This window comes from Streptomyces sp. NPDC025784 (genome assembly GCF_055558435.1).
Window position 1 is genome coordinate 113,136 of the sequence record NZ_JBVHMN010000022.1, and the last position, 56,574, is coordinate 169,709.

Sequence of the window (56,574 nt, forward strand, 5' to 3'; positions counted from 1 at the left end):
GGTGGCACGACGAGTCCCCGACGGAATCCCCGTCGGGGACTCGCCCGTTCGGGGCCGGCCGCGCGGCCGGACGGGGATCCCGGCCGCGCGGACCTGAAGCGCGGAAGGGCCGTCGCCGTGCCCGCGGGCCGCCGAGGACGGCCGGATACCGTCGCCCCTGCCGGGGCGCGACGTCCCGTCGGCCAGGCGCTGCACTAAGGTGCTCGCCGCGCCGAGCACGAGGGAGATCATGAAGACCGCGGCAGACTCACCGACGATCCGCAGCGCCCCACTGAGGGTCCCGGCCTTCCGGCGGTTCGTCCTCGCCAACCTGATCTCCGTCACCGGGTCCGCCATGGCTCCCCTCGCGCTCGCCTACTCCGTGATCGAGCAGGGCGGCGGCGCCGGAGCCCTCGGCATCGTGCTCGCCATGAACACCGTTCCGACCGTCGTCTTCCTGCTGATCGGCGGAGTCCTCGCGGACCGGATGTCCCGGAGCCGGATCCTCTTCCTCGGCAACCTGCTGGCCGCCGCCGCGCAGGGAGCACTGGCCGTGACCGTCGCCACGGGCCACGCGACCACGACGTCCATCGCCCTCTGCGGCTTCGCGTCCGGAACCGCCGTGGCCTTCACCAGGCCCGCCGCCCAGGGCGCGGTGGGCCAGATCATCCCCGCGGAGCACCTCCAGCAGGCGAACGCCCTGCTCAGACTGCCGAGCAACGTGGTCAAGGTGCTCGGACCCGTCGTCGGCGGTCTCGTCGTCGCGACGGCAGGACCGGCCTGGGCCCTGGCGTGGGACGCGCTCACCTTCGCCGTCGCGGCCGTGCTCCTGCGCGGCCTGCGGCTGGTCGCGCCGCCGACCGCGCACAGCGCCCTGGACGATCTGCGCGCGGGGTGGCGCGGTTTCTGGTCGCGCACCTGGCTGTGGACCTACACGGCCGCCGGAACGGTCCTCGTGGCCGCCTGGCTGGCCGGTTTCCAGCTCCTCGGGCCGCTCGTCGCGGCGGAAGCCTACGACGGGGCCCGCGACTGGGGACTCGTCCAGGCGGCCTTCGCCTCGGGCCTGCTCGTAGGAACGCTCGTGTGCCTGCGCTGGAAGCCGTACCGCCTGCTCACCGTGGCGGTCATGGCGAGCTCCGTGCTCGCCGTCCCGCTGTTCGCCCTGGGCCGGGGGCTGCCGCTGCCGTTCGTGCTGTCGGCGGCCCTGCTCGCCGGCATCGGCCTCGATGTCGCCATCGTCGCCTGGACCACGGCCTTCCAGCACCATGTGCCGCAGGCCGAGCAGGGCCGGATGAGCGCGTTCAACAGCGTGGGGGAACTCCTCGCCATCCCCCTCGGCTACCTGATCACCGCCCTCGCGTCCGGCGTGTGGGACAACCGGACGATCCTCGTGGCGTGCGCCGGACTCGTCGTCGCGGCCGCGGCCCTCAACCTCTGTGTGCGCGACGTGTATCGCGTCAACCGCCCCGCGGACGCCACGTGACGTCGCCGCCGGGAGCGTGGCGGTCCTGTCATCTGGCCGGACGGTCGACGGCCTGCGGCTGCTGCTCCAGATGCGAGGCGAGCACCGCGGCCTGGACCCGGCGCTGCACCCCCAGTTTGGCCAGCAGCCGGGAGATGTGGTTCTTGACCGTCTTCTCCGAAAGGAAGAGCCGCTCGCCGATCTCACGATTGGTGAGCCCGTCACCGATCAGGACGAGGATCTCCCGCTCGCGCGGGGACAGACTCGCCAGCTCGGGCGGCACACCGGGGCTCTCGGCCGGATCGGCGCGCAGGGAACGCATCAGGCGGGCCGTCGTCGCGGGATCCAGCATGGACTGTCCCGAGGCGACGGTGCGCACCGCCGAGACCAGGTCGGAGCCGTTGATCTGTTTGAGGACATAGCCCGCGGCCCCCGCCATGATCGCGTCGAGCAGGGCGTCCTCGTCGTCGAACGACGTCAGCATCAGGCAGGCCAGGTCCGGCATCCGGCTGCGCAGCTCGCGGCAGACCGTGATGCCGTCGCCGTCCGGGAGACGGACGTCCAGCACCGCGACGTCCGGGCGCAGCGCCGGCCCGCGGGTGAGCGCGTGCTCGACCGTGTCGGCGTCCCCGATCACCGAGATGTCCGGCTCCGAGTCCAGCAGGTCGGTGAGCCCGCGGCGTACGACCTCGTGGTCGTCCAGCAGGAACACGCGGATGGGGTTCTGCTCCGTGAAACTGCCTGGCTCGGTCATGACGACCCCTGGTTCCCCGACGGCGGACGGACTGTGGACCCTCCCTCACGATCATTGCTCGCATGGGCCGGATGCACCAGGGCCGACCGGCCCCACTCGCACCGCGGAACCCGGCCGCTCACCGGTCGCCGCACCATGTCCGGTAGGCGGCCACGGCGGTGGGCAGCGTCGGGAAGATGAGGTCCGGCCCGACGGACTCGGCGAGTCCGTACGCCGTCAGATCGCCGAGGAGGTCCTGCTTGACGCGGGCCAGGGCGAACACGATCCCCCGGTCGGTCAGTTCGCGGCGTACGGCGTCGACGGCGTCGAGCGCGGTGATGTCCACCTCGACATTGGCCTCGGCGTTGAGGACGAACCAGCGGACGGGCTCGGTCTGTTCGTCGACGGCGGCCAGGGCCCGGCGGCGGAAGTCCTCGGCGTTGGCGAAGAAGAGGGGCGAGTCGTAGCGGTAGACGAGGAGGCCGGGAACGGTGCGCGCCTGCGGATAGTCGTCGACGTCGTGCATGCCCGCCATCCCCGGCACCAGCCCCTCCACCGCGTCGTGCGGACGCGCCACCCGGGTCAGCAGCTCCGCCACGGACAGCCCCACGGCGACCAGCACCCCGTACAGGATGCCCAGGGCGAGGACGCCCGCGAGACAGCTGAGCGCGAGCATGAGTTCGCGCCGCCGGAAGGACGCCAGCCGGCGGAAGCCCGCCAGATCGATCAGGCGGATCGCCGCGTAGACCACGAGTGCCCCCAGCACGGCGGACGGGGTGCGGGTGAGCAGCGGGCTGAGGAGGAGCAGCACGGCCAGTACGACCGCCCCGGCGACCAGGGAGTACGCCTGGCTCCGGGCGCCCGCCGAGGAGGCGAGGGCGGTGCGGCTGGCGCTGCTGCTGACCGGGAAGCCGTGCACGGCCCCCGCACCCAGGTTCGCCGCGCCGAGCGCGAGGAACTCCTGGTTGGCGTCCAGCCCCGGCCCCTCGTCGTCGTGGTCGGCGAAGGCGCGGGCGGTGAGGACGAAGTCGGTGTACGCGACGAGGAGGACACCGAGGGCGGGCAGCACCAGCCGGGGCAGTTCGCCCAGGTCGGGCACGGCGAGGCCGGGCAGCCCCGACGGGACCTCGCCGATCACCTGGACGCCGTACCGGTGATCGAGATCGAAGGCCATCACGGCGGCGGTGCCGAGCACGACGGCGAGCAGCGGTCCGGGCACCGCGGGGAACCGTGGTGCCACCACGAACAGGAGGACGAGCGTGGCCGCGGACAGGACGACGGTGGCCGGCCGGGCGTCGGGCAGATTCCCGAGGAAGGACCACAACCGGGGGAAGAAGCCGGTGCCGGTCGTGCCCGCGCCGGTCAGCTTCGGCAGCTGATCCACCATCATGATCAGGGCTACGCCCGCGAGATAGCCGATCAGGACGGGCCGGGAGAACAGGTCGGCGAGGAACCCCAGGCGGACCGCCCGCGCCACCAGACACAGCAGTCCGACCGTGACCGCGAGGGCCGCGGCGAGCGCGGCGTAGCGTCCCGAGGATCCTGCGGCGAGCGGACCGACGACGGTGGCGGTCATCAGGGCGGTGGTGGACTCGGGCCCCACCGAGAGCAGACGTGAGGAGCCGAGCAGCGCGTACAGCCCGAGGGCCGGCAGGATCGCCCACAACCCGGCGACCGGAGAGAGCCCGGCGACACCCGCGTACGCCATGACCTGCGGCACGAGGTACGCGGCCACGGTCACGCCGGCCAGCAGGTCCCCCCTCAGCCAGGAGCGGCGGTAGCCGAGGAGGACGCCGAGGCCGGGCAGCAGACGTCTCCACCCCCGAACGCTCACGGGCGCATCGTGGGTCATGTGCCGCCTTCCGTCCTGTGACATCAGCATCCACCGAGGTGCCCCGCACCGCGAGACCGCGTCGCTCCCGCGCGCACCGCCGCACCAACACGCCGTGCGAACCGGTCCGTTCGGTCCCCGGGGAGGTCCCGTCGGGCCGACACTGCCCGGCCCCGCCCACGAGGCCCATGGGCCGGACGGTCCCGGCCCGGGACCAGTGGCCCCTGCACCCGCGCACCCCCGGAACGTGACGCTGAAGCCGGATCCCCGTCCCGGGAGGTGGAGGTCATGCCGCGCACCGTCACCGTGGGCCTCGACGGCTCACCCGAGAGCCGGGCCGCCGCCGAGTGGGCGGCGCGCGAGGCCGGGCTGCGCGGCCTGCCCCTGAAGGTCCTGCACGTCTCGGAGCCGGCACCCCACCCCATGGCCCGGGCCCCGTTCCTCGGAACCGAGACGCATCAGCACTGGGCCGAACGCGTCCCCCGGGAGTCCGTCGAGGGCATCCGGCTGCGCCACCCCGGCATCGAGGTGACCGGCGAGAACGTCACCGGTCACCCCGTCGACGTGCTGTGCGGGGCCGCCGCGACGGCGGACATGATCGTCCTCGGCACGCGCGGGCTCGGCGGGACCGGCGGATACGTGCTCGGCTCCGTCGGCCTGGCCGTGGTGGCGCGCGCCGCACGGCCCGTGGTGCTCGTCCGGGCCGGCGAACAGGCCGCCGACGAGCACGAGAAGGACCCGGCCGGAGTACCGTCCGCCGCCGCACCGTTCCGGCCCGTCGTCCTCGGCCTCGACGCCGAGAACCCCGACGGGACGCCGATCGGGTTCGCCTTCGACGCCGCCGTCCGCCGCGCCACGACCCTGCGGGTCGTGCGATGCTGGAGACCGGCGCCGTACCACGGTTACGGCACGTCGGCCCAGGCCGGTCCGCGCGCGGCCACGGCGCTGCACGAATCCGCCGCCCTGGCCGAGACCGTCGGTCCGTGGCGGCAGAAGTTCCCGGATGTGGACGTCGTCGAGGAGTCCCGCTGCGGCAGCCCCGCGGTGTGCCTGGTCGAGGCCTCCCGTGAGGCCTCGCTGGTCGTCGTCGGACGGCAGGCCCGCCGCGGCGCCTTCGGCGCCCACGTCGGTCACGTCACCCACGCCGTCCTGCACCACTCCACCGCTCCCGTCGCCGTCGTGGCCCACGGCTGACCGACCCACGAGGAGAAGGAACCGATGAAGGCAGCGGTCGTACCAACCGTCGGCGCGCACCCGGTCGCGGCGGAACGCTCGGACCCGTGCCGAGACGGCGTCCGTGTCACCGTCCGCACCGGGCGGTGAGGACGGTGGACCTCCCGCTCGTGGTCGGTGTCGACGGTTCCGAGGCCACCCTGTGGGCGGTCGACTGGGCGGCCGACGAGGCCGCACGCCGCAAGGTGCCCCTGCGGCTGGTGCACGCCTCGCTGTGGGAGCGCTTCGAGGGCGCCGCGCCCGCCGGCCTGACGGAGAAGCCGGCGGAGCAGGTGATGGCCGAGAACATCGTCGAGGCGGCCGCGCAGCGCGCCCACCGCCGCCGGCCCGGCGTGCCCACGTCCACCGACGTGCTGCCCGAGGATCCGACCTCCGCGCTCGTGCGGGAGAGCCGGAACGCCACCGCCGTCGTGCTCGGCACGCACGGCCGCGGCGGCCTCGCCGAACTGCTCCTCGGCTCCGTCAGCCTGAGCGTGGCCGAACGGGCGAGCTGCCCGGTGATCGTGCTGCGCGGCAGCGCCGACGACCGGGCCCGCGCCGACGAGCCCGGCCTCGTCGTTCTGGGGGTCAAAGAGGGGGCCGCCGACTCGGCGGCGGCGCGGTTCGCGCTCCAGGAAGCGGAACTGCGCGGAGTGCCTCTGGAAGCCGTACGGGCCTGGCGCGCGCACGGGCACGCACGGCCCGCTCCTCCGGCGCCCGAGGACGGTCCGGCCCCCACACACGAGCAGCAGGCCGTGGAGGCGCTGGAGACGGCGGTGCACGACGCCCCGAAGGCCGTGGAGGTGTACCGGCACGCCGTGCAGGGCGCCCCGCGCCCCGTGCTCCTGGCCGCCTCGCAGGACGCGGACCTCCTCGTGGTCGGCGCCCGGCGCGAGCGAGGACACGCGAGACTCCGGCTGGGCCGCGTCGCCCGCGGCGTCCTGCACCGCTCCGCCTGCCCCGTGGCCGTCGTGCCCGAGCGGCCGTGAACGTGGCGACGGGCCCCTCAGAGGGTCGCCGCGTGATCCGGCACGTAGGTCTGCAGATCACGCGGCGGGCGCTGGTAGCCGGTCGACGCCGGCCGCTCCGGCAGTTCGAGGACCGTGGGCGGCACCTCGTGGTACGGCAGGGAACCCAGCAGGTGGGCGATCATGTTGAGGCGCGCCCGGCGCTTGTCGTCGCTCTCCACGACGTACCAGGGCGCCTCGCTGACGTCGGTGTGCACCAGCATCTCGTCCTTGGCCCGCGAGTACGCCTCCCAGCGGGTGAGCGACTCCAGGTCCATCGGCGACAGCTTCCAGCGCCGTACCGGGTCCTCCAGCCGCCGCCGGAAGCGCTCCTGCTGCACGGCGTCGCTCACCGAGAACCAGTACTTGCGCAGCAGGATGCCGTCCTCCACCAGCATGCGCTCGAAGATCGGGCACTGGCGCAGGAAACGTTGGTGCTCCTCCTTCGTGCAGAAGCCCATCACGCGTTCGACACCGGCCCGGTTGTACCAGGACCGGTCGAAGAGCACGATCTCCCCGGCGGCCGGCAGCTGCTCCACGTACCGCTGGAAGTACCACTGCGTGCGCTCGCGCTCGGTCGGCTTGGGCAGCGCCGCGATCCGCGCCGAGCGCGGGTTCAGATGCTCGGCCACCCGCTTGATCGTGCCGCCCTTGCCCGCCGCGTCGCGCCCCTCGAAGATCACGACCAGCCGGGCCCCCTCGGCCCGCACCCACTCCTGCAGTTTCACCAACTCCGTCTGAAGACGGAGCAGTTCCTGCTCGTACACCTTGCGCGGCAGCTTTGCCGCCTCATCGTCGGCCATGCCGCCTCCACCACCCGATGACCTAGTCGATGACTCCCGGAGGGTCACCCATGCCCAAGGTCGAACACCAGGACGCCACCGTACTTTCCGACGAGGAACTGCGCACCCTGGACGCCCACTGGCGCGCCGCCAACTACCTGGCGGCAGGACAGATATACCTGCTGGCCAACCCGCTGCTGAGCGAGCCGCTGCGGCCGGAGCACATCAAGCCGCGGCTGCTGGGGCACTGGGGTACCTCGCCCGGTCTCAACCTGGTGCACACCCACCTCAACCGGGTGATCAAGGAACGGGGACTGGACGCGGTGTGCGTGTGGGGGCCGGGACACGGCGGACCGTCCGTGGTCGCCAACTCCTGGCTGGAGGGCAGCTACAGCGAGACCTACCCGGACGTGTCGCGGGACGCCCCGGGCATGGAACGGCTCTTCCGGCAGTTCTCGTTCCCGGGCGGCGTGCCCAGCCATGTCGCCCCGGAGACCCCCGGCTCGATCCACGAAGGCGGCGAGCTCGGCTACTCGCTCGCCCACGCCTACGGCGCCGCCCTCGACAACCCCGGCCTGCTGGTCGCCTGTGTGATCGGTGACGGCGAGGCGGAGACCGGGCCGCTGGCCGCCTCCTGGCACTCCAACAAGTTCCTCGACCCGGTACACGACGGGGCCGTCCTGCCGATCCTGCACCTCAACGGCTACAAGATCGCCAACCCGACGGTGCTGTCCCGCCTCCCGGAGTCCGAGCTCGACGCACTGCTGCGCGGATACGGTCACGAGCCCCTCCACGTCAGCGGCGACGACCCCGCCCAGGTGCACCGGGCCATGGCCGCCGCTCTCGACGAGGCGCTGGAGCGCATCGCCGAGGTGCAGCGCGGGGCACGCGAGGAAGGCGTCACCGAGCGCGCGCACTGGCCCGTCATCGTGCTGCGCACGCCGAAGGGGTGGACCGGTCCCGCCGAGGTGGACGGCGTGCCGGTCGAGGGCACCTGGCGCGCCCACCAGGTGCCGCTGCCGGGCGTCCGGGAGAACCCTGACCACCTGCGGCAGTTGGAGGCGTGGCTGCGTTCGTACCGGCCCGAGGAGTTGTTCGACACTGAGGGCCGGCCCGTCGCGGACGTGCTCGCCTGCGTCCCCGACGGGGCACGGCGGCTCGGCGCCAACCCGCACGCCAACGGCGGTCTCCTCGTCCGCGACCTCCCCGTGCCCCCGCTCGACGACTTCGCCGTACCCGTCGACAAGCCGGGGGCGACATTGCACGAGCCGACCCGTGTCCTCGGCGACTTCCTCGAACGGATCATGCAGGACACGGCGCAGCGCCGGGACTTCCGTCTGGTGGGCCCCGACGAGACGGCGTCCAACCGGCTGCAGGCCGTCTTCGAGGCCAGCGGCAAGGCCTGGCAGGAACGGCAACTGCCGGTGGACGAACACCTCGACCGGCACGGACGGGTGATGGAGATCCTCTCCGAGCACCTGTGCCAGGGCTGGCTGGAGGGCTATCTCCTCACCGGCCGGCACGGGCTGTTCTCCTGCTACGAGGCGTTCGTGCACATCGTCGACTCGATGGTCAACCAGCACATCAAATGGCTCAGGACATCACGGCAGCTGACATGGCGCGCCCCCATCGCGTCCCTCAACTACCTGCTGACCTCGCACGTGTGGCGCCAGGACCACAACGGCTTCTCCCACCAGGACCCGGGATTCGTCGACCACGTCCTCAACAAGAGCCCCGAGGTCGTCCGTGTCTACCTGCCGCCGGACGCCAACACCCTGCTCTCCGTCGCCGACCACACCCTGCGCAGCCGCGACTACGTCAATGTGATCGTGGCGGGCAAACAGCCCTGCTTCGACTGGCTGTCCATGGACCAGGCCCGCAACCACTGCGCGCGCGGCGCGGGCATCTGGGACTGGGCGGGCACCGAGAACGGCACCGAACCGGACGTCGTCCTGGCCTGCGCCGGCGACGTCCCCACCCAGGAAGTGCTGGCCGCGGCACAACTGCTGCGGCGTCACCTCCCGCAGCTCTCCGTCCGCGTCGTGAACGTCGTCGACATGACCCGGCTCCTGCCGCGCGAGGAACATCCGCACGGGATGAGCGACTTCGAGTACGACGGACTGTTCACCCGGGACAAGCCGGTGATCTTCGCCTACCACGGCTACCCCTGGCTGATCCACCGCCTCGCCTACCGGCGCGCCGGCCACCGGAACCTGCATGTGCGCGGCTACAAGGAGTCGGGCACCACGACCACGCCGTTCGACATGGTGGTCCGCAACGACCTGGACCGCTACCGGCTGGTCATGGACGTCATCGACCGCGTCCCCGGCCTCGCGGTACGGGCCGCGGCGGTACGCCAGACGATGGCCGACGCGCGCACCCGCCACCACGCCTGGATCCGCGAGCACGGCACGGACCTGCCCGAAGTGGCCGACTGGACCTGGAGTTCCTGACCTCACGTCCCGGCCGTCTCCCGGGGGTTCCGGTGCTTGCGCTTGAGACTGAACCAGGTCGTCTTGCCCTCGTCGGTGGGCCGCACGCCCCAGGCATCGGCGAGGGCACGGACGAGCAGGAGGCCCCGCCCGGACTCCGCGTCCTCGGACGCGACGCGGGGCTGCGGCAGATGGGTGCTGCGGTCACTGATCTCGACGGTCAGCTCGGTGTCCGTGCGGCACACGTGCAGTCCGATCGGGCCCTGCGCGTGCTGCACCGCGTTGGTGAGGATCTCGGACAGCAGCAGGCACGCGTCGTCCGTCCGGTCCTTCAGACCCCACGAGTCCAGCGCGGCGCCGAGGAAACCCCGCCCGGCCGGTACCGACTCCGGCCGGGCGGGCAGATCGGTCGTGGCCGTGGCCAGGGGCGCCGCGGGCAACTGGGTCAGCAGCAGCGTGACGTCGTCGTGGCCGTCGGCGTCGGGCAGCAGGGTCGCCAGCACATGGTCGGCGGCGCCTTCGAGGTCGGGCGCGTCGCCCGCGAGTTTGTCCAGGGTGCGGATGAGCTCGGCGAGCTGGTCCTCGATGTCGCTGCCGGGCGTCTCGATCAGTCCGTCGGTGTAGAGGACGAGCGTGGCCCCCCGCGGGATCGTCGTGCTGCACTGTTCGTAGATCACGTCCCCGACGCCGAGCGGCGCGTTCACGGGGGCCGGAATCGTCCGGGCGCCCTGCCCCGGGACGGTGACGAGCACGGGCAGGTGGCCCGCGGAGCAGATCATCACCTCTCCCGCGTCCGCGGCGATCACCAGATAGCAGCAGGTGACGAGCTGATCGGGCACGCCCAGGTCGGCGACCACGGCGTCCAGGGCCTGCATCAGCTGTCGGGGCTGCATCCCGGTCTTGGCGAGCGCGTGCGCGGCGGACCGCAGCTGGCCCATCACGGCGGCGGCCTCCAGGCCGCGCCCCATCACGTCACCGATGAGCACCCCGACCCGGCCCGCACCCAGCGGGATCAGGTCGAACCAGTCGCCGCCCACTCCCGCGCCCTGGGTGGCGGGCAGATAGCGGCTCGCCGTGACCAGACCGGGTATGGCCGGCGGTGTCCCCATCAGGCTGCGCTGCAGCGTCAGCGCGATGTGGCGCTGCTGCTCGTACAGCTCCGTCAGTTCCGCCTCGGCGCGCTTGCGGTCACTGATGTCGCGGACGATGGCGCACGCCCCGATGACCGTGCCGTCCGGCGCGCGGGTGGGCCACAGGGTCACGTCGACGTCGAGCAGGCCACCGCTGCGCGTGACCCGCAGGGTCTCGAAGTGCTCGACCTTCTCGCCCAGGCAGAGCCGGTCGAGGAGCGCACTGACCTCGTCGTACCGGTCGCCGGGCGCCAGTATCGACACATGCTGTCCCACCGCCTCCGCCGAGGTGTATCCGTACAGCCGGTGGGCCGCCGCGTTCCAGTAGGTGATGCGCCCGTCGAGGGTCTTGGCGAGGATCGCGTCCTGAGAGGACTCGACCAGCGCGGCCAGTTCGTTGATGCGTTCCTCGGCGGCCTTGCGTTCGCTGACGTCGCGGACGGCGGCGGAGACGAGGAGGCCGTCGGCTGTCTCGAGGGGGCTGAGGCTGATCTCGACGGGGAATTCGGTGCCGTCCTTGCGCAGGCCGTAGAGGTCGAGTCCGGCGCCCATGGGGCGTACTTGCTGGTTGTGGGCGTAGCCGTTGCGGTGGGCGGTGTGGTGGGCGCGGAAGCGGCCGGGGACGAGGAGTTCGACGGGGTGGCCGAGGAGTTCTTCGCGGCGGTAGCCGAAGAGTGCCTCGGTCTGGGCGTTGACGAGTCTGATGGTGCCGGTGTCGTCGACGATGACCATGGCGTCGGGTGCCGCTTCGAGGAGCCCGCGGAACCGTTCCTCGGCGGCCTTGCGTTCGCTGACGTCGCGGACGGCGGCGGAGACGAGGAGGCCGTCGGCTGTCTCGAGGGGGCTGAGGCTGATCTCGACGGGGAATTCGGTGCCGTCCTTGCGCAGGCCGTAGAGGTCGAGTCCGGCGCCCATGGGGCGTACTTGCTGGTTGTGGGCGTAGCCGTTGCGGTGGGCGGTGTGGTGGGCGCGGAAGCGGCCGGGGACGAGGAGTTCGACGGGGTGGCCGAGGAGTTCTTCGCGGCGGTAGCCGAAGAGCACTTCGGTCTGGGCGTTGACGAGTCTGATGGTGCCGGTGTCGTCGACGATGACCATGGCGTCGGGTGCCGCTTCGAGGAGCCCGCGGAACCGTTCCTCCGCGGCACGAGGGCCGCTCGTGTCCATGCCGTCGCCGCACCGGCACCCCGGCCGCTCCACCATGCCGGCGGCACCGGATGCCACTGATTCGGCCAAGTCGCTCATGCCCATCCCCGATCCGCGGCTCATCATGAGTCGGCCATCTCAGCGCACCCCGTGCCCCGCCACACGGACATGTCGCTTAGTGACCCCACAACGGTCGAAACCGGCCGTCGGCGGTGCCTACGGTGACAACTCCGCTGCCACGTGGGTCCGGCTGCGGAACCGCGGGCGCGGCGTCGAGGACCCGCGGTTCGGGGTGGTCAGGCGGATCTGAGCGGCGGAGCGCCGGCCTCCGGAGGCGCGAGGCGTGTGGTGAACCAGTCGCGGGCCAGCTCGGCGACCGTGGTCAGGGTGTCCGACTCGGCGAAGAGGTGGCCCGCTCCGGGGACCACGGCGAGGCGGTGCTCGCAGCGCATCCGGTCGGCGGCGAGCCGGTTGAGGCTGAGCACCTGCGTGTCGAGACCGCCGACGATGAGCAGGGTCGGGGCCCGGAGGCGGGCCAGCGCCGCAGGGGAGGCCAGGTCGGGGCGGCCACCGCGGGAGACGACCGCACCGATCGCGGGGTCGTCGGCCGCGGCCTCCAGCGCCGCCCCGGCGCCCGTGCTCGCCCCGAAGTAGCCCACGGGCAGGGCGGTTTCGCGGCGCAGCCAGGCTGCCGCCGACTGGAGACGGCCGGCCAGCAGGGCGATGTCGAACACGTTGTCCCGGTCGCCTTCCTCCTCCACGGTGAGCAGGTCGAGCAGCAGCGTCCCGAGGCCGGCGCGATTGAGGACGCCGGCGACGTACCGATTGCGCGGACTGTGCCGGCCGCTGCCGCTGCCGTGCGCGAAGGCGACCACGGCACGGGCGGACTCCGGGAGCACGAACCGCGCGGCCAGCCGCTCCCGGCCCGACGGCACCTCGACCTCGCGGTTCGGCGGTGGCGGATCCGGTGCGGGCGGGACCGGGCCGGCCAGCAGCGCGGTGACCTCGTCGTCGGTGGTCTGGGCGAAGTCGTGGTACCAGGCACCGACCGAGCCGAACCAGCGCTGGGGAGCGGGACACACGACCTCGTCGGCCACCGTCAGCAGGCGCGGGAGGGTCTCCTCCGGCGCGACCGGGACGGCGAGCACGACCCGGGCGGCGCCCTGGTCCCGCACCACGCGACAGGCGGCCTCGGCGGTGGCGCCGGTGGCCAGGCCGTCGTCCACGACCACGACCGTCCGCCCGGCCAGGGGCACCGGCGCACGGTCGGCGCGGTAGCGGCGTACGCGCCGCGCCAGCTCGGCCCGCTCGGCCTCCTCCACGGCGGCCAGCTGCGCGGAATCCACACCGGTCGCGCGGATCACCCGGTCGTTCAGGACGCGGACGCCGTGCTCGCCGATCGCGCCGAAACCGAGCTCCGGCTGCCACGGGACGCCCAGTTTGCGCACCACCAGCACGTCCAGCGGCGCGTCCAGCGCCGTCGCCACCACATGGGCCACCGGGACGCCGCCCCGCGGCAGCCCGAGCACCACGGTGTCCTCGCTCCGCAGATGCTCCAGGTCCTCGGCCAGACGGCGACCGGCATCCGTACGGTCCTCGAATCGCATACGGCACCTCCTCGCGCCCGCATCCCACGGGAACCGTTCTCCTTCCATTGCAGCGCGCTCCGGCCGAGTCGGCAGTCCGCGGGGCACGCGGAGCGAGCCGGCCGGCTCGCCACGGGGGCCGGTCGGCCCAAGCGCGCGACGGAAGAGCGGGCCAGACTGGATTGGTGGGGCCGGTCCGGGTGCCCCACCGGAGCCCGGACCGCACCGGCCGTGCAGAGGCCGCAGGCCCCGGCTTCCGTGCCGACCAAGGACAGTAGGAGCGTCATGAAAGGCTTCGTCTTCCACGGTCCCGGACAGTCCGCCTGGGAGGACGTCCCCGACCCGGACATCAAGGCACCCACCGACGCGATCGTGCAGGTCGGCGTCGTCACCATCTGCGGAACGGACCTGCACATCCTCAAGGGCGACGTGCCCGAGGTGCGCCCCGGCACCGTGCTCGGCCACGAGGCCGTCGGCGTGGTCGTCGAGATCGGCGGCGACGTCGGGACCGTACGGCCGGGCGACCGCGTGCTCGTCTCCTGCATCAGCGCGTGCGGACGCTGCCGCTACTGCCGGGAGGCGATGTACGGCCAGTGCCTGGGCGGCGGTGGCTGGATCCTCGGCCATCTGATCGACGGCACCCAGGCCGAGTACGTGCGCGTCCCGTACGCCGACCTCTCCGTGCATCCGCTGCCCGGCGCCATGGCGAGCCAGGACGCCGTGCTGCTGGCGGACATCTTCCCGACCTCCTACGAGGTGGGTGTGCTCAACGGACAGGTCCGGCCGGGCGACACCGTGGCCGTCGTCGGGGCCGGTCCCATCGGACTCGCGGCGATCGCCACGGCCCGGCTGTTCGCGCCCGAGCGGATCGTCGCCGTGGACCTGGCCCCCGCCCGGCTCGACGCAGCACGGCGCCTCGGCGCGGACGCCGTGGCACTCGTCGGCGAGGACCCCGAGCAACTGATCGCCGACCTGACCGAGGGGCTGGGCGCCGACGTGGCCATCGAGGCCGTGGGGGTGCCCGAGAGCTTCGAACTCTGCACCCGCATGGTCCGGCCCGGCGGCCACGTGGCCAACGTCGGAGTGCACGGCAAACCCGCGACCCTGCACCTCGAAGACCTGTGGATCAAGGACGTGACCATCACCACCGGTCTGGTCGACACCTACTCCACACCGACCCTGCTGCGGATGGCGACGGCCGGCCGGCTGCCGACCGGTGACCTCGTCACCCACACCTTCCCGCTCGACCGCATCGAGGAGGCGTACGACGTATTCGCCGGGGCCGCCGACACCGGCGCCCTCAAGGTGGTGCTGGGCGGGGAGCTGCACGAGCTCGCCGTTCGCGCGGCCTGAGTCCGGCCCGGGACACGCAGGGCGGCGGCACGACATGAGAGACGGGACGGGCCGATGTACCCACACGACGGATTCCGCGAGCTCGACAGGCCTGAGTGCCTGCGCCGACTGGCCCTGGTGCCCGTGGGACGCATCGTCCACACCCGTCAGGCACTGCCCGCCGTCCTGCCGGTGAATTTCAGCCTGGACTCCGACGGTGCGGTGCTGCTGTGCACCTCCGCGTCCTCCGAGCTGGTGCGGGCGATCGACGACTCGGTCGTCGCCTTCGAGGCCGACCAGGTCGACCCGGCCGCCAGGGTCGGCTGGAGCGTCGTCGTCACCGGGGCCGCCACCGTGGTCACCGATCCGGACGAGCACGCGCGGCTCGTCCGGACCGGTCCGCGCTCCTGGGTGTCCGCGTCGCGGGAGGTCTTCGTACGCATCGCGGCGGAGCTGGTCACCGGACGTGAACTCGTCGGGGACGAGACGACGGAGGGGGTGCCCTTCACCGTGTGAACGGCCGTCACCGGTCAGGCGGGGCCGTCACCGTTCACACCGGCCCGTCTCCCGTCGTACGGGCACGACCGTCACCGGCCACGCGCCCTCGGCACCCCCTGCCCCCTCCCACTACCGTGGCACATGACCGCGAGGATCACCGTCCGTGCGTCGAGCGCACCCGGAGGAGTGCAGGTGGGAAGTCCCGAGGAGGCCCGGCAGGCCCGTGTACGGCTGCCTCAGCTGAGGCTGGACGAACTGCTGGAGGAGCTGCAGGCACGGCTGGACGCGGCCCGTGGGACGCGGGACCGGGTGCACAGTCTCCTGGAGGCGGTGCTCGCGGTGGGGCGGGAGCTGGATCTGGAGCAGGCGCTGCGCAGTATCGTCCAGGCCGCGGCGGCGCTCGTCGACGCCGAGTACGCGGCGCTCGGTGTCATCGGCCCGGACGGCAGGCGGTTGTCGGCCTTCCACACGGTCGGCGTGAGCGAGGAGCAGATCGCCCGGATCGGTGCGTATCCGGAGGGGCACGGGATCCTGGGAGAGCTGATCCGCCGTCCCGAGCCGTTGCGTCTGGAGAAGATCTCCGAGCATCCCGCCTCCTACGGCTTCCCGGCCCACCATCCGCCGATGAACACGTTCCTGGGTGTCCCGATCCGGGTGCGTGACCAGGTCTTCGGCAATCTGTACCTGACGGAGAAGCGCGGTGGCGGCCCCTTCGACGAGGAGGACGTCTCGGTCACGCAGACGCTGGCGGTGGCCGCGGGCGTCGCTATCGACAACGCCCGGCTGTACGCGGAGTCCCGGCTGCGTGAGCGGTGGCTGCGGGTCAACGCGGAGATCACCCACAGCCTCATGTCCGGGGCGGAGCGCGCGGAGACCCTCGGGCTGATCGCCGACCGGGCCCGGGAGATCACCGGGGCCGCCCTGGCCCTCGTCGCGATGCCCATGGCGGACACCGGCCCGCTCACCGTCGAACTCGCCCTCGGACACGAGGCGGAGGAGCTCCGAGGGCTGGTGCTGCCGGCCGACGACCCCCTGATCGGCGAGGCGTTCTCCACCGGGAGCGCCGTCACCAGCGCGGATGTCACCGACGAGGAGCGGGTCCTGACCGGGCCGCTGCGGTCCACCGGACTCGGCCCGGCCGTCGCCGTTCCCATCGGCACCGGCGCGGACGGCGTCCGGGGCGTGGTCCTCCTCGTCCGGGAGAGCGACGGCATGCCGTTCTCGGCCAAGGAGACCGAGTCCCTCCAGGTGTTCGCCGCGCAGGCGGCGATCGCGATGGAGCTGGCGGAGCGTCGCCGGGACGCCGAGGAGATCGCGGTGCTCCAGGACCGCGACCGGATCGCGAGGGACCTGCACGACCTGGCGATCCAGCGGCTCTTCGCCACCGGCATGACGCTGCAGAGCGCGGGGCGCTTCATCGAGCATCCAGAGGCCTCGGAGCGGGTGCTCCGAGCCGTGGACGACCTCGACGAGACCATCAAGATCATCCGTTCGACCATTTTCGGACTGCGCACGCACGGGGCCGCCACGGGATCCGGCTTGCGGGCCCGTGTCGTGCGGCTCGTCGGCGAGGCCGCGCCGGTGCTGGGATTCGCCCCCAGCGTGCGCATGGAAGGTCTGGTGGACACCGAGGTGTCGCGCGAGATCGCCGACCACGTCGTGGCCGTGCTCTCCGAAGCCCTGACGAACATCGCCCGGCACGCCCGGGCCGACCGCGCCGACGTGGCCCTCAGGACCGACGGACGCGAGGTGCTGCTGTCCGTCGGCGACAACGGCGTGGGCATTCCTGCGGGCGGTCGCCGCAGCGGTCTGCGCAATATGGCCGAGCGCGCGCAACAGCTCGGCGGAAAGCTGGAGTTGAGCACGCCCGAGGGGGGCGGGAGCACGCTGGTGTGGCGCGTACCGCTGGGGGAACCGGAGCAGCGGGGGGACTGACGGCCGGTCCGGCGCGCGCTCCGGTCGCGGGTGCGGCACGTGGCCTCGGGTCAGCCGCGGACGCCGCTGCCGTACGGGGCGTAGAGGTCCAGCAGCCTGTTGCGCGACGCCTGGAGCCGCTGGGCGACCACCCGGCCGACCCAGGTCGCCACCGCCCGGCCGAATTCGGGATCGCGGGCGCACATCGCCCGCACCGCGTCGGCGTCGAACTCGTGCGCCCGCACCGGGCTCGCGGCCTCCGCGCCCAGCTGCCACACGTACGGCGCGAAGTGCCAGGACCAGCCGACGAGTTCGCCGTGGCCGAGGGACTCGATGACGGCGGCGCGCCGTCCCGGAACGTGCAGGTCGAGCGCGACGGTCCCGCTGCGGATGATCCAGAAGCGGTCGGCGTGCCGGCCCTCCTCGAAGAGCCGCGCGCCGGACGGGAACGAGACCTCTCGGGCGAGACACATCAGCTGTTCGCGGTGCTCGGTCCCGAGAGCCGCGGTCATGGTGGTGGCGGAGGTCATGGCTCCGGCTCCCTTCTTCCCTGTGCCCGCAGCCGTTCGGTGAGTGCGACGTGCCCATCGGGGGTGGGGGAGGGCTGCTGCTCCCAGCCGGTGCCCGTGGTCCCAGCCTCTGCCCGGGCGGGGCCGGGTACCACGGGCCGCCCGGGCCCTTCCGGGGCCGTTCGGCCCTGCCCGCGCAGGCTCCACCCTCCCGCCCGCACGGAAGGCGCACGGGCACACGACCGGACCCCGTGCAGGGTGCCCCGGGCCGGGGTCCGGTCGTGCGGGTCCCCCCGTGCCGTCAGGTGCGGTGGAGCAGAGGCCGGGCGGCCTTCGCCAGGCTCGGCTGGAGGCGGCGGGCGACATCGAGGTGGTCGGCGGTCCAGATGATGCGGACGGCGGTGGCCGCCCCCCGGCCGCCCGTGTCGGACAGGTCCTGCTGCAGACAGTCGACGAGCCGTCCCTCCACCGCCGGGCTGCGGGGCAGCGGGTCCGGGACGTCCGCGCCCCGGCCCAGGGTGGCGGCGAGGTCCCGGTACCAGTCGGTGATCCGGCCGGCCGCTCCCACGATGACGAGCCGCGCGTCCGCCCGGTCCGCGGCGCTGTCCTGTCCGCCGGACCGCTTCCACAGGCCCAGGACGGCGTCTGCGGCGAGCCGCAGACCCACGATGCCCGTGACCAGCGCGGTCATGTCGGCGAGTGCCGTCGGCTTCGGGCCGCGCTCGGCCAGGTAGCTGCGGAAGGTGTCGTCGAGCCGGCGGGCGGCGGCGGCAGCGTCGCGCCGCTCCTTGAGGGGAGCGTCCGCCGAGACGGGCCCGGCGCCGCACAGCCCGACCGCGTACTCCACGGTCCCGGCCAGATAGCGGGCGCTCTCCGTGTACGCCTCGGCGAGCGCGCGGCTGACCGCGGCGGCGGCGCCACGCGGCCAGAAGAACAGGCCCATGACCACGCTCACGGCGCAGCCGAGGCCGATGTCCTGGATGCGCAGCAGCACGATCCGCCAATTGGGGTCGTGGCCGATGTTGAACAGGATGACCAGGGTGACGGTGAACGCCGCCTGGCCGGCGGCGAAGGAGATGGACGAGGGAGCGATGCCCGCGAGCAGTACGGCCACGGGCAGCAGGAACCAGAGCACGGTGCCGTGGTGGCCGATGAGGTGGAGCAGCCCCGCGCCGATGATCGAGCCCGCGATGGTGCCGGCGACGGCGCGAACGGCGTTCTGCCCGGTGTTGAGGGCGTTCGAGCGCAGCACCGACAGGGTGCCCAGGGTCACCCAGAAGGAGTGCTGGAGCGTCGTCACCTTGGCGAGGGCGACCGCGATGCCGAGTCCGAGCGCGCCGCGGAGGCTGTTGTGCAGCCACACGGACTGCGGCTGGAGGTAGGCCGCGGCCCGCTCCCGGGCCGCCGCCAGTGGCTTCGCCAGGGCCCCGGGCTCGCGGCCGAGGAGGGCCTCCGGCCAGCTGCGCCGGTCCGCGGCGGCGGCCAGGTCCACGTTGCGGGCGATCTGCAGTGTCGCGAAGCCGACCTCCTGGGCCCGGAACGACAGGTCCAGCACACCGATGAAGGGATGTACCTGCGTCCGGGTGGCCGTCGCGTCGTGGTGCACGGGCAGCCGGGTGGTGGCGTTGCCCTCCATGTCGTTCATGGCCGTGCGCAGATCGCCCTGGGCGGCGCGCAGGGCGTCGGGCGAGTCGCGCGGGCGGTCGAGCAGCGCGGCGGATTCGTCGAGCAGACGGGCGGCGGCCCGCCGTACGGCATGGGCGTCGTCGTCGCAGAGCACCCGCTCCTTCTCGGGCGGCACGCTGTCGGCCAGGATGTCGCCGAGCCAGGTCAGCTCGTCGACCAGGCGGACGATGGCCCGTGAGCCCGCCGAGAGGCCGGTCGGCCGGTAGGGCGTGGCGTCGAAGACGGCCCGCAGGTCGGCCGCCGCGGCGGCGGCCACGTCGGCCGTGGCCCGGCACTGCGGGCCGCTCGCCGCGTCCGGGCCGCCGGCCAGCAGGGACGCGTCGGTGCGCAGTTGCTCGGCGGCGGCGCGGCACACCCGTGCGGCCGGTTCGGCGAGCGGGTCCCTGACCGGCCGGGGCCACAGCAGGGAGATCGCGAGCATGGCGGCGACGGACGCGATGCCCGCTCCGGCGAGCCGCGCGGGCAGCACGGACAGCGGCTCCGGCGAGGTCACCGGGAGGATGAAGGCCAGCAGGAGGGCGGTCGACGCGCCCGCGAGGACGGAACTGACCACGCCCGAGAAGAGCACCAGGAAGCCGATCACGACCGTGACGGTCACCGCGAGCCAGATCTGGAAGGCCACCACGCTGCCGAGGCAGATGAGCACCCCCCAAGCGAGGGCGAGGCCGACGTGCGCCCGCAGCCGCTGCGTCATCGGTCCGGTGAAGTCGACGAAAAGGAGCATCGCCAGCGAGCCGAAGGCGGCGTACGTCGCCATCGTCGGCGAGCCGATCACCTGGGTGCACAGCGCGAACAGGGCGGGCATCACGAAGGCGGCCCGCCCGGCGCGACGCGTCGCCGCGAACTCGGGATCGTGGTCACGCAGCCACGAAGCGAACGAGCCGTCGTGAAGGATCCGGCCGGGTCTCTGCACGGCCCAGCACACCTCCCGTCGCCGGCATGTCCGCCCGAGCCCCGTGCGAACGTGAACGCCCCCGCAAGCGACCATGCCACGCGAACGCCGCCCCTGCGCGGGATGTCCCCCGAGCCAGCACGGGATCTGACGTCTGCCGCCCGGTCACGTGCCATGCGCGCGTGGCACATGACCGGGCGGGCGCGCGGGACGTCGGCCGGCCGCGGGCAGCCGCGGCTCCGGGCCCGCCGAACGGCCGCGCGAGGCCGCGCGGCCGTGTGTCGTCCGCTCGGACGACCGGCTGCCCGACGCCCAGCAGGTTCCCCTCGCTGTCGCGGAACCAGGCGCCGCGCTCCCCGCGGGCGCCCTTGCTCGGATAGTTCCCCTCGATCTCGGCGATGCCGTCCCGGGTACGGAACCCGGGCACGTCGACCTCCTCGAACACCACTCCCCGCCGCCTGAGTTCGGTCACGACCGCCTCGATGTCCTCGACCTCCCACCCCATCCGGGTGAACGTGCCGGGCGAGGAGCCCGTCGACCGTCACACCACGAAGTGCGTCCCGCCGCACCGGTACAGCAGCCCGCCGGGACGCTCGTCCACGGGCTCCGGACCGAGTTTCTCGGCGCAGAAGCGCCGCGCCCGGTCGAGGTCCCGGGCGGGCAGCCTGGTAGCCACGCGCCCACCGGCCAGTCCGTTCCGCTCGTCTGCGTCCATGGCGCCACGGTGCCCGGGACGGGACCGCGGGTCATCCGGGAGCGGGGGAGCGGTCGAACGTGCGGACCAGCAGGAGCGCCACGTCGTCGTCGGGCTCGGGGTGCAGTGCGCTGATCAGGGCGTCGCTGGTCTTCTCCAGGGAGTGCCGCGAGCGCTGCGCCTGCTGGAGGAGCCGTGTCATCGCGTCCAGCGCGGTGTCGATGGACTGGGCGCGGTTCTCGACCAGCCCGTCGGTGTAGAGCGCGAGCAGCGAGCCGGGCGGCATCTCCTGCTCCATCGTGGCGAAGGGAATGCCGCCGACACCGAGGGGCACGCCACCGGGGATCTCGAGGAGTTCCGCGCCGCCGTCGGGGTGGATCATGACGGGCGGGAGGTGCCCGGCGCTGGAGAGCTCGCAGGTGCCCTTGCGGGGATCGCACACCGCGTACACGCAGGTGGCGATGGTGTCGCCGAGGGAGGTCGCGATGTCGTCCAGATGGTGCAGCAGCTCGGCGGGCGAGGGGTCCAGACGGGCCAGGGCACGGGTCGCGGTGCTCAACTGCCCCATGATGGCCGCGGCCTGGACGCCCTTGCCCATCACGTCGCCGACGATCAGACCGGTCCGGCCTTCGCTCAGGTGCAGCACGTCGTACCAGTCCCCGCCGACCTCGCTCAACGCCGGGAGATACCGGAACGCGACGTCGAGCCCCTCGTGGTCCACGGGCGCGGGCGGCAGCAGGCTGCGCTGCAGGGTCAGGGCCGCGCTGCGTTCGCGCCCGTAGAGGCGGGCGTTGTCCACGCTGATCGCGGCGCGCGCGGCGAGTTCGGAGGCGAGGACGCGGTCCTGCTCGTCGAACGGCCGGGAGTTGACGCTGCGGTACAGGCTGAGCGTGCCCAGCACTTCGCCGCGTGCCACGAGCGGGACCGCCAGGTACGAGTGGACACCGGCCGTGCGCAGGGTCTGTGCCGCGTGCGAGTCCCGGGCGATGCGGCGCATCATCCCGGGATCCACGTGTTCCACCAGGATGGGCCTGGCCTCCCGTACGCACTCGGTGATGATGCGGGTGGAGCCGTAGGTGGCGAGTTCCCCCACCGGGTCCGCGGCGTGAATGGCGTCCGTGAGGTAGCCGGCCGCCACCGCCAGTGCCCTGAACTCGGCGTACGCGTCGGGGCTGACCGGGGCGGTGGTGCCGTGGGTGACCACGGCTTCGAGCACGTCGACCGCGGCCAGATCGGCGAGTTGGGGCACCGCCACGTCGGCCAGCTCCCGGGCCGTCTGCTGGAGGTCCAGCGTGGTGCCGATACGGACACCGGCGTCCGCGATCACGGACAGCCGCTCCCGCGCCCGCGCGATCTCGGCGGCCGCCTGCTGGCGTTCGGTCACGTCGATGACGGCCACGGCGAGTCCGAGCACGCGGCCGTCGGCGTCCTCGATGCGATGGTACGACTCGGAGTAGGCGCGGTCCTCCTTGTCCGCCGGTGTCCTGCCGACGGTCAGCTCGTCCAGCAGGGACCTCCCGCTCGCCAGCACCAGACGCATGCGCGCCTCGATGGCCTCCGTGTCCAGGTCCGGCAGCATCTCCCGGACGCGGCGTCCCAGGACGGCCTCCTCCGACAGGCCGTTCATCCGTTCCATCGCCGGGTTGACGCCCACCCAGCGCAGATCGGTGTCGAACACGGCGATGCCGACGGGGGTCTGATGGACGAGGCTGTGCGACAGGGCCAGGTCCCGCTCCACGCGCCGTACCGTCGCGGCGTCCGTGGCCAGTCCCAGAAGATGGGCCTGGCCCTGACCGTCCCGCAGCCGCATGGTGCGGAACTCCACCGAGCGTTCGGTGCCGTCCCGGTGCTGGAGCGGGAACACACCCGCCCACCGTGCTCCGGAGCGGACCTGTGCGAACAGGTCACGGGCGCGCTGCCGGTTCTCCGGCGACACCAGCAGGTCGTCGGCCCGGTGGCCCAGGGCCTCGTGCGCGCCATAGCCGAACAGTTGCTCCGCCTCCGGGCTCCAGAGCACGATGCGCCCGTCGCTGTCGAGCACCACCGCCGCCACCTGCAGCAGATCCAGCAGCCCGCCGGGCGCCGCGGTGATCCCGTCGTCCTCACCGGTGGCATGTCCGTGCATCCCAGCCGCTCCTTCCGGCGCGGCAGGGGCACCGCCAAGATCCGTCCTGCGGGTCCTCCGATTACGTCACAGCGCGACCGGCAGGGCAACAGCTGTGCGAAGAGTCGGCACACGATGCGCACACGCGGCGAGAGAAGACGGCGGGTGTTCCCCGTACCGGGTGCGCGACCGTACGAGTGACGGTACGGGGGGCACGTGCCGAGGCACCTGGTCACCGGGCCGGCCCCGCCCTCTGGGGTGCGCGGACGAAGCGGCCGACGTCGCCCCCGGCAAGCCGCTCCGTCGTCAGACCACGGGCCCGCCCGGGCCGGCGTACGCCGTGTAGTGGGCGGGCGTGTGGTCGACGGGCAGGCCGGGCCGCCAAGCCGTGAGGATCTGGGCGGAGCACACGAACAGCCCGTCCGGCAGCGCGTCCAGGGCCCACCAGCGCCAGTCGCCGACGCGCTCTCCCGGCTGGTCGGCCGGTTCACCGCGCCAGTTCGTGACCACGGCACCGACGGTGACGCGCGGGACGCCGCCGGCATGGTCGAGGAGTGTGCCCAGCAGGCGCACGTCCGCGGGCCGCGCGTGCAGTCCGGTCTCCTCGGCGAGTTCGCGTACGACGGTCTCCTCGAGGGATTCCCCGGGCTCCACGGTTCCGCCGGGCAGCTCCCAGGTCCCGTGGCGGTGGCGGCCCAGCAGGAGGCCGTCGGGTCCGTGGAGGACCGCGCCCACACCGAGCGCCGCGTGCGCGACCGGGGGCTTGTCGGTGCGGGGCCGGGACGTGCGGCGGGCGGGCCTGCGCACCTGGAACAGCAGGTAGGAGGCGTGGTTGTCGGCACCCGGGACGTCGAACACGTCGACCCGCTCCACCTGGAGTCCATGCGTGACGAGCAGGTCCTCCCAGGCCTGTGACGTGAGGACCCACATCCGGACGGCGAGGTCCCCGCCGCCCGCCGGCCGCAGGGTCTCCGGACGGGCGGCGACCGCCGTGGAGGGCCCCGTTCCCGCGGAGTTGGTGTGCAGCACCGTGAAGCACAGCCTCCCGCCGGGCCTGAGCGCGCCGGCCAGGGCGGGCAGCAGCCGATGAGGATCGATGTACGGGACGGCGTGGATGGAGTAGATCACGTCGTACGGCTCGGCCGTGCGCAGGTGCTCGACGGCGTCGCCGAGGACCAGCCGCAGGCCCGGCAGTTCGCCGTACCGGGCACGGGCCCGGTCGATCTGGGAGGCCGAGACGTCGACCGCGTCGACGAGCGCTCCGTACGCACGCACGAGGTGCGCCGCGTGCCGGGCAGGACCGCACCCGAGATCGAGCACGCGTCGGCCCGCGAGGTCACCGAGGACCTCGGCCCCGGGAGCCGCGTCCGTGCCGATCCCCCAGTCGATGCGCTCCACCTCGGCCAGGACCGTGGCCCGGCCCAGGTGGTGCGTCCCATAGGCCTGCCAGGCCTCGGCATTGACCGCTTCGGCGTCGACCGCCGCGGAGTCCACCGTCCTGCACCTCCCGTACGAGGGGAACGCGGCACCGGGCGCGGGCCGCGTGTCGAGGAGGCCGCCGCTCGGGGTACCCCGCGGACGGTCGTCCCTGGCCGCATTGTGTCCGTCCGGCGAGCCCGCCGTCCTCCGGATCACCGACCGCGACCGAATGCGCGTCCCCCGGCGAGGGAGCGGGCCCGGCCGACGGCGGTCAGCGCGCGTGCAGGCGGCGGTGCAGTGCGTGCACCTGCTCCGTCAGTTCCGGCACCGGGCCCTCGACCACGACCCCGGGGGCCACCTCGTTGACCGGGAGGGGACGCACCGGAGCCGCGGGCACCCCCAACTCCGTGAGCCATGTGGCAAGTTGCTCGGACGAGGCGACGTACACGATGCGTCCGAGACCCACCCACGCGTGGGCGGCCGCGCACATCGGGCAGTGTTCGCCGGAGGTGTACACGGTCGCCGCGGCGCGCGCCTCGGGTGTCAGGTGCGCGGCGGACCAACGGGCCAGTTCGAATTCCGGGTGGCGGGTGTGGTCACCGCCCGCCACCCGGTTGCGGTCCTCGGCGAGCACGGTGCCGTCCGCGCCCACGAGGACGGATCCGAAGGGCTCGTCACCGGCCTCCAGCGCCTCGGTCGCCAGTTCCACACAACGGCGCAGGTACGGCAGTTCGCTGTCCTTCAGCACGGTCCGCGGCCTCCTTCCGGAGTGATCTCCACACGGCAGCGTAGGCGCTCGCCACGGTGACGGGGCGGCAGGGACGACAGGGTGTCGGGGCGACCGGACGGCGCAGCGGCGCGGAGGGCGCCGCCCGGAGCACACCGAAGGCCGCGTCCCGCGCGCCGGGCCGCCGATACTCCGTTGCGGGCACGACCCGCGTCGGCTACAAGTGATCTCCGGATCCCGGCCACCAGGGACGAGGACCGTGACGACGAGAGGAGGGATGAGCCGATGAATCCCATGACCATCGCGCCTGTCGTCTCCCGGGGCACGCGACACAGCTGACCCCAGGACGGGACAGGCACTTTCACCGGAGTGTGCCGAGACCGTGGAACCGAACGAATTGACCATGCGCCCGATCACCGGACGCGAGGAGATAGACCTCTTCAACCGACTGCCCTACACCCTCAACGACGAACTGGCGGACGACCTGACCCACAGCCGCCGCCGACCCGAATGGATGTGGGTCGCGCTGCGCGGCGACCGACTGCTGGCCAGGACCGCCTGGTGGAGCCGCCCGGGGAGCGACACACCGCTCCTGCTCGACCTCGTCGACGTCGACGACGGCCTCCCGGACACCGACCGGGTGGACATCGGCGTCCGGCTGTTGCGCACCGCGATGGCCGCCACCCTGCCCGAGGGCTCCCGTCCACCCGAGTACACGCGCTACGTCCCGCCCGGATGGCGCGACGACGGCGCCGCCCGGAGCGTCGTCGAGGACCGTATGACGATCCTGGAACGCGCCGGTGCCCGCCTCTTCGTCGAGCGGCTCCGCCTGGAGTGGCGGCCGGGCACCCCGGTCCCCGAGCCGAGCGGACGACTCGTGTTCCGGCCGGTCCGGGACGCCGAGGAACTGCTCGACCTGATGACCTCGGTGCTGGAGGGCACCCTCGACGCGCACAGCCGCGACGACCTGACCCGGATGTCCCCGCGCGATGCCGCCGTCTCGCACTACGAAGGGGAACTGGCCAAGTACGCCAGCCCACGGGACTGGTGGCGCGTCGCCACCCTGCCCGGGGGTGGCCCCGTGGGATTCGTGGTCCCGGCCCACAACGGCTACAACCCGATCATCGCCTACCTCGCCGTCCTGCCCGAGCACCGCGGGCGCGGCCACATCGACGACATCCTCGCCGAGGGGACCCGCATCCTCGCCGGGCAGGACGTCCCCCGCGTCCGGGCCTCCACGGACCTCGGGAACACCCCCATGGCGAACGCCTTCCGGCGCGGCGGATACGCCGACTTCGGAGGCGAGATCAACATGACCTGGCGATGAGAGGAGCCCGGTACCCGGGGCCGAGAGACCCCGGGTGCCGGGCACTTCCAGGAGCTTCACGTATGCGGCACCTCATGGTCCTTGCGTGCGGAAACACGCGAGGGATCTTCCGCAACGCCCCCCGGCCGTGCACAGTCGGGAGCCGTCGTGAAACGGCGCGTGCGACTTCGTCGGGAGGACAGTTGATGGGAGCACACCACCGCGCGCGGGCGGCTGCGGAGGCGGCGGGGCCCGCGGCGGACGGGATCGGCCGCCGAAGGTTCCTGGGCTATGTGGTGGCCGCGTCGACGCTGACCGTCGCCGCCCAGCTCGGGGAGTCGGTCCTCGCCCCCGACGAGGCCGCGGCCGTGGTCCCCTCGGTGCCGGGTCCGGCCGAGATCTACGACCTCAACGACATGCTCACCCATGCGACGCTGCCCACGGCGAACCTGATCACGATACGTGTCGAAGCCGACGGAACGGTGTCCTTCGCCCTGCCCCGGGCCGAGGTCGGGCAGGGCATCACCACGTCCAGCGCGATGCTCATCGCCGAGGAGCTGGACGTGCCGCTGGACCGGATCAGGGTGACGCTCGCCGACGCGCGCCCCGAGCTGCTGTTCAACCAGCTCACCGGCGGGTCGAACACCACCGTCTCCACGTTCACCCCGATCCGGGTGGCCGCGGCCGTCGCACGCGAGCGGCTCCTGAAGGCGGCGGCACTCGAACTCGGCGAGGCCGTCGGCATCCTGACCACCAAGGCGGGCGCGGTCGTCTCCTCCGTGACGGGCAGGAGCCTGAGCTACGGCGAACTGGCGGCGAAGGCAGCCTCGGTGAGCACCGGGCAGGTGTCCGTGGCGCTCAAGAAGCCCGCCGAGTTCAAGGTCGTCGGGACCGCGCAGCGGCGCATCGACGCCCTGGAAGCGGTCACCGGCCGCAAGAAGTTCGCCATGGACCTGCACGTCCCCGGCGCCCTGCCGGCCATGGTGTGCCGACCGCCGACGATCAACGGCACGGTCCGGTCCGTGGAGAACCTCGACGAGGTCAGGTCCATGCCCGGCATCACCGACGTCGTACCGGTCTCCACCGGAGTCGCCGTCCGCGGCCGCACCTTCGGCCAGTGCATCGACGCGGTCCGCGCGCTCAGGGCGAGCTGGGGCCCGGGTACCGCCGACGGCGCCTCCGACGACAGCGTCCGCGACGAACTGCGCCGGGCCGAACTGCCGCTGCCCGCACTGAACTTGCTCACGAAGGCCGTCGACGCGCGTTTCACCTTCCACTTCGCCAGCAACAGCGCCCTGGAGCCCAACTGCGCGGTCGCCGACGTCCGCGCGGACTCGGCGGAGATCTGGGCGAGCCTGAAGTCCCCGATCGTGGCCCAGGAGGAGATCGCGCTGAAGCTCGGTCTGCCCGTGTCCGCGGTCAAGGTGCATGTCACCGAGGGCGGCGGGTCCTTCGGGCGCAAGCTCTTCCACGACGCCGCCGCCGAGGCCGCCGAGATCTCCAAGGCCATGGGCAAGCCGGTCAGGCTGATGTGGCACCGCACCGACGACTTCCGTCAGGGCCGCACCCACCCGATGTCCACGTCCCGGGTGCGCGCCACGTACGCGCTCGGCGAAGTGCTCGCCTACGACCAGCGGCACACCTCCGTGGCCACCGACTTCGGGCACGGCGTCGGTGAGATCATCACCGCCGAGGCCGCCCGGCTGCCCGTCGGCGACCTCACCTTCTCCGAGACGATCTTCACCCTCACCCAGCAGACCCCGTACCACTTCGGCCTCGTCACCCAGTTGCTGAGCGAGACCGACAAGCGTTTCAACACCGGCTCCATGCGCAACATCTACTCGCCCAATGTGCGGTGCGCGCAGGAACTCGTCGTGGACGAGCTCGCCAGACGCATGGACAAGGATCCCTACCGGTTCCGGCGGGGGCTCCTGAAGGACGAGCGGGGGCGGGCGGTCCTCGACAAGGTCGCCGAGGTGGGGCGCTGGGGCCGGAGCATGCCCGCGGGCACCGCGCAGGGCATCGCGATCCACCCCGAGTACCACTCCTACGTCGCGGTCCTCGCCGAGATCGACTGCCGCCCGGAGACGACCGGCCGGCAGATCCCCGACGCCTGCACCGGACCACGCGTCACCAAGGTCGTCTGCGCCGTCGACGTGGGGCTCGCCGTCAACCCCCGAGGGCTGGAGGCCCAGATGATGGGCGGCATCATGGACGGTATCGCCATCACCCTCACCTCCGGACTGCACCTGGAGAACGGTCATTTCCAGGAGGGGAGTTGGGACAACTACTTCTACACCCGCCAGTGGAACACGCCTCCCCAGCTGGAGATCGTCGTGATGCCCACGACCACCGGTGAACCGGGCGGCGCAGGGGAACTCGCCGTCGCGGGCGCGATGGCTGCGGTGGCCTGTGCCTACGGCCGCGCGACGGGCACCATGCCCACGGTCTTCCCGGTCAACCACGCGGGGCCGCTCGGATTCGAACCGCTGCCCACCACACCGCCGATCCCCGCGTCCCCCACCGACGGCCTGAGCCGCGCCTTCTAGGAGCCCCCGTGCCCGAACGCACTTTCATCCTCAACGGCAAGCCCGTGACCGTCGACATCGAGGACGACGTACGCCTGCTGTGGGTGCTCCGCGACGTCCTCGGCGTCACCGGGCCCAAGTACGGATGCGGGCTCGGCGTGTGCCAGGCCTGTACGAGTCACATCAACGGCAAGGCGTTCAACCCCTGTTCGGTGCCGGTGAAGGACATCGGCCGGGAGGACGAGATCACCACCATCGAGGGATTGCCCGCCACCGTCGGCAAGGACCTGCATCCGATGCAGGAGGCCTGGCTGGAGTACGACGTCGCGCAGTGCGGCTACTGCCAGCCCGGCCAGATCATGACCGCCGTCGCCAAGGTCCGCCAGGCCAGGGAGGAAGGCCGCGACATCTCGGAGGCGGACCTGGACGAGATCCGCAACATCTGCCGCTGCGGCACCTACCACCGCATTCGGGAGGCGATCGTGGCGGGGGCGAAGAGGTACTGAGCCGGCGGCCGACCGGGCGACTGCCCGGCCCCGGCGCGCGCACGTGACGGAATGCGCGTGCCCGGAAGCCCAACCGCCGTGGCGGATGGGGTTGTTGGGCCGGGAGTGTGGCAGCGTGGGGTCATCGCCCCGTGGATCACAGGGGACGATCCGCCACCACGGGGACCGGAACACGACGACGAAGAGGTGACTCATGTCGAAGCCCCCCTTGCCCGAGGGTGCCGTCGAGATGCTGAAGAAGCCCAATCCGGCCGTCATCGCCACGATACGGTCCGACGGGCAGCCGGTGTCCGCCGCCACCTGGTACCTCTGGGACGACGGCCGGGTGCTCGTCAACATGGACGAGGGCCGCAAGAGGCTGGAACACCTGCGCAACGACCCCCGCGTCACCCTGACGGTCCTCGACGCCGACAGCTGGTACACGCACGTCACCTTGATCGGACGCGTCGTGGAGATGCGCGACGACGAAGGGCTGGCGGCCATCGACCAGTTGTCGCAGCACTACGTGGGACACCCGTACGTGCAGCGGGGGCGCAAGCGCGTCAGTGCCTGGATCGAGATCGACCGCTGGCACGGCTGGGGCGGTTTCCGGGACAGCGGACAGGTGTCCGGCTGAGACCGGCGACGGGAGTTCCGCTCGTCAGCGCGGCGGATCCGGCGGAGCCGGAGAACGGCCCCTCGCCGAGCTGACCTCCCGGGTGCCGTGACCGGCCCGGAGGCCGCTCCGAGCGACCTCCGGCTTGGGGTATGATGATTCCAGAGCAGGTCACCGCAACTGTCGGTGACAGGCCGTGCGTTGGTGGTCCAAGGAAAGACGTCCCGCTTCCTGCGGGGAGATGCAGGTGCAAGGCCTGCCCGGCGCTCAGGAACACACCCCACCGCCCGATCGGGCGGTGGGGTGTGTGCGTTGTGGCGACGGACGCGGCAACCCCGGACGCCGTCGCCGCCCGGCGGTCCGTCGCCGGCCTTCCGGCGCCCGGCCCGGGGCATGATGAGCGCGTGGAATTCGAACCGTACCGGGGTGAGTTGGTGGCGTTCTGCTACCGGATGCTGGGCTCGTTCCACGAGGCCGAGGACATGGTGCAGAGGAGACACTGCTGCGTGCCTGGAAGGCCCGTGAGCGGTACGACCCCGCCCGCGCCTCGATGCGCACCTGGCTGTACCGGATCGCGACCAATGTCTGCCTGACCGCCCTGGAGGGCCGCGGACGGCGGCCGCTGCCCTCTGGACTGGGTGCGCCGGACCACGACCCGAAGGCGCCGCTCACGCCCGCGACCGGCGTCCGCTGGCTCCAGCCGTTCCCCGACGGACGGTTCGACACGGAGTCGCGGGCCGATCTGCGGCTGGCCTGGATCGCTGCGACCCAGCGGCTGCCTGCGCGCCAGCGCGCCGTGCTCGTCCTCCGGGACGTCCTGGACTTCACCGCGGCCGAGGTCGCCGGGCAACTGGACACCACGGCCGCCGCGGTCAACAGCGCGCTGCAACGTGCCCGCGCCGCCCTGCGCGGCGTCGACGACGCGGCCGCCGTCTCCGAACCGGCCGACCCCGAGGTGCGCGCGGTGGTCCAGCGATACATGGCGGCCTTCGAGGCGGCCGACGTGCCCGCGCTCGTACGGCTGCTCGCCGAGGACGCGGTGCTGGAGATGCCGCCGGTGCCGCTGTGGTACCGGGGGAGCCGCGACTACGGCCGGTTCATGGAGCGCGTGTTCCGGACGCGCGGGAAGGACTGGACCGTGCGGCGGTCGACCGCCAACGGGCAGCCCGCCCTCGCCGCCTACGCCCCGCACCCCGGCGGCGGACACCTGCTGCACACGGTGCAGGTCCTCACCGTCGCCGGGGGCCGCGTCACGCACAACGTCGTGTTCGCCGACCCGGGCGTACTGGACACCTTCCGGCTGCCCGCGCGCCTTCCCGCCGGCTGATCGCGTCCGCGGCGATGAATCGGGCCGGTGTCGCCGGTACGCACTGGTGACACCGAATCGAAGGGCTTCGCATCATGAGCGTCATCGTCATCGAGTTCACCACCCTGGACGGAGTCGTGTCCGACCCGGACGGATCCGCGGGCACACCGTCGGGCGGCTGGGCCTTCCGGTACGGCCCGGAATCCGTCGCCGGGGACACGTTCCGTCTCGGCAGCGCGCTGGACGACGGGGTCCTGCTGCTCGGGCGCCGGACCTGGGACTTGTTCTCCCGGCTGTGGCCCGACCGGGACGACCCGTTCTCCGCCCGGATGAACGCCGTACCGAAGCTGGTCGCGACCCGCACGCTCACCGACGTCTCCGCGTGGCAGAACTCGCGGGTCCTCGACCGGGACCTGGCGGACGCCGTGCGGAGCGAGCGGCGCGACGTCGTCGTCACCGGCAGTCTCGGCGTCGTGCGCCGGCTGATGTCCCACCGACTCGTCGACGAATACCGGCTGTTGACCTTCCCCGTCGTCCTCGGCACCGGGCAACGCCTCTTCCCCGCCGACGGGCCGCCCGCAGAGCTGGAATGCGTGTCGGTGGAACAGGTCGGCGCCGCCGTCCTCACGCGCCACAGGAGCACCGGCCGGCCCGTCGCCCGATAGAAGGCCCCACGGCTCTCGGCCCGTGAACCGCCCGCGTCCGGTCACCTGACGGATCCCGCGCCGATGCGGATCCTTCTCCTGCCGACGCGGGCGGGAACCACACCCCTTTTCGCAGGGGACCGCGGTGGCGCGCTCAGGAAGCAGCCCGGCACGGTGCGGGTGGACAATTGGGGCAGAGTACCGCTCCGGAACGGAAGGGGAAGCACGTGGCCATCGTCTCCCGCGGCTTTCACGGACGACCGAGACCCCAGGCCGGGCGGCTGCCACCGGGCCAGTACGAGACGTACGACTTCCCGGTGCTCTCGGCGGGGCCGACCCCCCGGATCGAGCAGGATGCGTGGGAGTTCACGGTCACCACGGAGGCCGGTGAACGGCACCGGTGGAGCTGGGCCGACCTGATGGGCCTCCCGGCCGAGCGGCCGACCGTCGACCTGCACTGCGTCACCAAGTGGTCCAAGTTCGACACCACGTGGCAGGGCGTGTCACTGGACGTGCTGCTGGAGGACGTGGAGACGGCGGCCGACTACGCCCTGGTCCACTCCTACGGCGGCTACACCACCAACCTGCCCCTGGAGGACCTTCTCGACGGGAAGGCCTGGATCGCCTACGGCTACGACGGCGACGACCTGCACCCGGAGCACGGCGGCCCGGCCCGCCTGCTGGTCCCGCACCTGTACCTGTGGAAGTCCGCCAAATGGGTGCGCGGCATCCAGCTGCTGCTCGACGACGAACCGGGCTTCTGGGAGAGCGCCGGCTACCACGACTACGGAGACCCATGGCGCGAACAGCGGTATCAGGGAGACTAGGCGACCGTCTGCGCTGGCGCGTGGGCACACTCGTCGAGCGGCGGCCGGAGACGCCCGCCGCGCGCACCCTCGTCCTGGACGTCCCCGGCTGGCCCGGCCACCTGCCGGGGCAGCACGTGGACGTGAGGCTGACGGCCGAGGACGGCTACAGCACGCAGCGCAGCTACTCGCTCGCCTCCGCGTCGGACACCGGCCGTATCGAACTCACCGTCCAACGCGTACAGGACGGAGAGGTCTCGCCGTATCTGGCCGACGACTGGACCGTCGGCGACGCCGTGGAACTGCGCGGGCCCGTCGGGGGCTGGTTCGTGTGGCGCGCCGACCAGAAGGAGCCCGTCCTGCTGGTGGCGGGCGGCTCCGGCATCGTCCCGCTGATGGCCATGATCCGCACCCGTCGTGCCGTGGGCAGCCGGGTCCCCTTCCGGCTCGTCTACTCGCTGCGCACGCCCGAGGACCTGATGTACGCGCAGGAGCTGCGCCGGGGCGATCCCGGACTGGACACCGCGTACGTCTACACCCGCAGCGTGCCGGACGGCCTGCGGCGCCCGCCCGGGCGGCTGGGCATCCAGGACCTGGCCGCGGCGGGCTGGCCCGCGGAGTTCGAACCCGCCGTCTACGTCTGCGGACCCACCGGCTTCGTGGAGCACGCCGCGGATCTGCTGGTCGACCTGGGCCACGACCCCGGGCGCATCCGTACCGAGCGCTTCGGCCCGAGTGGAGGCTGACATGGACGCATTCCCCGGCTCCGACGCCTACCAGGACGGGAACGTCCTGGCCGGGCCCCTCTCGGAGATCTTCACCGTGGACCTGACCGCCGCGACCGGCCGCTGCGCCGGCTGCGGCAGCACCGGTCCGCTGGCCGAGCTGCGGGTCTACGGGCCCGCCCCGGGCCTGGTGGCCCGCTGCTCGCACTGCGAACAGGTCGTCCTCCGTCTGGTCCGCGGTCCCCAGGAGGCATGGCTCGACCTGCGCGGCGCGGTGTCCCTGCGCATCCCGCTGCCCGACGCCTGACCTCCTCGGCCCGCGGCGCGCTCCTCCCCACGAAAGATTTGAACGTGTTCAAGTCTTGGGCGTAGGCTCGCGCCGTACAGGGAGGGGGAGGCCCGTGAAGGTCGTCATACCCGGTGGGACCGGGCAGGTGGGTAGGGTCCTGCGGCGCGCGCTGAGCGCCGCGGGACATGAGGTGGTCGTCCTGACGCGACGACCGACGCGCCGGGGCGAAGTGCCGTGGGACGGACGGACCCTGGGGTCCTGGGCCGACGTGATCGACGGCAGCGACCTCGTCGTCAACCTGGCCGGGCGCAGCGTGAGCTGCCGCTACACCGCGCCCAACCTGCGCGCCATGATGGACTCGCGTGTGGACTCCGCCCGTGTCGTGGGAGAGGCGATCGCCGCGGCCGCCGCACCTCCCCGCGTCTGGATGCAGATGAGCACCGCCACCATCTACGCCCACCGCTTCGACGCACCCAACGACGAGCGGCACGGCGTGCTCGGCGGAGCGGAACCCGGCGTCCCCGGCTACTGGGCCTACAGCGTCGACATCGCCAAGTCGTGGGAACGGGAGCAGGAACGGGCCGACACCCCCGGAACCCGCAAGGTCGCCCTGCGCTCGGCCATGGTGATGAGCCCCGATCCGGGCGGCGTCCTCGACGTGCTGCTGCGGCTCGCACGACTCGGCCTGGGCGGACCGGTGGCCGGTGGCGCGCAGTACGTGTCCTGGATCCACGACCGCGACTTCGTCCGCGCGGTCGAGTTCCTGACCGACCGGGAGGACATCGCCGGACCGGTGAACCTCGCCGCCCCCGCCCCGCTGCCGCATCGCCTGTTCATGCACGCGCTGCGCACCGCCTGGGGTGTCCCGGTGGGCCTGCCCGCGACCGGATGGATGGCCGAGATCGGTGCCTTCGCACTCCGCTCGGACACCGAACTGCTGCTCAAGAGCCGACGCGTCGTCCCGGGCCGCCTCATGGACGCGGGCTTCACCTTCGACCACCCGGAGTGGGGCCCGGCCGCCGACGATCTCGTACGACGGGTCCGCGGCCGACGGGGCACCGGCATGCGACGGCCCGCCGCCACCGCCGGGTGACGTCATCACGGTGGAGTCAGTCCCACAAAAGCGATACCTGGGTCAGTTCCACAGGGGGTACGTCATCACCTGCGTGTAGCCGTCCGGCCGGCTCTCGGGGTAGTGCAGGCTCATCTTCGTGTAGTGCTGCATCCCCGGCTGCTTCTTCCACGACTGCGGGTTCTCCAGGCGCACGATCACCTCGTAGGCATGGAACTTGCCCGCCGCGCAGTACGGCTTGCAGTCGTTCACCATGTTGACGCCCAAGGCCGTCGCCGAGTTGGCGTCCCACTGCGTCCAGCGGAGCGAGCTGAGGCGGCTGTTGCCGTCGCCGCAGGCGAGCATGAAGTCGGCGGGGCGCACCTGGGGCTGCCAGAAGCAGTCGACGATGACGGGCCGGGTCGGCGGCCGGCCCGTGGGACTCGCCGAGGGAGACGGCTCCGATGTGGCGGCGGAGGCCGTCGCCAGAGCCGCCACCAGTGACGCGGCGGCGCAGAGCGTGGCCATTGTCCTTGCTGTGTGTCTGCGCATCCGTACACTCCCGGCCGTGCGTCCTCGGCCCCCTGGCCGGTGTCCGTTCCCGCGGTCGCCGGCCCCGTCGACCTCTGTGCGGGCCACCGTGCGGGGCGGACTCCGGGCAGCCCTGCCGCCCTCGTTCGCCGGCGATCGTCTCTTTGTCGACGCTACGACCACGTCCTGTGATGCGCCACTCGTACGGAGCAACACCGGCGTGTGCGCGAAGGCGGCGTCGAGACACGCATCGGCGAGGGGGGAGCGGCTCTCGGACGTCGGGAAGCGTGGTCGTCACGCGTTCCTCCACCCCCTGCCCCCGGGCTGCCGCGCGCAGCTGCTCGAGGCCGGTGGCGGAGAAGTCGGTGGCGCGGACGGTGAAGGCTTCACGGGCGAAGTACAAGGTGTCACGGCCGTGCCCCGCGCCCAGTTCGAGCACGTCCCGGGCACCGGCGGCCCGGAACGCCGCGGCGGCGTGGACGGCGGGTGCGGACGGTGCCTGGCCGTAAATACCGGGATGATCGCTGCAGGTCCGCTGCCAGTGCCGTTGCTGCGCGTCGCCCGGTCCCCGCGGGTCTGCTGCCACCTGCGGTCCCTTCACCTCGTGCGGCCCGCCGGCCGCACGTCACCGTCGCCGAGGGCAACGGAGGCGGGCTGTCGAAGGCCGGCCGACCTGCGTTGTCAGTGCCGCCTCATACAGTGGGGGACATCCATCAGCCCATGCTGGCTGCGTGAGCTGGACCGTCCCGTCCCGGCGTGATGCACCGGGACGGGGCGCGGTACGGCGACACCCCGCGACGTGTCGCAGCGATCACGTTCCGATGCCGCACGACCCGCGAGTCGAATCCTTCATGCGCCTTCCGCATATGTCATGGGTTGCAGGTGGTAGCTTCGGCGGAATGGGGATGAGTCTGGAGGACCGTGCGCGATCGGCGGTGGCCGCGCTCCTGCACGCGACCGGCGAGTCGCAGACCGACCTCGCCACGGCCCTGGGCGTGAGCCAGGCCCAGGTGAGCCGTCGTCAGTCCGGTACGGCCGCATGGAGCCTGGCGGACTGCGAGGCGGTGGCCGCGCACTTCGGCATCGACGTACTGGACCTGCTGGCCGGTCCGACCCGGGCCTTCGAGTGCCTGCCCGTCGGCCGCCGCCGTACGAGCGGACGCCGTGCTCCCGCCGCCGTCCGGGCCGGTTCGAAAGAGGTGGCACGATGACGGACTTCGACGCGATCGACGCGCTGCTGGCCAACGCCAGGCAGGAGGCTCCGCTGCCGCCGGCCGAGGCACGGCGACCCCTGCGCGAAGAGCTGAACCTCTCCCGCGCCCAGGTGGCGCAGGCCCTCGGCGTCAGCCCCTCCACGGTCGGCGGCTGGGAGTCGGGGCGGGACCCGAGCGGCGAAGTCCGTGAGAAGTACGCGTACTTCCTCGAAGGCGCGCGGGCCAGGCTTCAGGCCCGGGCCGAGGAGGAGGCGGCCCAGGCCCTCGCGTCCGCGGCCGGCACGGCGGCGGACGACGGGAGCGGCATCGACGCCGGTGACAGTGACGGCGTGCCGGTCGGCGGCCCGGCGGACGAGGTCGAGGTCCTCCCGGCGCCCCGGCCCTGTGTCCTGTGCGGCAGTCCCGCCCACCACCAGGTCGCGGGTTTCCCGCAGCACCTGGATGCGGCGGATTGCGCCCCGGACTCACCGGCGGACCCGACGAACACCGCGTCGGCGCGGCCGACCGGGCCCGCACCGGCGCGTTCGGCCGGGCCCGTGGTGGTGCGGACGGCCGGAACCACGCCCGCGGAGACGGAGCCGCCGGCCCGTTCCCCGAGGGCCGCGGCGACCGGCAGCCGGGGCAAGCCGGTGACGGTCGTCCCCGTCGGCCGCCGTGTGCGGGCGGCCTCCGACACGCCCGACCCGATCGGCGCGGCCGTGGCCGAGGCGCTCACGACGCACCGGGGAGACACCGCGGCGGCCACGGCGGCACTCGTGAAGCGAGCCATTCCGGACGCCATGGCGCTGCTCGACGAGACACGCAAGGGCGGGCGGTACGACGTCGTCGCCCACCCCTGGATCCCGGACGTCCTGCGCAAGCAGACCGCACGCGGCTCGGACCGGATCTGGGAGGCCCGTCCCAAGTGGACCCGCCCCGAACTCCCCTCGGGCCCGCACGAGGTGACCGCTCTCGACGTCAACGGTGCCTATCTGTCCGCGCTGAAGACGCATCTCCCGATCGGGCAGTTGGAACACTCGACGGGAGGGGACCACGACCGTCGCCGTTCCGGCGTGCATCTGATCACGCCGTCCGCGTGGGACCACGAGGCGGTCCTGCCCAACCCGCTCGGCAGCCGCGACGAGCCGGGCCCCCTGTGGGTCACGGAGCCGACCCTGCGGCTGCTGCTGCGGCTGTCCGGACCGAAGTACGGACTGTGCGACCCGCCGGAGATCCACGAGTCGTTCACCTCGGGGGCGACGGAAGGACTGCTGGAGAAGTTCCGCGTCGCCCTCAAGGACGCCCGCGACCGGGCGATCGCCGAGGACGACGAGGTGACCCTGGAGTACGTGAAGGCGATGTACTCCAAGTTCGTCTCGACGATGGGGGAGTCGAACTACAACCGGGAGCTGTACCGGCCGGACTGGATGCACCTGATCCGCTCCCAGGCGTTCGCCAACCTCTGGATGAAGGCGTACAAGGCCTACGACGAGGGCCTGATGGTCGTCCGCGCCATGGGCACCGACGAACTGCACGTCACCGGCGACTGGCGCGCGGTGTTCCCGGAGGGCCGCGGTGTCGCCGAGGTGAAGGTCAAGGACACGTACACGGTCGGAGAATGAGCAGGTCGCGCCACCGGTGAGGCCGGGCGGCGCCCTTCACGGCCGGCACGGCCCCGGCCTGTAGCATGTCCGCGCACCGACGTGCGCTCTGTCGAAAATCAGTCGAGGGCCGACATGGTGGGTGGTGAGGGGACGAAGTGCCGGAGAGGAACATCGAGTTCGGGAAGTTCGGGGCTCGTGGCATCAAGGGCCATGAGGCCGTCGCCCGTCAACTCGACGCACTCGCGGGCTTCGTCGTCACACCGATCACGGCCCGGCGAGGTCTGGCGGCACGGCTGCACTACCTCACCCGCAGCGCACACGCCCGCGAGGCGGCCCGCGCGGCCGGTCTGACGGTCACCGACCGCACGCTCACGGCGTGGCTGGACGGCAGGCGCAGCCCCTCGAAGAGGAATCTCGAACGCATCGAGACCGCCTACCGGACCGTGCGTCGCCACAACGTGGCCCGCTATCTGCTCGCCCGCCTGAACCGCCAGGGCCGGGGCACCCGCGTCGAGTTCCACCCGCTCAACCAGTCCCAGGTGTCCCGCCCCCAGCAGCGCGTGGCCGAGTACCGCACCCTCAACGTCCGGCGCTGGGACCGCATCGTCGAGTCATGGGCCGTGGACGACGAGGCCGCACTCGACGAGGCCTGGATCAGTGACGTGGTCGTCGACCTGGGCTCCCAGTGGGGCCAGTACGAGTACGTCACGAACATCGGGTTCGCGGCCTGACGCCCAGCGGCCCGACAGCCCGGCGCCCCGACCCGCCGGCCTCCTGAGGCGGTGGCCGGGCAACCCGCCGGCTCGCCCGGACGACCGGCCCCGGCCGACGGCCCCCGTCAGCGCTCCCGGTAGCCGGTGCCGTCCTCGGCGTCCACATCGTCGGGCAGGCGATACGCGGTGAGGGCGGCCGTGTCGTCGTGGAGGTGGTTGTCGCTGTAGACGAGCAGATCGCGGTGCAGCCGCTCCAGGAGCCGGTGGGGCGGCAGCGGGCCCCACGAGCGGATGCGATGGACGAGGGGATAGAAGGTTCCCGACGGATCGCGGGCCTCGGTGACACCGTCGGTGTAGAGCAGCAATTGGTCCCCGGGACCGAACGGGTGTTCCTCGACGTGGTAGGTGTCACCGAGCAGCATGCCCAGGTTCAGGGGCGGTGCCGGGTCGTTCGTCTCCAGCTCGACGACCTTGTCGCCGCTCATGAGGACGGGCGGCGGATGGCCGCAGTTGACGATGCGCACCACGGAGTCGCCGTCGGGGATCTCCGCGAAGACCGCCGTGACGAACCGCTCCGCCATGTCGCTGCCGGGGAGCTCGGCGGCCCTGCGGCTCATGCTCGTCTCGACACGGCGCGCGAGGTCCGCGAGGTCCGCTTCGTCGTGAGCGGCCTCGCGGAAGGCACCGAGCAGCGTGGCGGCCGTCTCCACGGCGAGCAGGCCCTTGCCGCGGACGTCGCCGATCAGGAGACGGAGGCCGTGCCGGGTGGGGACGGCTTCGTAGAGGTCGCCGCCGATCCGCGCCTCGGCCGCTGCCGCCAGGTAGAAGGTGTCGACCAGAATGCGTCCGATGCGCTTCGGGACGGGCCTGACCAGGAGCCGCTGCGCGATCTCGGCCACGAAACGCACGGTCGCGAGCGTCCGTTCCCGTCGCTCCCGGTGGGCGGCGAGGATCGTACCGAGTACGCCGACGACGGCAGTGCACACGTAGGTGGCGACGTAGTGGCGGTCCCACAGGTAGCCCACCTCGCGGCCCGCGCAGCACGGAGTGCCGGCCAGCACCCCTTCGAGTCCGATCGCCGCGAGAGTGATCGCGGCGACGGCGACGGGGCCGTGGGCGAAGGCCGCGATGACCGGGAGGGCGATGATCAGGAAGCTCACCGGCCACTGCACCGGCGTGAGGGGTTCGAGGATCAGGACGAACGCGACGTAGAGGGCGGGCAGCCAGCGCATCCACGCCGGTGGTGCGGGCACCCGGAGCCGGTCGATGCCGCCGGGCTGTGTCGCGTCGGGCGTCGCGGTCCCGGCGCGTCCCGGCCACCTCACAGCTCCCTCCGGCGCGGGAAGGGCATACGAAGAAGGGGCACCGCCGCACCGGTCGGGCCCGTCCGGGCGCGGCCCGCAGGTGCACCACACCCGGGACGGCTCCACTCATGCGGCCTGTGCACACGGACTCCCGGCGAGAAATGATCAGGGCGACCAGCCTGCTGCGCCCGTCCACCGCATCGCCTTGATTGCTCCAGATCAGGGCATGTCAGGCGCCGTACATCCGTCATCGAGTACGGGCGTGCCGGGGCCCCGCGGCGCTCGCGGGGCGGTCCGGGGCCGGTTGCCCGGACCGTCAGCCCGCAGGCAGGGTGGTCACTTCGGACACCTTCAGGTCGACCGGCAGCGCACCGGTGTCGAGTGTGGCGGCCAGTTGCTCGGCCGAGCGCCGGTCGAAGCTGCCGGAGATCTGGGCCTTGCCGCCGGTGATGCTCTGGGAGACCGAGGGAGCGCTCACCACCGCGCCGTCGAGGACGATCGCGAACTGGTTCTGCGGCGACTGGTTGGTGGACAGCCGACCGGTGGCGTCGGCGAACTTGGCGCTGCCGGCCGAGGTGAAGTCGAGCTGTACGAGCCATCCGGCGGCGCCGTTCTTGTCGAACTCCGCCTTCGCGGACCTGACGTCGGTGCCCTCCAGCACGGCGGGGCCGAGCAGGTACTTGGAATCCCGGCCGGTGGCGTCGTCCTCGTCACCGCAGGCGACGACGGAGTCCTGGGGGCGGTCCTCCCGGTCCACCGGGTCCTGCTTCCCGGAGCAGTCGAGTGCGGTGAACCGCTGCTGGAGCGCGGCGTCTGCGGCGCCGCTCGCGTCCGCCCCGGCGCTCGGGACGGCCGAGGGATCGGTGCGCACGCCCAGCCCCCGGGTGAGGGCACGTCCCTGAGAGGCCGTCGGGCTCGGGGAGGGCGTCGCCCGAGGCCCCCCGGCGACGTCCAGGGCCAGAACGGGGCGGAAGAAGAGTTCGCCGGTGTCGCCCAGCTCTTCCAGGCGTGTCCTGTCGGCGGCTCGCCCCGTGACGACGATGGAGTCGCCTCGCTCTCCGACCTCGGCGCCGGTGAGGTGTTCGGCGCGCTTGCGGATGCGGCCGGCGGCCTGGTGTACCGCGTCGGCGCTCAATGGCGACGTCCCGGTGAAGGTGACCACCACACGTCCACCGCCCGCCGTGTCCGACGGCAGAGCGCTGCCGGAGTGTGCGGGGCCCGCGGCGGAGGGCCCGTCCTTCGAGCCGGTCGCGGATCCGGCGCAGCCGGAGAGAGACACCATCGCGACACAGGGGATGACGGCCGCATGCCAGGGACGAAAGGGACGCATGCGCGGATGGTCTCAAGACCGGAATACCCGGTGTGCCGGAAGTCGCAGATTGTTCCTTTTCCTTCTGTGGCGTTCCCGCGGCTCGCTTTGTGTCCGAGTGCCTGGGCGCCGCGGCCGGCCTGGGGCGTTGCGTTTCGATCACCGGGCGGACCGCACGGGGAAATCCTCTGCACCCGCGGAGGACAGCGTGATCAACTCTCCCTCCGTCATGTCTGCGACCTCTGGGGAGGGGTCGTGAGGGAGGGGAATTCCATGCCGACCGCCGCAGGAGAGACGACACAGCCGTGCCCGGAGTGCGGGGCCTGGTCACGCGGCGACAGCCGGTTCACCGTCTGGTGCGCCGCCTGCGACTGGAACGTGGATCCGGAGGGACCGCGGGCCGAGGCGGGAAGGGTGGAGCGGGCGCGCCGCGCTCTGGCCCGGGACATGGAGAGAAGCTCTTCGCGGAGGTGACGGGCGGGGGAACGCTGCGCGCACGGCGGGACGCCGCCGCGATCCTCGCCCACGTCATCGCCCTCGCGGTCCACGGGGTCACGCTGGCGGCGGCGCTCGGCGGTGTCTGGTTCCTCGTGCGGTACCGGGGCGGGCCGGGAATGCTGCTCGGCCTCCCCTTCCTCCTTGCGGCGACGGCGCTGCGGCCCCGCTTCGCCCGGCTTCCCGAGAACAAGCCCGTACTGCTCCGCGCCGACGCACCCGCCCTCTTCGCGCTCGTCGACGAGATCGCCCAGGCGGCCGGGACCCGGGGCGTGCACGCCATCGCGGTCGACACGGAGATCAACGCGAGCGTCATGCCGTACGGCCTGCGCGGGCGCCGGCTGCTGACGGCGGGACTGCCCCTGTGGGAGATCCTCAGCCCCCGGCAGCGGGTCGCCCTGCTCGGCCATGAACTCGGCCACTACGGCAACGGCGACGTCCGCCACGCCGCCGTCGTGCACACGGCCCTGCGGTCGCTGACCACATGGCGCTACGTCTTCGCCTCCGTCCCGCAGCCGACCGGGATCGAGATCCTCGTCAACGTGGTCCACATCGTGCCGGGTCTGCTGGTGCGGGGCCTGCTCATGCTGCTCGACCAGCTGACGCTGCGCGCCGCTCAGCGGGCGGAGTACCTCGCCGATCGCGAGGCCGCCCGCGCCGGGTCCTCCGAGGCCGCCGTGGGTCTCATGGACCGGCTGCTGGTGGTGGACTCCGCCGAACTCCTGCTGCGGCGCCAGGTCAACGCCCTGGCCATGTCGGGGCCGCGCTCCGCCCGTGAGGCCGAGCACCGCGCCGACGAGGTGTGGGAGCGGCTCACCGCGCACATGGCATCCATCCCGGAACACGAGCACGAACGCCGGCGTCGTGCCGGGAGCCTGCGCGGACACAGCGTCGACGCGACCCACCCGCCGACCCACCTCAGACGCGCCGTCCTTCTCGCCGACGTGCCCCGGGACGCGGCCGGCGCACCGGACGACGACGGGGACGGCAGGATCGCCGGCGAACTCGCCGCGGCGCGCACCGCGGTGGCCCGACGGCTGATCCGCGACGGCTTCGACGGCTGAGGCACTCCTCGCCGGGCGCCCGCGCAGGTCCGCGCGGGGCGTCCCGGGCCACCTCGGCGGCCCGGGACGCGGCCGTCAGGTGCGGTATCCGAGGATGGTCATCATGCCGCTCTCGGAGTGGTACTGGTTGTGGCAGTGAAGCATCCACAGGCCGGGGTTGTCGGCGTTGAAGTCCACGACGAGCTTGCGGTGCGGGTGCACGATCGCGGTGTCCTTGCGGGCCCTGGCGGAGTCGATGCCACTGACGGCGAAGGTGTGGCCGTGCAGATGCAGCGGGTGCCACATGTTCGTCGCGTTGATGATGGTGATGCGGACGCGTTCGCCCTCACGCACGGGGTGCCGTTGCGTGATCGAGTAGGGGTGGTGGTCGAAGCCCCAGTTGAACTGGCGCATGTTGCCGGTGAGCGTGACGCGCATCTCCCGGTCCGGCTTGCGGTGGCAGAGGGCGACCGAGTCGTCGGGCACGAGCCGGCGGGCGGGCACGATCCGTCCGTCGAGCTCCTTCGGGTGCACGTCGGCCTGCGGCAGGGATTTCCTGCCCTGACCGGTGCGCAGTACGGCAAGGGCCCTGGCCTTCTTGCCCTCCGCGAGCGCGACCAGCGGGAACACCCCGTCCTTGACGGTGACCAGGACGTCGTACCGTTCCGCCATGCCGAGCAGCAAGGCGTCCGTGGTGGTGTGCTGGACGGGGTAGCCGTCCGTGTGGGTGATGGTCATCTTGTGGCCGCCGAGCGCCACCCGGAACGGGGTCTCGGCCCCGGCGTTGATGATCCGCAGCCGGATGCGCTCGCCGGGACGGGCCCGGAAGACCGAGGGAGCGCCGGGGAGACGCCCGTTGATCAGGTAGAACGGGTAGTCGACGCTGCCGCCCTCGCTCTCCAGGATGCGGCTGTGACTGCCGTGCAGGACACGGTTGGGGCCGGTCGACCGGTCGCCCTCCCCTTCGTGGCCCGAGTGCTCGTCCCCGCTGCCGGTGCCCATGTCCATCGGCGCCCGAGGTGCGTTGCCGTGCAACTGCCTGAGCACCTTGTCCGGGCTGGAGCCCTGCACGCCGTCGAGCCAGTCGTCCAGGACGACGACCCATTCCTTGTCGTAGGACAAGGGCTCTCGCGGGTCCTCCACGATGAGCGGGGCGTACAGACCGCGGTCGAGCTGCATGCCCGAGTGGGAGTGCAGCCAGTACGTGCCCGGGTGGTCCACGGCGAAGCGGTACCGGAAGTCGGCGCCGGGCCGGATCGGGTACTGGGTGAGCCCCGGTACGCCGTCCATGTCGCAGCGCATGCGCACGCCGTGCGAGTGCAGGGTCGTCTCGGTCGGCAGGTGGTTGGCGAGGGTGAGGTCGAGGATGTCGCCCGACTTGATGCGTACCTCTCTGCCCGGCAGATCGTCGCCGTACGCCCATGTTCTGACCGATCGTCCGCCCAGGTCGACGGTGGTCTCGGTGGCGGTCAGCCGGAAGGTGCGGACGGGACCCTGCCCGCGCCGCTTCTCCGCGGCGATGACCTCGGGACCGGACGGGTTCACGTATCCGCGTGGCCCCTCGGGGACGAAACCGTCACCGCCGAATCGGGCGGATCCATGGCCGTTACCGGTTCCCGGCCGTGAGGTGGGTCCCGGGCGGGCGACGGTCCTCGGTGGTGACGTGGGCCTCGGGCTGGCGACGGTCTGCGGGCGCGAGTCCGACCCGGAACAGGCGGCCAGGGCTCCCGACGTGGCGGCCGCGATCGAGGCACCGAGCACGGTGCGGCGCGAAGGTGTGTGCATGGGTGAATAACACACTTTTTGGCATGGTATATGCGGGAATTCGGACGGCGCGTCTGATGAATCACGCACGGTGTGCGACGAATGGCGCGGTTCGAACGTGTGTGTTTCACCCTGACGCGCCGGTCGTCGTGGCGCAGGCGGGTGTCAGGCGGCCGGGTTGCCCAGGGGGCGCAGTTCGTCCGCGTACGAGACGGAGATGCGGCGCATCAGGCCGTCCTCGGTGATGTCGTACTGGCCCAGACGCCACAGCGGCGGCGAGTACGCGTGGATGGACACCGCGTCGTCGGTGGCCCCGGTGAGCCGGTGGATGTGCTCGGGGCCGAAGCTGAAGGACTCGCCGGTCCCGACGGTGACGGACAGGTGACTGCCGCCTATGCGTGGGTTGGACTCGCTCAGCGCGCCCTGCACCACGCTGACCGCGCCGGACGAGATGTCGTGGTCGTGCCAGCCGGTGTCGTTCGCCCGGGTCCAGCACAGCAGCCACACGTCGACGTACTCGTCACGGTGCAGGGAGGCGTAGTGCCGTGCCTCGTCGGAGAAGGCGACCTGCTCGCGCCAGAGGTCGGGGCGGGTGGCGAGGGTGTCGACGAGTTCCTGGAGCTCGCGCTTGTCCAGCGTGCGGTCCGGGAGGGAGTCGTACGTCATGGTGTTCCTCCTTCGAGGTGTCGTCCGTCCCGCGTGGGGCTCAGGCGTTCCCGTGCAGCAGACGGAGGGGATTGGTGGTGCGCAGGGCGTGCCGGGCGGCGTCCGCGCCGAGGTCGGGCACGACGGGCTCGGCGTAGGGGCGGTCGCTGCCGTTGACGATCACGTCGATGCCGACGGCCCGGACGAGGGCGTCCGCGGCGCGCGTCCCGTACGAGGACGTCTCGTAGAAGACGCCGAAGTCGACCTCGCCACGCCCGCCCCCGCGCGTCGCGAACCGTTCGCCGTGCAAGGGGGCGAGGCCGGCCAGTGCGGCGAAGCAGACACGCAGGCGCGGATGGCGCGCGCGGCCGAAGGCGCGGAAGGCGAACCAGGACGCGTGCAGCTGCTGGAGGTACGGGACCAGGGCGGGCCACCAGGGCGGGGCCTCGGCGCCGGGCGGAGCCTGGCCCGGGTGGACGAACAGGGGCTTGTCCAGGCGGACGAGGGTGTCCAGGAGCGGGGCGCACTCCCGCCAGCCCGCCGCGTCGAGCAGCGCGGTGGCGGGGAGCTGGAGGCCGACGCAGCCGCGGCGCAGCGCGCGCTCGACGGCTTCCGGATCCGGGTCGGACAGACGGGCCGAGGCCCAGACGCCGAAGGGTGCGGGGAGGGCGAGGGCGCCGTCGTGGAAGGCGTCCAGCAGTGGCGTGGCCTCCGCCGGCGGCAGCTGCTCGATGCCCAGTGGGCTGGAGAGCGAGACCAGCGCCAGGTCGAGGCCGTCGGCGGCGGCCAGAGCGGTGCGGGCCGCGAGGTCGTGGTCGGCCGGGGCGACCGCGTACGGCGGTTCTCCCGTCAGGTGCAGGGTCCAGCCGTCGAGGCGCGGCGCCGTGGTGCGGGCCCGCAGCTGCTCGACGAAGGCGGGCGGCCAAAAGTGCTGGTGGACGTCGATGAGCACGCTGGATCCTCGGGAAAATCCTTGCGGGGGCTGAGGGAGGGGTGAGGTTAAGCGCTTCAGTGATGCGTTTAACTTAATCGCTTAACAAGAAGGCGTGTCAAGCCTGCGCCCGCGGATCGGACAGGTCCCGGTAGGCTTCCCGGCATGGCCAGGCCCAACAAACGCACCACCCTCAGGGAGGTGGCCGAGGCCACGGGCCTCTCCACCGCCGCCGTCTCCTATGCCCTGCGGGGCCAGCACGTCTCCAAGGAGACCGAGGAACGGGTGCGCAGGGCCGCCGCCGAGCTCGGTTACGAGGCCGACCCCATCGCGCGAGCGCTGGCGAGCGGCCGTACCAGCATGGTCGGGGTCCTCGCGGGTGACCTGCAGGATCTCTGGCAGCAGCAGTTGATGGCCGCCATCGGACGGGAGCTGCTGGTCGGCGACCGGTACGCGCTCATCGTGGACGCGGGCGGCGACCCCGACCGGGAGCTCGCACTCGCCAAACAGCTGCGCGATCAGCGGGTGGACGCGCTGCTCGTGTCTCCCGTGAACCCGTCGGCGGAGGACTGGGCGGCGATCGCCGACGCGCTGCCCGTGGTGGCCGTGGGGGACTCGCTGAACCGGGCCCGTACGGCAGGGCAGGTCATCTTCGACAACAGGGCCGGCATCGACGCCGTACTGGAGTATCTGCACCGGCTCGGCCACCGCAGGGTGACGGTGCTGACGCCCACCCGGCCGAGCACACCGGACCGGCCCGCCGACGTCTATGTCGGCGAGGCGGCCGACCGGCTCGGCCTGGAGGCCGAACTGGTCCCTTGTCCACAGGAGTTGAGCGAGGCGACGGCGGTCGCGCGGGGCGTCCTGGACGGGGGGCGCCGCACCACCGCCGTCTTCTGCTTCTCCGACTCGCTGGCCTACGGGGTGTACGCGGCCGCGGCGGAGGCCTCGCTCACGGTCGGGCGGGACGTCTCCGTGGTCGGCTTCGACGATCACCCCGTCTCGCGCGTGCTCACACCCCCGCTGACCACCGTCGACTGGGGGCTGGCCGAGATCGCCGCGGAGGCGGCACGGCTGACCGTCGCGGCGATCGAGGGCAAGCGGGTGCGCCGGAAGCGGATCCTGTGTGCGCCGCGGATGAGCGAGCGGGGCTCCGCGGTACGGGCGTGAGGAGGGCCCGGCGGCGGCCCGGACCGGGCGCAGCCGGGTGGTGCCGTACCTGACGGCTGTCCGGGGCCGCCTGCTCTGATCTCCGTCCGGTCGTGCCGGACCTGGCCATCGCCCGACGGCGGATCTGATCATTGCCTGACGGCAGCGGACCGGTGGCTGCCCGACGGCTGTGGGCCTGTGGACGTGTGGCTGTCCGGCGGGGCCGGTGGTGCGGGCTCGGTGCTCAGCTCGGCGAGCGCGCCAGATGGTCCAGTTCGTCGCCGATCGCCTCGCGCAGATCGGCGTGCCGCGGCCCGAGGGCGTAGTCCTCCTCACTCCACATCTCCCGCGGATAGAGCCACACCGGCAGGCCCACCAGTTCCGCGGGCTCCCACTCGAACCGCGGCCACACGTGGGCGTGCAGGAATCCGTCGGTGTTGCCGAGGATCTCCAGGTTCACCCGGCGGAAGGCCGGGTCCAGCCGTCGGCAGGCGCGCTCGACGGCCTCGCCGAGCCGGTCCATGTCGGAGAGGAAGGCCAGCCGCCGGCCCTTCGGCAGGTCCGACAGCCGCTGCACCGCGGGATCGTCGGCCAGGAGCACCGAGTACCCCGGCAGGAACTGGACGTCCCCGATCACCGCGAATCCCGCGTCCAGGCGTCGCAGCACTGCGGGGTTCTCACCCCGCAGTGCGCTGCCGATCCGGTCCTTGCGCCACTGCTCACTCATGAACGGCGACTCTACCCACCGGCCGGTGCCGTACCGGGTGACCGCGACGGCCGCCCCCGGCGGCCTCAACGACAACAACCCCGCCGCCGGCGCCGTACGCCTGACCGCCACCCGGATCACCGACAACCTCCCGAGCAACTGCACCGGCAGCCCGGTCCTCGTGACCGGCCGCGCCGACTGACCGACTGACCGACGGGCCGGGGGGCTGGGCAGGCCGGCGCCGCACCGGCGTTCACGCAGTTCACGGCCCGGTGGCGAGTGCCGCGGACTCCACCTCGCCGCCTTCTTCATCTGGTCAGCGAGGTGATCCGAAGGAAACGGTCTAGCCGCGATCGAGAGCGGTGCAGACACACACCTTGTTGCCGTCGGCGTCGGCGAGCACGGTGAAGGACGGTGCTTCGGAGGCGTCGACCACCGTGCCGCCCGCGGCGACGGCGGCCGTGATGCGGTCCCCGGCGACCTCCGGAGCCAGCCACAGGTCGATGTGCCAGCGCTGGCGCGGCGTGTCGTGCGCGTCGGTCCGCTGGAACCATACGTTGGGCACGCGGTTCGTCGGGTCGAGGACCGTGTCGAAAACGGTGTTGCCCGGGTCGCCGGTCAGCAGCGCGGACCAGAACGGGCTAACAGCCGTGTCGTCGGCGGTGTCGAGGCCGAGTTCCACCTGCGCCACCGCACCCGGGGTGGCGGTGAGGTCGTGCTCCCGAGCGATCCTGCTGATCGTGCGGGCCAGTTCGACGTCCTCTGCCGTGATCCACCGACCGCCGCCCCGGGTGTCGTCCCTGGAGGACAGGGCCACGTCGACGCATCCGTGCCCCAGCCGGATCTCCGGGTCGCGAGCCGCGGCCATCGCGGCCTCCGCGACGGCGGCCACGAACGCGGCTCCTCGAACCATGTCCGCGACCGGATAACGGGTGGTGAGTGACTGGGCCAGCTTGCGCCAGTCGCCGAGTCCGTCCGCGACGGCGGCGAGGACGGCAGGGGTGCTGAGCGTCTCCATGGGCTCGATGATCCCAGCGGGGGCGGGACTTGTCGTCCGAGTACGACGGCGGGCGGCCGCAACCGGGCCTGTGAGCCGCGTATCTGTCGGCAGGACACGGGACGTCCCGCCCCGACGGTGCGGCGAGTCCGCGCTTCAGGGGTGCGGAGAAGGGGCGGACGCGGCGAGGAGGGTCTCGGCCGCGAAGGTGCGCGCGTACAGCACGGACCGGCCCGCCCGGTGGGCGCTGACCAGCCCGGCGTCGCGCAGCGCGGTGAGGCACTGGGAGACGGCCGGGGTCGAGAGCCCGGTGCGCAGGGCGAGCTCGGTCGTGGACGCGGGGGATTGCAGCTCGGCCAGCAGCAGGGTCCGTGAGCGGCCGAGTACCGCGGCGACGGCATCGGTGCGGGCGACGGGCCGCGGCGCCCACAGCGTGCCCGTGCCGGCGCAGGGGAGCGTCTCCCGCCGCGCCCCTGCGCGAGCACGGCGCCGAACCCGCACGGGCCGCACGCCGCGCGACCCTCGTCGTCGCGGCCGTCGAGGGCACCGTGGCCATGTGCCGTGCCAGACGCAGCACACACCCCTCGACGACACGGCGCAGGAGCTCGACCTCCTGATCACCGGGGCCGTGCGGGCCTGACGGAGCCGCCGATGCCGTGCGGGGGTGACGGAGCCGGGGCCGTTGCCCGCTCAGTCGGGTCCGTGCGGGAGCATGAGGGCACGGACCCGCTCCTGCCAGCGGGCGACACCCTCCGCGTCCGTCGGCCAGCGCGTCCTGAGCCGCTCCGCCAGGTCCTTCGGGTCGGCGGCGAGGAACGTCGCAACGGAACGCACGCCGACCTGGACCAGGGCCTGCCCGAGGGCCACCGGCAGACCGGACCCGAACAACAGGGTGTGGCAGTCGGCGATCGGGGTCTCGGGAAGGTCCAGCGGGACGAGGGCGAGCCGTGCCGCCGGACGCCCCAGCAACGTCGCCAGCTCGGCGAGGTCGTAGATCCTCAGGTCCCGCAGCCTGCGCAGCTGGTACGAGTTGAGCAGTCCGAGCGGCTCCAGATCGACCGGTGGCGGCGCCGGCGATGCGGCCGGCGCGCCCGGGGCGGGCCGCACGGTCAGCCGCAGCGGCTGACCCTCCGGGGCCGCCGCGTCCACGACGCGCACCCGGAAGCGGCCCAACTCGTCCACTCCGGTGGCGACCGGCAGGGCGATCTCGACCTCGGCGTTGAACGCGCCTCCCGGTACCGGATAGTGCGACAGCTCCCGCTGCATGGCCCCCGCGGCCGTGGCGACGGACGCGGCGACCTCGCCCAGGGTCGGCTCGGTCGTGAACGCCTCCGTCATGCCGACGTCGATGACTCCGGGCCCTGCCGTCGGGCGCGGCGGGAAGCGGACGAGAGCCGGGCGTGTCGGCAGAACCCGTCCGGTCCGGTCGAGTTGCACGAGGACGACGGGTGGCCAGACGGTGTCGTCCGGCAGGGTGACCTCGGCACTGAAGCCGCCCTCCCCGGAGCAGGACGCACGTGCCCGTTCCAGCAGTTCGCCCGCATGGTGCTGCCAGAGCGAGGCGGTGCACCCTTCGGCGGACGCGCCGCCGGGCATCCGGACCTGCCCCCTTACGGAGACGATCACCGCGGGGGTCCCGCAACCGTGCCGTCGGCCGCTGCGTGACCGAGTCCCGCTCCACGCCCGGCCGCACCGTCGACCGCGGCGGCGACGAGCCCCGCTCCGCGGGCCCCCGCGCTGACGAGCCCCGCTCGGCGGGCCCTCGACGCCGGACCGCCGAGAGGCATGCCGTCGTCGTCCAACGCGTCCGCGAAGTCGACCAGGGCCGTGGGCCGGAACACCACGGACACGGTCAACCGGGCTCCCCGGGTGCGCACTTCGATGCGTGTGCGGGTCAGGGCGAGCCCGTTCGGCGGCTGTCCGGTCTCCCCGAACGCGTCCAGTGATGCCCGGGTGTGCTCGTCCAGGACACGCTGTGTGCGCCGGAGCGAGCCGGCGATCGTCCCCAGCAGGGCCGGGAGCCCGGTCATGGGTGCACCTGCTCCCGCAGCAGGTCCTGGTGGGACATCGTCGGACGCATCGGCGAGCTTCCCAGGACGACGACCGCGTCGTTGTAGAAGCGGGCGAACCTGTCGCAGTGTTCGCCCGTGCCGATGGGGAACTGCCTCAGTTTCCACCGGTTCTGACTGCCTGTCTGGTGATGGATTCCGCCGGAGTTGTAGGCGGCCGCGACCAGCGGCGGATCGTACGACGTCTTCGCCGACTGCCGCGCCAGGTAGGCGCACCCCGCCTCGATCGAATGGGCGCCGTCGAGCAGCCAGGCGCGGTCCACCGTCATCTGCAACGCCTCACGCGCGGTACTGATGAGGGTCTGCATCAACCCCGGGCTGACCTTGTGGGGTGTCTGCTCGTCGCTCACGTAGCCGGGTTCGAGACGTACGGCATCGGCCCGGCCACCGGACTCGGTGCAGATCGTGGCCACCACCAGCTCCGCCGGGAACCTGCGCCGGCGTGTGGTCTGGTTGATCGCGGCGCCGAACAGTCTCCACACCCGGGTCACGGTGGCGGGCTCGCCCTTGGTGCGTTCCACACCCGCACCCTCGACCTCCACACCCAGATCTGTCAGCCGCCAGCGCACGCCGTCGGCGAACGGGCGGTGCCAGTCCAGCAGGTTCGTCGCTGCCACGGCTCAGAACCGCAGTGACATCGACTCGGACACCAGGCCGAGCGACACCCGGATCGTCGCGTCCACCGGGGGCGCTCCGTTGTCGTACAGGGCGCCCGTCCGCTTGAGCGTGACGGAGATCTTGCCGTCCGCCCCGGTCGTCGTGGAGCTGAGCTCGTAGGCGAGCCCCGCGGGATCGACCCGGATGCTCAGCGTCCTCCCGGAGTTGGCGGACCCGTCCGGGCGCCTGCACTCCACGGTGAGCGTGGTCTGCCGCCCGATCACGACCGGCCTGTTGTCGGGATCCTTCCCGGTGATGTCCGTGACCGTGCCGCTGGACAGGACCAGCCGGGGCCCCTTCTGGATGACGAAGGGCCGGGGCAACTGCACGTCGGCGCGCGGCTCCAGGGTGGCCTCCAGGTGCAGGCTGCCCGCCGCCGTGTCGCGACTCACGGTGGAGCCGATGTTCAGGTTGGAGTTGCTGTAGCCGAACCCGCCGCTGACCGATCCGGTGACGTTGAACAGCCCGAAGTTCGCGTTGGCCGCCGCATACGCGTACAGCGACGAGCTCTGGATGTTGAGGCCGTTCTTGCCGTTGAACTCGCTGACGCTCATGTCCGCTTCGAGGTACACCCGCTTCCAGGCGTACGCCGTCGGCATCAGGAAGTTGATGAGCGGCAGCTCCGACTCCAGGGCGTTCCCCTGCGTCATGACGCCGTCGTCGTTCAGGACCTGTTCGTAGATCGAGATCACACGGATCTTCTGCTCGGACAGTGCCTGCGCCGTCTTGACGAGCGACTTGTCGAGTTCGCTCTGGGCCTTGGCGACCGCGAGTCCGACGGCCTCCACGAACGACCCCAACGCCGGCCCTCCCTTGGCCAGTTCGTCGGTGACGTCGGACTCCGCCGCGACCTCCTGGTCGGCGGCCGACGCGGCGAGGAGGACGTCCTGCCTCCTGAGCGCCTCGACCAGCCCCTCCGCGACGGGATGCTTCTCCACGGCGGTGCTCCGCTGCGGTCCAGTCTGCTTCGGTTTCGCTCCCTGTGCCTTCTTCTCGGCGGCCGGCTGCTGCGTGGGCTTCTTCGGATCGGTCACGGTCGTATCCCCCTGCACACTCGGAACCGTCTTCCGAGCCCCCCAGTGTGTCCGCGCGGAGGGCGCGCAGGAAGCGCGCGGACACGGCCCGCGGGAGCATTCGCGGCAGGCGCGTACACCATGTCGGTAAGGGCGGATACGGTCGTGACCAGCTGCCGTGCGGTGGGGTGGGAGTGGCTGTCGGAAGTGTCGAGGACGCCGGGCCAGGAGGGGTGTGGCAGGCGCCGAGGTGTCTCGCCGTGGCGGGCGCCGGGTGTGCGCTCGGTGGACCGGTGACAGTGGGCGGCGTGCCGTGAGAGGGTCCCGGTGTGACCGATGCTGCGGGTGGGGGAACGACGTCGGGACGACCGGACGACCGGACGGCGTCCGTGCTGCGGTTCGCGACGGAGATCGTCGCCTGGGTGGCGACTCCCTGGGCGCTGGCGGGTCACTCCTGGCTTCTCGCTGTGCTGTCCGTCGTCGTGCTGATCGGGCTTCCGACGGTGTTCTCCACTCCGGGGGACAAGGCGAACGTGATCGTCGCGGTGCCGGGTCCGGTCACGATCCTGCTCGTGCTCCTCCAGCTCGCCGCCGCCGTCGTCTCGTCCTGGGTGGCCTGGCCGCTCTGGGCCGCGGTCCTGGTGAGCGCGATGGCGGCGGCCACGCTCCTGACGGAGCGTCCACGCTGGCGGTGGCTGATCTCGCCCGAGCGGGTCGCCGCCTGAGACGGCGCCGATCCCGGCACGACCGCCACTCGCCCGTCCTCACGGCCGGCCCGGTCGACCTCCGGCTCGTCCAGCCGCGCGCGGTGACGACCGCACGGGACGCCTGCGCCGTCTCCCCCGTCAGGGGGAGGCGCTTCCCCAACGAGCGGGATCTTCGCGCACCGGTCCGGCGGATGTACTGAAGCGGTCAGCGACACAGACGCTGGTGCCGCGCCGGGGAGTTGATGACACCGGCGCCGCTCCGCTCGGGAAGGACTCAGGATGCGTACGTGGACGAGACGGCATCTGCTCGCTTCTACGGCCTCCACGGCGGCCCTCACCGCCGCGGTCACCGTGACCGCGAACCCGGCGGCCGCGGCCGCACGCCCGCCCGGTCCCACGGACGACGGCCTACTGGACGCCCTGCGGGCCCTGCCGGGACTCAGGGTGATCGAGGAACTGGCCGGGGCGGAGCCGGGCTACCGCTTCTTCGTCCTAGGACTGCGCCAGCCCGTCGACCACACGGACCCCTCGGCAGGCACGTTCGAGCAGCGCCTCACGCTCCTGCACACCTCGGTGGACCGGCCCACCGTGCTGTTCACCACCGGCTACGAGGCCGTGCTCAAGCCCAGGCGGACGGAGCCGGCCGTGCTGCTCGGCGGCAATCAGATCCAGGTGGAGCACCGGTACTTCGGCGACTCGCGCCCGGCGGGCCACGGCTACGGAACTCTGACCGTCCGTCAGGCCGCCGACGACCACCACCGCGTCGTGCGCCTCTTCCGCGGCCTGTACCGCGGAGCGTGGATCTCCACCGGCGGCAGCAAGGGTGGCATGGCCACCGTGTACCACCGCCGGTTCCACCCCCACGACGTGGACGGCAGCGTGGTGTACTCCGCCCCGAACAACGTCGACGACCGCGAGGACTCGGCGTACGTCCGCTTCCTGGAGACCGTGGGCACCCGAGAGTGCCGTGACGCCCTGAAGGAGGCGCAGCGGCAGATCCTGCTGCGCCGCGAGGACATGGTCGCCCGGTACGAGGCCTGGGCCGCCTCCACCGGCAGGACCTTCCGTATCGTCGGCAGCGCCGACAAGGCCCTCGAAACGGCCGTCCTGCGGGCGCCGTTCATGTACTGGCAGTACTCCGACGCCCCGGACGGGGCCGACATCCCCACCGCGAGCGCGACCACCGACGAGTTGTACGCGTGGCTGGACGACGTCGCCGGGCTGGCCCTCTACACGGACACGGTCGTACAGGGATTGATCCCGTACTTCTACCAACTGGGCACTCAGCTCGGCTACTTGGACGTCCCGCAGGAGCATCTGGCCGGTCTCCTGCGCCACCCGGGCGCCATCGAGCCCCGCAATTTCGTCCCCCGCGACATCCCCATGACCTTCGACGCCGAGGCCATGCCCGACATCGACCGCTGGGTGCTCCGTCACGGCACCCGCCTGCTCTTCGTCAACGGCGCCCAGGACCCCTCCGTCGCCGAGGCATTCCGCCCCGGCCCCCGCGACTCCCGGGTCCTGTGGGCTCCCGGCGGCAACCATCACGCGACCATCGCGGAACTGTCCCCGGCCGACCGCGCTGAGGCCACCGCCGCCCTCGCCCGCTGGACCAGTAGCCCTCGCACGGGTCGCCTCGGCGCCGCGGGGGCCACGGGGCACCAGCGGCGCCGAGGCGACGGGACGCTTCAGGCGGCCAGGAGACGGTTGAAGAACGAGCGGTAGTGGCGCAGGGCCAGCCGCAGATCCTCGGTGTCGGCCTGTTCACCCCGGTTCCACTGGTCCTCGAGCTCCCGCTTGTGATCGGCGAACGTCGAGGCCAGCTCCTGCATCACGTCGGCCACGAGGGCGTCCGCGCTGTGCACGGCATCGCGCGGATCGTCGACGAACTGACTCTGGGTCTCCTGCCAGCGTGCGCGGAACCCCTCCTCGTCCCGAGGGCTGAGCAGCTGTACGTCGTCGTCGCCCCGAGTGTCGCCGTTCTCCCGCGGAGCGTGTGCCTCTTCGGGCTGCGTCCGGGTGTCGGGGCGTGCGGCAGGAGCCGTCGCCGTAGCCCCGGTCCCCGAGTCCGCCGCGTCCGTTCCGGAGCCCGGGGTCCTGCTCGCCGCGGTGTCCGGGGGCGTCCGCGTAGGCGTGTCCGAGCGCGTGGAGGCAGATGTGTCAGAGGACCTGCCTGCCGGGGCGCTGCCCGCCGAGCCCGTGCTTTCGCCGGGGAACATGGGCGCGTCGCGTCGGGCGTCCGTAGCCTCCTCGGTGCTCCCTTCGCGGGGCCTGGCGAGATCCTCGGTCGACAGACCGCTCTTTCGGGTGCTGTCAGGTGTGCGTGCGCGTCGCATGTCTTCTCCGTTCCGGAAGCCTCGGTGTCTCGGACGGCGGCGGTTCGTGCGCCGGGTGCTCAGACCCGGGCGTGGCGGGGGCTGCCGCCGTCGGAGAGCAGTTCCTCGAACAGGGCGCGATAGTGGACCATGGCACCCCGCAGTTGTTCGGTGGTCGCCCGGTGCTCGGTGCTCAGCGCGTCGACCTCGTGAGCGGCCCGGTAGTGTTCGAGTGTGCGCCCGTGTTCGACCGAGAGGTCCTTGAGCTGCTGGTCGAAGTCCTGGGTGGGGTAACCGCGTTCGTGCATCAAGGACGTCACCAGGCGGTCGGCGTCGTGCACGGAGTCCTCCGGACGGTCCACGAACTCCTCCTGCACACTGGTCCAGTCCCGTGCGTAGCGGTCCCGGACGTTTCGGTCCAGGGGCTTGATGTCCAGCGAGTCGTGCCGCTTCTCGCGGCCCCTGAGCTCCCGCTCGGCTGCCGTGCGGCTGTCGGCCTCCTCCACCGTGCGCTCGTACTCCGGGCCGAAACGCTCGCGCAGCCGGTTGCGACGCATGAGCATCGACACCACCACGGCGAGCAGGGCGATCACCACCACCA

At 72.4% G+C, this 56,574-nt stretch carries 50 protein-coding genes and 2 pseudogenes (1 of these 52 cut by a window edge); 26 read left to right on the forward strand and 26 right to left on the reverse strand.

Annotated elements, in window-relative coordinates:
• Positions 1–229: 229 nt before the first annotated feature.
• Positions 230–1,462, forward strand: coding sequence for an MFS transporter (locus ACZ4IF_RS36945; RefSeq protein WP_467571178.1), 1,233 nt, complete (start codon positions 230–232; stop codon positions 1,460–1,462).
• Between the two features lie 28 nt (positions 1,463–1,490).
• Here the strand turns inward: ACZ4IF_RS36945 and ACZ4IF_RS36950 are convergent, their stop codons facing one another.
• The gene (locus tag ACZ4IF_RS36950; RefSeq protein ID WP_467571181.1) at positions 1,491–2,195 is read right to left on the reverse strand and encodes a response regulator; all 705 of its coding nucleotides are present in this window, start codon (positions 2,193–2,195) and stop codon (positions 1,491–1,493) included.
• A gap of 118 nt (positions 2,196–2,313) precedes the next feature.
• Positions 2,314–4,026, reverse strand: a complete 1,713-nt coding sequence (locus ACZ4IF_RS36955) for a SulP family inorganic anion transporter (protein WP_467571184.1) — start codon at positions 4,024–4,026, stop codon at positions 2,314–2,316.
• A 267-nt stretch (positions 4,027–4,293) separates the two neighbouring features.
• On the opposite strand from ACZ4IF_RS36955, the gene ACZ4IF_RS36960 reads away from it, so the two are divergent.
• Positions 4,294–5,199: a universal stress protein gene (locus tag ACZ4IF_RS36960; protein ID WP_467571187.1), complete on the forward strand. Its 906-nt coding sequence runs from the start codon at positions 4,294–4,296 to the stop codon at positions 5,197–5,199.
• Between the two features lie 134 nt (positions 5,200–5,333).
• Positions 5,334–6,206 (forward strand): universal stress protein, encoded by an 873-nt coding sequence (locus tag ACZ4IF_RS36965; protein ID WP_467571189.1) that lies wholly within the window; start codon positions 5,334–5,336, stop codon positions 6,204–6,206.
• 17 nt (positions 6,207–6,223) lie between these two features.
• On the opposite strand, the gene ppk2 is transcribed toward ACZ4IF_RS36965, so the two are convergent.
• Positions 6,224–7,027 (reverse strand): polyphosphate kinase 2, encoded by an 804-nt coding sequence (gene ppk2 / locus ACZ4IF_RS36970; protein WP_467571192.1) that lies wholly within the window; start codon positions 7,025–7,027, stop codon positions 6,224–6,226.
• A gap of 50 nt (positions 7,028–7,077) precedes the next feature.
• On the opposite strand from ppk2, the gene ACZ4IF_RS36975 reads away from it, so the two are divergent.
• Positions 7,078–9,459 carry a phosphoketolase family protein gene (locus tag ACZ4IF_RS36975; protein WP_467571194.1) on the forward strand — a complete coding sequence of 794 codons (2,382 nt, stop codon included), beginning with the start codon at positions 7,078–7,080 and terminating at the stop codon, positions 9,457–9,459.
• Between the two features lie 2 nt (positions 9,460–9,461).
• Here the strand turns inward: ACZ4IF_RS36975 and ACZ4IF_RS36980 are convergent, their stop codons facing one another.
• Positions 9,462–11,768: a SpoIIE family protein phosphatase gene (locus tag ACZ4IF_RS36980; protein ID WP_467571340.1), complete on the reverse strand. Its 2,307-nt coding sequence runs from the start codon at positions 11,766–11,768 to the stop codon at positions 9,462–9,464.
• Positions 11,769–12,007: 239 nt separating this feature from the next.
• Complete coding sequence (locus tag ACZ4IF_RS36985; RefSeq protein WP_467571197.1) at positions 12,008–13,318, reverse strand: phosphoribosyltransferase family protein; 1,311 nt, start codon at positions 13,316–13,318, stop codon at positions 12,008–12,010.
• Between the two features lie 264 nt (positions 13,319–13,582).
• On the opposite strand from ACZ4IF_RS36985, the gene ACZ4IF_RS36990 reads away from it, so the two are divergent.
• The 3 genes from ACZ4IF_RS36990 (at position 13,583) to ACZ4IF_RS37000 (ending at position 17,062) form a co-directional block, all read left to right on the forward strand.
• Entirely contained in the window at positions 13,583–14,650 is a 1,068-nt protein-coding gene (locus tag ACZ4IF_RS36990; RefSeq protein WP_467571199.1) for a zinc-dependent alcohol dehydrogenase family protein, read from the forward strand.
• A 54-nt stretch (positions 14,651–14,704) separates the two neighbouring features.
• On the forward strand, positions 14,705–15,145 hold the full coding sequence (locus ACZ4IF_RS36995) for a pyridoxamine 5'-phosphate oxidase family protein (protein ID WP_467571202.1): 441 nt from the start codon (positions 14,705–14,707) through the stop codon (positions 15,143–15,145).
• A gap of 174 nt (positions 15,146–15,319) precedes the next feature.
• Positions 15,320–17,062: a sensor histidine kinase gene (locus ACZ4IF_RS37000; protein ID WP_467571205.1), complete on the forward strand. Its 1,743-nt coding sequence runs from the start codon at positions 15,320–15,322 to the stop codon at positions 17,060–17,062.
• 50 nt (positions 17,063–17,112) lie between these two features.
• Here ACZ4IF_RS37000 and ACZ4IF_RS37005 read toward each other — a convergent pair whose 3' ends face one another.
• The 6 genes and pseudogenes from ACZ4IF_RS37005 to ACZ4IF_RS37030 all read right to left on the reverse strand — a co-directional run bounded on the left by ACZ4IF_RS37005 (position 17,113) and on the right by ACZ4IF_RS37030 (position 25,093).
• A complete protein-coding gene (locus tag ACZ4IF_RS37005; RefSeq protein ID WP_359504781.1) occupies positions 17,113–17,571 on the reverse strand; it encodes a Crp/Fnr family transcriptional regulator in 459 nt (152 codons plus the stop codon).
• Positions 17,572–17,851: 280 nt separating this feature from the next.
• A complete protein-coding gene (locus ACZ4IF_RS37010; protein WP_467571208.1) occupies positions 17,852–20,149 on the reverse strand; it encodes an FUSC family protein in 2,298 nt (765 codons plus the stop codon).
• A 271-nt stretch (positions 20,150–20,420) separates the two neighbouring features.
• Positions 20,421–20,843: pseudogene (locus tag ACZ4IF_RS37015) on the reverse strand (VOC family protein); the annotation flags it as partial.
• 31 nt (positions 20,844–20,874) lie between these two features.
• Positions 20,875–22,947 carry a SpoIIE family protein phosphatase gene (locus ACZ4IF_RS37020; RefSeq protein WP_467571211.1) on the reverse strand — a complete coding sequence of 691 codons (2,073 nt, stop codon included), beginning with the start codon at positions 22,945–22,947 and terminating at the stop codon, positions 20,875–20,877.
• A gap of 285 nt (positions 22,948–23,232) precedes the next feature.
• Positions 23,233–24,420: a bifunctional class I SAM-dependent methyltransferase/NUDIX hydrolase gene (locus ACZ4IF_RS37025; RefSeq protein WP_467571213.1), complete on the reverse strand. Its 1,188-nt coding sequence runs from the start codon at positions 24,418–24,420 to the stop codon at positions 23,233–23,235.
• Between the two features lie 196 nt (positions 24,421–24,616).
• Entirely contained in the window at positions 24,617–25,093 is a 477-nt protein-coding gene (locus ACZ4IF_RS37030) for a nucleoside deaminase (RefSeq protein WP_467571216.1), read from the reverse strand.
• A gap of 382 nt (positions 25,094–25,475) precedes the next feature.
• On the opposite strand from ACZ4IF_RS37030, the gene ACZ4IF_RS37035 reads away from it, so the two are divergent.
• The 10 genes from ACZ4IF_RS37035 (at position 25,476) to ACZ4IF_RS37080 (ending at position 34,870) form a co-directional block, all read left to right on the forward strand.
• Complete coding sequence (locus ACZ4IF_RS37035) at positions 25,476–26,399, forward strand: GNAT family N-acetyltransferase (RefSeq protein WP_467571219.1); 924 nt, start codon at positions 25,476–25,478, stop codon at positions 26,397–26,399.
• Positions 26,400–26,584: 185 nt separating this feature from the next.
• Entirely contained in the window at positions 26,585–28,927 is a 2,343-nt protein-coding gene (locus ACZ4IF_RS37040; RefSeq protein WP_467571222.1) for a molybdopterin cofactor-binding domain-containing protein, read from the forward strand.
• A gap of 8 nt (positions 28,928–28,935) precedes the next feature.
• Positions 28,936–29,412, forward strand: a complete 477-nt coding sequence (locus tag ACZ4IF_RS37045; protein ID WP_359501967.1) for a (2Fe-2S)-binding protein — start codon at positions 28,936–28,938, stop codon at positions 29,410–29,412.
• A 193-nt stretch (positions 29,413–29,605) separates the two neighbouring features.
• On the forward strand, positions 29,606–30,028 hold the full coding sequence (locus tag ACZ4IF_RS37050; RefSeq protein WP_359501965.1) for a PPOX class F420-dependent oxidoreductase: 423 nt from the start codon (positions 29,606–29,608) through the stop codon (positions 30,026–30,028).
• A gap of 529 nt (positions 30,029–30,557) precedes the next feature.
• A complete protein-coding gene (locus ACZ4IF_RS37055) occupies positions 30,558–31,334 on the forward strand; it encodes an RNA polymerase subunit sigma-70 (protein WP_467571227.1) in 777 nt (258 codons plus the stop codon).
• A 74-nt stretch (positions 31,335–31,408) separates the two neighbouring features.
• The gene (locus tag ACZ4IF_RS37060) at positions 31,409–31,978 is read left to right on the forward strand and encodes a dihydrofolate reductase family protein (protein ID WP_467571230.1); all 570 of its coding nucleotides are present in this window, start codon (positions 31,409–31,411) and stop codon (positions 31,976–31,978) included.
• A 206-nt stretch (positions 31,979–32,184) separates the two neighbouring features.
• Positions 32,185–32,784, forward strand: a complete 600-nt coding sequence (locus ACZ4IF_RS37065; protein WP_467571233.1) for a sulfite oxidase-like oxidoreductase — start codon at positions 32,185–32,187, stop codon at positions 32,782–32,784.
• A complete protein-coding gene (locus tag ACZ4IF_RS37070) occupies positions 32,754–33,509 on the forward strand; it encodes a ferredoxin reductase (RefSeq protein WP_467571236.1) in 756 nt (251 codons plus the stop codon). The genes ACZ4IF_RS37065 and ACZ4IF_RS37070 overlap by 31 nt, the downstream gene beginning before the upstream one ends.
• Position 33,510: 1 nt before the next feature.
• Positions 33,511–33,795: a DUF6510 family protein gene (locus ACZ4IF_RS37075; RefSeq protein ID WP_345658872.1), complete on the forward strand. Its 285-nt coding sequence runs from the start codon at positions 33,511–33,513 to the stop codon at positions 33,793–33,795.
• Between the two features lie 94 nt (positions 33,796–33,889).
• Positions 33,890–34,870 carry a TIGR01777 family oxidoreductase gene (locus tag ACZ4IF_RS37080; protein ID WP_467571240.1) on the forward strand — a complete coding sequence of 327 codons (981 nt, stop codon included), beginning with the start codon at positions 33,890–33,892 and terminating at the stop codon, positions 34,868–34,870.
• 42 nt (positions 34,871–34,912) lie between these two features.
• Here ACZ4IF_RS37080 and ACZ4IF_RS37085 read toward each other — a convergent pair whose 3' ends face one another.
• The gene (locus ACZ4IF_RS37085; protein WP_467571242.1) at positions 34,913–35,380 is read right to left on the reverse strand and encodes a hypothetical protein; all 468 of its coding nucleotides are present in this window, start codon (positions 35,378–35,380) and stop codon (positions 34,913–34,915) included.
• Positions 35,381–36,258: 878 nt separating this feature from the next.
• Here ACZ4IF_RS37085 and ACZ4IF_RS37090 point away from each other — a divergent pair.
• The 3 genes from ACZ4IF_RS37090 (at position 36,259) to ACZ4IF_RS37100 (ending at position 38,887) form a co-directional block, all read left to right on the forward strand.
• Complete coding sequence (locus ACZ4IF_RS37090; RefSeq protein WP_467571245.1) at positions 36,259–36,570, forward strand: helix-turn-helix domain-containing protein; 312 nt, start codon at positions 36,259–36,261, stop codon at positions 36,568–36,570.
• Entirely contained in the window at positions 36,567–38,174 is a 1,608-nt protein-coding gene (locus ACZ4IF_RS37095; protein ID WP_467571248.1) for a helix-turn-helix domain-containing protein, read from the forward strand. The genes ACZ4IF_RS37090 and ACZ4IF_RS37095 overlap by 4 nt, the downstream gene beginning before the upstream one ends.
• 137 nt (positions 38,175–38,311) lie before the next feature.
• Positions 38,312–38,887 (forward strand): transcriptional regulator, encoded by a 576-nt coding sequence (locus ACZ4IF_RS37100; RefSeq protein WP_467571251.1) that lies wholly within the window; start codon positions 38,312–38,314, stop codon positions 38,885–38,887.
• A gap of 107 nt (positions 38,888–38,994) precedes the next feature.
• On the opposite strand, the gene ACZ4IF_RS37105 is transcribed toward ACZ4IF_RS37100, so the two are convergent.
• Together ACZ4IF_RS37105 and ACZ4IF_RS37110 are read right to left on the reverse strand one after the other, a co-directional pair.
• Positions 38,995–40,194 (reverse strand): PP2C family protein-serine/threonine phosphatase, encoded by a 1,200-nt coding sequence (locus ACZ4IF_RS37105; protein ID WP_467571253.1) that lies wholly within the window; start codon positions 40,192–40,194, stop codon positions 38,995–38,997.
• 295 nt (positions 40,195–40,489) lie between these two features.
• The gene (locus ACZ4IF_RS37110) at positions 40,490–41,503 is read right to left on the reverse strand and encodes a SecDF P1 head subdomain-containing protein (RefSeq protein ID WP_467571256.1); all 1,014 of its coding nucleotides are present in this window, start codon (positions 41,501–41,503) and stop codon (positions 40,490–40,492) included.
• A 449-nt stretch (positions 41,504–41,952) separates the two neighbouring features.
• On the opposite strand from ACZ4IF_RS37110, the gene ACZ4IF_RS37115 reads away from it, so the two are divergent.
• On the forward strand, positions 41,953–43,041 hold the full coding sequence (locus ACZ4IF_RS37115) for a M48 family metallopeptidase (RefSeq protein WP_467571259.1): 1,089 nt from the start codon (positions 41,953–41,955) through the stop codon (positions 43,039–43,041).
• Between the two features lie 75 nt (positions 43,042–43,116).
• On the opposite strand, the gene ACZ4IF_RS37120 is transcribed toward ACZ4IF_RS37115, so the two are convergent.
• The 3 genes from ACZ4IF_RS37120 to ACZ4IF_RS37130 all read right to left on the reverse strand — a co-directional run bounded on the left by ACZ4IF_RS37120 (position 43,117) and on the right by ACZ4IF_RS37130 (position 46,381).
• Positions 43,117–44,805 (reverse strand): multicopper oxidase family protein, encoded by a 1,689-nt coding sequence (locus tag ACZ4IF_RS37120; protein ID WP_467571261.1) that lies wholly within the window; start codon positions 44,803–44,805, stop codon positions 43,117–43,119.
• Between the two features lie 144 nt (positions 44,806–44,949).
• Positions 44,950–45,450 carry a cysteine dioxygenase gene (locus ACZ4IF_RS37125; RefSeq protein ID WP_467571264.1) on the reverse strand — a complete coding sequence of 167 codons (501 nt, stop codon included), beginning with the start codon at positions 45,448–45,450 and terminating at the stop codon, positions 44,950–44,952.
• 40 nt (positions 45,451–45,490) lie between these two features.
• Positions 45,491–46,381, reverse strand: a complete 891-nt coding sequence (locus ACZ4IF_RS37130; RefSeq protein WP_467571266.1) for an amidohydrolase family protein — start codon at positions 46,379–46,381, stop codon at positions 45,491–45,493.
• A gap of 144 nt (positions 46,382–46,525) precedes the next feature.
• On the opposite strand from ACZ4IF_RS37130, the gene ACZ4IF_RS37135 reads away from it, so the two are divergent.
• On the forward strand, positions 46,526–47,530 hold the full coding sequence (locus ACZ4IF_RS37135; RefSeq protein WP_345658888.1) for a LacI family DNA-binding transcriptional regulator: 1,005 nt from the start codon (positions 46,526–46,528) through the stop codon (positions 47,528–47,530).
• Positions 47,531–47,753: 223 nt separating this feature from the next.
• Here ACZ4IF_RS37135 and ACZ4IF_RS37140 read toward each other — a convergent pair whose 3' ends face one another.
• A complete protein-coding gene (locus tag ACZ4IF_RS37140) occupies positions 47,754–48,236 on the reverse strand; it encodes an HIT family protein (protein WP_467571269.1) in 483 nt (160 codons plus the stop codon).
• On the opposite strand from ACZ4IF_RS37140, the gene ACZ4IF_RS37145 reads away from it, so the two are divergent.
• On the forward strand, positions 48,235–48,417 hold the full coding sequence (locus tag ACZ4IF_RS37145; RefSeq protein ID WP_467571272.1) for a hypothetical protein: 183 nt from the start codon (positions 48,235–48,237) through the stop codon (positions 48,415–48,417). The two genes, ACZ4IF_RS37140 and ACZ4IF_RS37145, sit on opposite strands and share 2 nt — an antisense overlap.
• 141 nt (positions 48,418–48,558) lie before the next feature.
• Here ACZ4IF_RS37145 and ACZ4IF_RS37150 read toward each other — a convergent pair whose 3' ends face one another.
• On the reverse strand, positions 48,559–49,233 hold the full coding sequence (locus ACZ4IF_RS37150; protein ID WP_467571274.1) for a VOC family protein: 675 nt from the start codon (positions 49,231–49,233) through the stop codon (positions 48,559–48,561).
• Positions 49,234–49,368: 135 nt separating this feature from the next.
• Positions 49,369–49,665: pseudogene (locus tag ACZ4IF_RS37155) on the reverse strand (ArsR/SmtB family transcription factor); the annotation flags it as partial.
• On the opposite strand from ACZ4IF_RS37155, the gene ACZ4IF_RS37160 reads away from it, so the two are divergent.
• Positions 49,584–49,829, forward strand: a complete 246-nt coding sequence (locus ACZ4IF_RS37160) for an LmrA/YxaF family transcription factor (RefSeq protein WP_467571276.1) — start codon at positions 49,584–49,586, stop codon at positions 49,827–49,829. The pseudogene ACZ4IF_RS37155 and the gene ACZ4IF_RS37160 overlap by 82 nt on opposite strands.
• A gap of 73 nt (positions 49,830–49,902) precedes the next feature.
• On the opposite strand, the gene ACZ4IF_RS37165 is transcribed toward ACZ4IF_RS37160, so the two are convergent.
• The 4 genes from ACZ4IF_RS37165 to ACZ4IF_RS37180 are packed head-to-tail and all read right to left on the reverse strand — an operon-like array spanning position 49,903 to position 52,972.
• Positions 49,903–50,808: a hypothetical protein gene (locus tag ACZ4IF_RS37165; protein WP_467571279.1), complete on the reverse strand. Its 906-nt coding sequence runs from the start codon at positions 50,806–50,808 to the stop codon at positions 49,903–49,905.
• A 26-nt stretch (positions 50,809–50,834) separates the two neighbouring features.
• Positions 50,835–51,242, reverse strand: coding sequence for a hypothetical protein (locus tag ACZ4IF_RS37170; protein WP_467571281.1), 408 nt, complete (start codon positions 51,240–51,242; stop codon positions 50,835–50,837).
• Positions 51,239–51,898 carry a transglycosylase SLT domain-containing protein gene (locus tag ACZ4IF_RS37175; protein ID WP_467571284.1) on the reverse strand — a complete coding sequence of 220 codons (660 nt, stop codon included), beginning with the start codon at positions 51,896–51,898 and terminating at the stop codon, positions 51,239–51,241. Before ACZ4IF_RS37175 ends, ACZ4IF_RS37170 begins: the two co-directional genes overlap by 4 nt.
• Positions 51,899–51,901: 3 nt before the next feature.
• Positions 51,902–52,972, reverse strand: a complete 1,071-nt coding sequence (locus ACZ4IF_RS37180) for a hypothetical protein (RefSeq protein ID WP_359501920.1) — start codon at positions 52,970–52,972, stop codon at positions 51,902–51,904.
• 308 nt (positions 52,973–53,280) lie between these two features.
• Here ACZ4IF_RS37180 and ACZ4IF_RS37185 point away from each other — a divergent pair, with 308 nt between their 5' ends.
• Together ACZ4IF_RS37185 and ACZ4IF_RS37190 are read left to right on the forward strand one after the other, a co-directional pair.
• Positions 53,281–53,676, forward strand: a complete 396-nt coding sequence (locus ACZ4IF_RS37185; RefSeq protein WP_467571288.1) for a hypothetical protein — start codon at positions 53,281–53,283, stop codon at positions 53,674–53,676.
• Between the two features lie 261 nt (positions 53,677–53,937).
• A complete protein-coding gene (locus tag ACZ4IF_RS37190) occupies positions 53,938–55,383 on the forward strand; it encodes a S28 family serine protease (RefSeq protein ID WP_467571291.1) in 1,446 nt (481 codons plus the stop codon).
• Here the strand turns inward: ACZ4IF_RS37190 and ACZ4IF_RS37195 are convergent.
• Positions 55,347–55,994, reverse strand: a complete 648-nt coding sequence (locus tag ACZ4IF_RS37195) for a hypothetical protein (RefSeq protein ID WP_467571293.1) — start codon at positions 55,992–55,994, stop codon at positions 55,347–55,349. The two genes, ACZ4IF_RS37190 and ACZ4IF_RS37195, sit on opposite strands and share 37 nt — an antisense overlap.
• A gap of 59 nt (positions 55,995–56,053) precedes the next feature.
• Positions 56,054–56,574 carry the 3' portion of a hypothetical protein gene (locus ACZ4IF_RS37200; protein WP_467571296.1) on the reverse strand. 37 nt of this gene lie beyond the right edge of the window, so the window shows 521 of its 558 coding nt (coding positions 38–558); the start codon falls outside the window, past its right edge; its stop codon occupies positions 56,054–56,056.

Bases quoted from the DNA above. Each gene is read 5' to 3' on its own strand.
- ACZ4IF_RS36945 (WP_467571178.1), top strand. From the start codon at position 230: ATGAAGACCGCGGCAGACTCACCGACGATCCGCAGCGCCCCACTGAGG.
- ACZ4IF_RS36950 (WP_467571181.1), bottom strand. From the start codon at position 2,195: ATGACCGAGCCAGGCAGTTTCACGGAGCAGAACCCCATCCGCGTGTTC.
- ACZ4IF_RS36955 (WP_467571184.1), bottom strand. From the start codon at position 4,026: ATGACCCACGATGCGCCCGTGAGCGTTCGGGGGTGGAGACGTCTGCTG.
- ACZ4IF_RS36960 (WP_467571187.1), top strand. From the start codon at position 4,294: ATGCCGCGCACCGTCACCGTGGGCCTCGACGGCTCACCCGAGAGCCGG.
- ppk2 (WP_467571192.1), bottom strand. From the start codon at position 7,027: ATGGCCGACGATGAGGCGGCAAAGCTGCCGCGCAAGGTGTACGAGCAG.
- ACZ4IF_RS36975 (WP_467571194.1), top strand. From the start codon at position 7,078: ATGCCCAAGGTCGAACACCAGGACGCCACCGTACTTTCCGACGAGGAA.
- ACZ4IF_RS36980 (WP_467571340.1), bottom strand. From the start codon at position 11,768: ATGGTGGAGCGGCCGGGGTGCCGGTGCGGCGACGGCATGGACACGAGC.
- ACZ4IF_RS36985 (WP_467571197.1), bottom strand. From the start codon at position 13,318: ATGCGATTCGAGGACCGTACGGATGCCGGTCGCCGTCTGGCCGAGGAC.
- ACZ4IF_RS36990 (WP_467571199.1), top strand. From the start codon at position 13,583: ATGAAAGGCTTCGTCTTCCACGGTCCCGGACAGTCCGCCTGGGAGGAC.
- ACZ4IF_RS36995 (WP_467571202.1), top strand. From the start codon at position 14,705: ATGTACCCACACGACGGATTCCGCGAGCTCGACAGGCCTGAGTGCCTG.
- ACZ4IF_RS37005 (WP_359504781.1), bottom strand. From the start codon at position 17,571: ATGACCTCCGCCACCACCATGACCGCGGCTCTCGGGACCGAGCACCGC.
- ACZ4IF_RS37020 (WP_467571211.1), bottom strand. From the start codon at position 22,947: ATGCACGGACATGCCACCGGTGAGGACGACGGGATCACCGCGGCGCCC.
- ACZ4IF_RS37035 (WP_467571219.1), top strand. From the start codon at position 25,476: ATGCGCCCGATCACCGGACGCGAGGAGATAGACCTCTTCAACCGACTG.
- ACZ4IF_RS37040 (WP_467571222.1), top strand. From the start codon at position 26,585: ATGGGAGCACACCACCGCGCGCGGGCGGCTGCGGAGGCGGCGGGGCCC.
- ACZ4IF_RS37050 (WP_359501965.1), top strand. From the start codon at position 29,606: ATGTCGAAGCCCCCCTTGCCCGAGGGTGCCGTCGAGATGCTGAAGAAG.
- ACZ4IF_RS37055 (WP_467571227.1), top strand. From the start codon at position 30,558: ATGCGCACCTGGCTGTACCGGATCGCGACCAATGTCTGCCTGACCGCC.
- ACZ4IF_RS37060 (WP_467571230.1), top strand. From the start codon at position 31,409: ATGAGCGTCATCGTCATCGAGTTCACCACCCTGGACGGAGTCGTGTCC.
- ACZ4IF_RS37070 (WP_467571236.1), top strand. From the start codon at position 32,754: ATGGCGCGAACAGCGGTATCAGGGAGACTAGGCGACCGTCTGCGCTGG.
- ACZ4IF_RS37075 (WP_345658872.1), top strand. From the start codon at position 33,511: ATGGACGCATTCCCCGGCTCCGACGCCTACCAGGACGGGAACGTCCTG.
- ACZ4IF_RS37085 (WP_467571242.1), bottom strand. From the start codon at position 35,380: ATGCGCAGACACACAGCAAGGACAATGGCCACGCTCTGCGCCGCCGCG.
- ACZ4IF_RS37090 (WP_467571245.1), top strand. From the start codon at position 36,259: ATGGGGATGAGTCTGGAGGACCGTGCGCGATCGGCGGTGGCCGCGCTC.
- ACZ4IF_RS37095 (WP_467571248.1), top strand. From the start codon at position 36,567: ATGACGGACTTCGACGCGATCGACGCGCTGCTGGCCAACGCCAGGCAG.
- ACZ4IF_RS37110 (WP_467571256.1), bottom strand. From the start codon at position 41,503: ATGCGTCCCTTTCGTCCCTGGCATGCGGCCGTCATCCCCTGTGTCGCG.
- ACZ4IF_RS37120 (WP_467571261.1), bottom strand. From the start codon at position 44,805: ATGCACACACCTTCGCGCCGCACCGTGCTCGGTGCCTCGATCGCGGCC.
- ACZ4IF_RS37125 (WP_467571264.1), bottom strand. From the start codon at position 45,450: ATGACGTACGACTCCCTCCCGGACCGCACGCTGGACAAGCGCGAGCTC.
- ACZ4IF_RS37135 (WP_345658888.1), top strand. From the start codon at position 46,526: ATGGCCAGGCCCAACAAACGCACCACCCTCAGGGAGGTGGCCGAGGCC.
- ACZ4IF_RS37145 (WP_467571272.1), top strand. From the start codon at position 48,235: ATGAACGGCGACTCTACCCACCGGCCGGTGCCGTACCGGGTGACCGCG.
- ACZ4IF_RS37140 (WP_467571269.1), bottom strand. From the start codon at position 48,236: ATGAGTGAGCAGTGGCGCAAGGACCGGATCGGCAGCGCACTGCGGGGT.
- ACZ4IF_RS37150 (WP_467571274.1), bottom strand. From the start codon at position 49,233: ATGGAGACGCTCAGCACCCCTGCCGTCCTCGCCGCCGTCGCGGACGGA.
- ACZ4IF_RS37165 (WP_467571279.1), bottom strand. From the start codon at position 50,808: ATGCCCGGCGGCGCGTCCGCCGAAGGGTGCACCGCCTCGCTCTGGCAG.
- ACZ4IF_RS37170 (WP_467571281.1), bottom strand. From the start codon at position 51,242: ATGACCGGGCTCCCGGCCCTGCTGGGGACGATCGCCGGCTCGCTCCGG.
- ACZ4IF_RS37190 (WP_467571291.1), top strand. From the start codon at position 53,938: ATGCGTACGTGGACGAGACGGCATCTGCTCGCTTCTACGGCCTCCACG.
- ACZ4IF_RS37195 (WP_467571293.1), bottom strand. From the start codon at position 55,994: ATGCGACGCGCACGCACACCTGACAGCACCCGAAAGAGCGGTCTGTCG.